Origin of the sequence: Flavobacterium sp. CAN_S2, from assembly GCF_015752255.1 — a bacterium.
Classification (GTDB): Bacteria; Bacteroidota; Bacteroidia; order Flavobacteriales; family Flavobacteriaceae; genus Flavobacterium.
Genome location: NZ_JADOVA010000007.1, coordinates 1 through 50,660, shown reverse-complemented (window position 1 = coordinate 50,660; position 50,660 = coordinate 1). Strand labels below are relative to the sequence as shown.

The 50,660-nt window shown below is 34.6% G+C and carries 40 protein-coding genes, 1 tRNA gene and 1 other RNA gene; 12 read left to right on the top strand and 30 right to left on the bottom strand.

Going from position 1 to position 50,660, the window contains the following annotated elements; translation table 11 throughout:
- Both IWX80_RS16620 and IWX80_RS16615 read right to left on the bottom strand, forming a co-directional pair.
- Positions 1 to 3,129: hypothetical protein (locus IWX80_RS16620; protein ID WP_196854432.1), on the bottom strand; the 3,129-nt coding region annotated here is incomplete at its 3' end.
- Between the two features lie 33 nt (positions 3,130 to 3,162).
- Complete coding sequence (locus tag IWX80_RS16615) at positions 3,163 to 3,753, bottom strand: hypothetical protein (protein WP_196854431.1); 591 nt, start codon at positions 3,751 to 3,753, stop codon at positions 3,163 to 3,165.
- A 395-nt stretch (positions 3,754 to 4,148) separates the two neighbouring features.
- Between IWX80_RS16615 and IWX80_RS16610 the strand changes: the two genes are divergently transcribed.
- From IWX80_RS16610 to IWX80_RS16600, 3 genes are all read left to right on the top strand, one after another.
- The gene (locus tag IWX80_RS16610) at positions 4,149 to 4,634 is read left to right on the top strand and encodes a SixA phosphatase family protein (RefSeq protein WP_196854430.1); all 486 of its coding nucleotides are present in this window, start codon (positions 4,149 to 4,151) and stop codon (positions 4,632 to 4,634) included.
- Positions 4,631 to 6,718 (top strand): polyphosphate kinase 1, encoded by a 2,088-nt coding sequence (gene ppk1, locus IWX80_RS16605; RefSeq protein WP_196854429.1) that lies wholly within the window; start codon positions 4,631 to 4,633, stop codon positions 6,716 to 6,718. The genes IWX80_RS16610 and ppk1 overlap by 4 nt, the downstream gene beginning before the upstream one ends.
- A gap of 78 nt (positions 6,719 to 6,796) precedes the next feature.
- The gene (locus IWX80_RS16600; RefSeq protein ID WP_113637458.1) at positions 6,797 to 7,687 is read left to right on the top strand and encodes a Ppx/GppA phosphatase family protein; all 891 of its coding nucleotides are present in this window, start codon (positions 6,797 to 6,799) and stop codon (positions 7,685 to 7,687) included.
- A gap of 12 nt (positions 7,688 to 7,699) precedes the next feature.
- Here the strand turns inward: IWX80_RS16600 and IWX80_RS16595 are convergent, their stop codons facing one another.
- Positions 7,700 to 8,092, bottom strand: coding sequence for a DNA polymerase III (locus IWX80_RS16595; protein ID WP_334682381.1), 393 nt, complete (start codon positions 8,090 to 8,092; stop codon positions 7,700 to 7,702).
- Between the two features lie 31 nt (positions 8,093 to 8,123).
- Between IWX80_RS16595 and IWX80_RS16590 the strand changes: the two genes are divergently transcribed.
- Entirely contained in the window at positions 8,124 to 8,306 is a 183-nt protein-coding gene (locus tag IWX80_RS16590; RefSeq protein ID WP_196854428.1) for a hypothetical protein, read from the top strand.
- Between the two features lie 43 nt (positions 8,307 to 8,349).
- Here the strand turns inward: IWX80_RS16590 and dnaX are convergent, their stop codons facing one another.
- Both dnaX and IWX80_RS16580 read right to left on the bottom strand, forming a co-directional pair.
- Entirely contained in the window at positions 8,350 to 9,435 is a 1,086-nt protein-coding gene (dnaX, locus tag IWX80_RS16585) for a DNA polymerase III subunit gamma/tau (RefSeq protein ID WP_196854427.1), read from the bottom strand.
- A gap of 287 nt (positions 9,436 to 9,722) precedes the next feature.
- Positions 9,723 to 10,022 carry a hypothetical protein gene (locus tag IWX80_RS16580; protein WP_113665707.1) on the bottom strand — a complete coding sequence of 100 codons (300 nt, stop codon included), beginning with the start codon at positions 10,020 to 10,022 and terminating at the stop codon, positions 9,723 to 9,725.
- A gap of 118 nt (positions 10,023 to 10,140) precedes the next feature.
- Here IWX80_RS16580 and rnpB point away from each other — a divergent pair.
- An RNA gene (gene rnpB, locus IWX80_RS16575) (RNase P RNA component class A) lies at positions 10,141 to 10,464 on the top strand.
- Between the two features lie 98 nt (positions 10,465 to 10,562).
- Here rnpB and IWX80_RS16570 read toward each other — a convergent pair.
- The 5 genes from IWX80_RS16570 to IWX80_RS16550 form a co-directional block, all read right to left on the bottom strand.
- Positions 10,563 to 12,347 (bottom strand): chloride channel protein, encoded by a 1,785-nt coding sequence (locus IWX80_RS16570; RefSeq protein WP_196854426.1) that lies wholly within the window; start codon positions 12,345 to 12,347, stop codon positions 10,563 to 10,565.
- A gap of 42 nt (positions 12,348 to 12,389) precedes the next feature.
- Entirely contained in the window at positions 12,390 to 13,058 is a 669-nt protein-coding gene (locus IWX80_RS16565; RefSeq protein WP_196854425.1) for a DNA alkylation repair protein, read from the bottom strand.
- A gap of 151 nt (positions 13,059 to 13,209) precedes the next feature.
- Positions 13,210 to 14,895: a gamma-glutamyltransferase gene (gene ggt / locus IWX80_RS16560; RefSeq protein WP_196854424.1), complete on the bottom strand. Its 1,686-nt coding sequence runs from the start codon at positions 14,893 to 14,895 to the stop codon at positions 13,210 to 13,212.
- 16 nt (positions 14,896 to 14,911) lie between these two features.
- Positions 14,912 to 16,597, bottom strand: coding sequence for a gamma-glutamyltransferase (ggt, locus tag IWX80_RS16555; protein WP_196854423.1), 1,686 nt, complete (start codon positions 16,595 to 16,597; stop codon positions 14,912 to 14,914).
- Complete coding sequence (locus tag IWX80_RS16550) at positions 16,594 to 17,178, bottom strand: acyl carrier protein phosphodiesterase (protein ID WP_196854422.1); 585 nt, start codon at positions 17,176 to 17,178, stop codon at positions 16,594 to 16,596. The genes ggt (IWX80_RS16555) and IWX80_RS16550 overlap by 4 nt, the downstream gene beginning before the upstream one ends.
- 119 nt (positions 17,179 to 17,297) lie before the next feature.
- Between IWX80_RS16550 and glmM the strand changes: the two genes are divergently transcribed.
- Both glmM and IWX80_RS16540 read left to right on the top strand, forming a co-directional pair.
- Positions 17,298 to 18,686 carry a phosphoglucosamine mutase gene (gene glmM, locus IWX80_RS16545; RefSeq protein WP_196854421.1) on the top strand — a complete coding sequence of 463 codons (1,389 nt, stop codon included), beginning with the start codon at positions 17,298 to 17,300 and terminating at the stop codon, positions 18,684 to 18,686.
- A gap of 202 nt (positions 18,687 to 18,888) precedes the next feature.
- On the top strand, positions 18,889 to 19,665 hold the full coding sequence (locus IWX80_RS16540; RefSeq protein ID WP_196854420.1) for a membrane metalloprotease: 777 nt from the start codon (positions 18,889 to 18,891) through the stop codon (positions 19,663 to 19,665).
- A gap of 273 nt (positions 19,666 to 19,938) precedes the next feature.
- Here IWX80_RS16540 and IWX80_RS16535 read toward each other — a convergent pair whose 3' ends face one another.
- From IWX80_RS16535 to IWX80_RS16515, 5 genes are read right to left on the bottom strand one after another with little or no spacing between them, the layout of a single operon-like run.
- Positions 19,939 to 20,685, bottom strand: coding sequence for a succinate dehydrogenase/fumarate reductase iron-sulfur subunit (locus IWX80_RS16535; RefSeq protein ID WP_196854419.1), 747 nt, complete (start codon positions 20,683 to 20,685; stop codon positions 19,939 to 19,941).
- Between the two features lie 21 nt (positions 20,686 to 20,706).
- Complete coding sequence (locus IWX80_RS16530; protein ID WP_196854418.1) at positions 20,707 to 22,623, bottom strand: fumarate reductase/succinate dehydrogenase flavoprotein subunit; 1,917 nt, start codon at positions 22,621 to 22,623, stop codon at positions 20,707 to 20,709.
- Between the two features lies 1 nt (position 22,624).
- Positions 22,625 to 23,278 carry a succinate dehydrogenase cytochrome b subunit gene (locus IWX80_RS16525; protein WP_196854417.1) on the bottom strand — a complete coding sequence of 218 codons (654 nt, stop codon included), beginning with the start codon at positions 23,276 to 23,278 and terminating at the stop codon, positions 22,625 to 22,627.
- Positions 23,279 to 23,322: 44 nt separating this feature from the next.
- Complete coding sequence (locus tag IWX80_RS16520; RefSeq protein WP_196854416.1) at positions 23,323 to 24,753, bottom strand: anion permease; 1,431 nt, start codon at positions 24,751 to 24,753, stop codon at positions 23,323 to 23,325.
- Positions 24,754 to 24,763: 10 nt separating this feature from the next.
- Positions 24,764 to 25,873, bottom strand: a complete 1,110-nt coding sequence (locus tag IWX80_RS16515) for a porin (RefSeq protein ID WP_196854415.1) — start codon at positions 25,871 to 25,873, stop codon at positions 24,764 to 24,766.
- A gap of 412 nt (positions 25,874 to 26,285) precedes the next feature.
- Between IWX80_RS16515 and IWX80_RS16510 the strand changes: the two genes are divergently transcribed.
- Complete coding sequence (locus tag IWX80_RS16510) at positions 26,286 to 26,768, top strand: hypothetical protein (protein WP_196854414.1); 483 nt, start codon at positions 26,286 to 26,288, stop codon at positions 26,766 to 26,768.
- A 463-nt stretch (positions 26,769 to 27,231) separates the two neighbouring features.
- Here IWX80_RS16510 and IWX80_RS16505 read toward each other — a convergent pair.
- From IWX80_RS16505 to IWX80_RS16445, 13 genes are all read right to left on the bottom strand, one after another.
- Positions 27,232 to 27,316, bottom strand: a tRNA-Ser gene (locus tag IWX80_RS16505).
- Positions 27,317 to 27,482: 166 nt separating this feature from the next.
- Complete coding sequence (ribB, locus tag IWX80_RS16500; RefSeq protein ID WP_196854413.1) at positions 27,483 to 28,616, bottom strand: 3,4-dihydroxy-2-butanone-4-phosphate synthase; 1,134 nt, start codon at positions 28,614 to 28,616, stop codon at positions 27,483 to 27,485.
- A gap of 7 nt (positions 28,617 to 28,623) precedes the next feature.
- Positions 28,624 to 30,063, bottom strand: a complete 1,440-nt coding sequence (locus IWX80_RS16495; RefSeq protein ID WP_196854412.1) for an LptF/LptG family permease — start codon at positions 30,061 to 30,063, stop codon at positions 28,624 to 28,626.
- An 8-nt stretch (positions 30,064 to 30,071) separates the two neighbouring features.
- Complete coding sequence (locus tag IWX80_RS16490; RefSeq protein ID WP_442899853.1) at positions 30,072 to 30,782, bottom strand: LolA family protein; 711 nt, start codon at positions 30,780 to 30,782, stop codon at positions 30,072 to 30,074.
- A complete protein-coding gene (locus IWX80_RS16485; RefSeq protein WP_196854411.1) occupies positions 30,766 to 33,213 on the bottom strand; it encodes a DNA translocase FtsK in 2,448 nt (815 codons plus the stop codon). The genes IWX80_RS16490 and IWX80_RS16485 overlap by 17 nt, the downstream gene beginning before the upstream one ends.
- A 19-nt stretch (positions 33,214 to 33,232) precedes the next feature.
- Positions 33,233 to 33,607 (bottom strand): diacylglycerol kinase family protein, encoded by a 375-nt coding sequence (locus tag IWX80_RS16480; protein ID WP_196854410.1) that lies wholly within the window; start codon positions 33,605 to 33,607, stop codon positions 33,233 to 33,235.
- A gap of 10 nt (positions 33,608 to 33,617) precedes the next feature.
- A complete protein-coding gene (gene tpx / locus IWX80_RS16475; protein WP_196854409.1) occupies positions 33,618 to 34,115 on the bottom strand; it encodes a thiol peroxidase in 498 nt (165 codons plus the stop codon).
- 187 nt (positions 34,116 to 34,302) lie between these two features.
- Positions 34,303 to 34,560: a DUF6952 family protein gene (locus tag IWX80_RS16470; protein ID WP_113637306.1), complete on the bottom strand. Its 258-nt coding sequence runs from the start codon at positions 34,558 to 34,560 to the stop codon at positions 34,303 to 34,305.
- A gap of 104 nt (positions 34,561 to 34,664) precedes the next feature.
- Entirely contained in the window at positions 34,665 to 34,973 is a 309-nt protein-coding gene (locus IWX80_RS16465; protein ID WP_091172170.1) for a thioredoxin family protein, read from the bottom strand.
- 126 nt (positions 34,974 to 35,099) lie between these two features.
- Complete coding sequence (locus IWX80_RS16460; protein WP_196854408.1) at positions 35,100 to 35,738, bottom strand: peroxiredoxin; 639 nt, start codon at positions 35,736 to 35,738, stop codon at positions 35,100 to 35,102.
- 141 nt (positions 35,739 to 35,879) lie between these two features.
- On the bottom strand, positions 35,880 to 37,490 hold the full coding sequence (locus IWX80_RS16455) for a glycoside hydrolase family 3 protein (RefSeq protein ID WP_196854407.1): 1,611 nt from the start codon (positions 37,488 to 37,490) through the stop codon (positions 35,880 to 35,882).
- A gap of 152 nt (positions 37,491 to 37,642) precedes the next feature.
- Positions 37,643 to 38,917 (bottom strand): AmpG family muropeptide MFS transporter, encoded by a 1,275-nt coding sequence (locus tag IWX80_RS16450; protein ID WP_196854406.1) that lies wholly within the window; start codon positions 38,915 to 38,917, stop codon positions 37,643 to 37,645.
- Positions 38,918 to 38,944: 27 nt separating this feature from the next.
- Positions 38,945 to 40,477, bottom strand: a complete 1,533-nt coding sequence (locus IWX80_RS16445) for a glycoside hydrolase family 10 protein (protein WP_196854405.1) — start codon at positions 40,475 to 40,477, stop codon at positions 38,945 to 38,947.
- Positions 40,478 to 40,714: 237 nt separating this feature from the next.
- Between IWX80_RS16445 and IWX80_RS16440 the strand changes: the two genes are divergently transcribed.
- On the top strand, positions 40,715 to 43,630 hold the full coding sequence (locus IWX80_RS16440; RefSeq protein WP_196854404.1) for an FAD-binding and (Fe-S)-binding domain-containing protein: 2,916 nt from the start codon (positions 40,715 to 40,717) through the stop codon (positions 43,628 to 43,630).
- A gap of 187 nt (positions 43,631 to 43,817) precedes the next feature.
- Positions 43,818 to 45,494: an amino acid permease gene (locus tag IWX80_RS16435; RefSeq protein WP_196854403.1), complete on the top strand. Its 1,677-nt coding sequence runs from the start codon at positions 43,818 to 43,820 to the stop codon at positions 45,492 to 45,494.
- Positions 45,495 to 46,148: 654 nt separating this feature from the next.
- Here the strand turns inward: IWX80_RS16435 and IWX80_RS16430 are convergent.
- A complete protein-coding gene (locus IWX80_RS16430) occupies positions 46,149 to 46,853 on the bottom strand; it encodes a LytR/AlgR family response regulator transcription factor (RefSeq protein ID WP_196854402.1) in 705 nt (234 codons plus the stop codon).
- Complete coding sequence (locus tag IWX80_RS16425) at positions 46,838 to 47,974, bottom strand: sensor histidine kinase (RefSeq protein ID WP_196854401.1); 1,137 nt, start codon at positions 47,972 to 47,974, stop codon at positions 46,838 to 46,840. Before IWX80_RS16425 ends, IWX80_RS16430 begins: the two co-directional genes overlap by 16 nt.
- A 214-nt stretch (positions 47,975 to 48,188) precedes the next feature.
- Here IWX80_RS16425 and IWX80_RS16420 point away from each other — a divergent pair, with 214 nt between their 5' ends.
- Both IWX80_RS16420 and IWX80_RS16415 read left to right on the top strand, forming a co-directional pair.
- A complete protein-coding gene (locus IWX80_RS16420) occupies positions 48,189 to 49,442 on the top strand; it encodes a S41 family peptidase (protein WP_196854400.1) in 1,254 nt (417 codons plus the stop codon).
- Between the two features lie 39 nt (positions 49,443 to 49,481).
- The gene (locus IWX80_RS16415) at positions 49,482 to 50,375 is read left to right on the top strand and encodes a hypothetical protein (RefSeq protein WP_196854399.1); all 894 of its coding nucleotides are present in this window, start codon (positions 49,482 to 49,484) and stop codon (positions 50,373 to 50,375) included.
- Positions 50,376 to 50,660 lie beyond the last annotated feature (285 nt).

Sequence of the window (50,660 nt, the reverse complement as noted above, 5' to 3'; positions counted from 1 at the left end):
AGTAGTATAGGTTAAAGGATCTGTAGTTGTTCCAACAATAGCATTTCCAGAACACACATCGGTAGTTGTTGGAGCGGTTGCAGTAGCAGAACATTCTCCGGTTACATCAGCCAAAACAGGTTTAACAGGCGCAACGGTATCTTTTACAATTACTTTTTGCGTAGCAGTAGTTGTATTTCCGTTTCCGTCATTAAAAGTCCAAGTGATCGTATACGTACCTTGAGTAGTATAACTTAAAGGATCTGTAGTTGTTCCAACAATAGCATTTCCAGAACACACATCGGTAGTTGTTGGAGCGGTTGCAGTAGCAGAACATTGTCCGGTCACATCAGCCAAAACAGGTTTAACAGGCGCAACGGTATCATCAATAGTAATCTTTTGAATTACTATTGTTTGATTATTACATTTGTCAGATATTGTATAAGTTCTAGTGATAACAGTAGGTAAATTTCCATTAGTAACATCTGAACTGGAAATACTCATGTTTGAATCAGTTGTACAATTATCACTAATTGATAAACCTAATGATTCTAAAGCTGCTACTGTTTTTACAGCAGAGGGAAGATCGCTTAAAGAACAACCTTCTATATTTAAATCGGATAAAGTACCTGTAATTACTGGTGCTGTAGTATCTTGAATTTTAATAATTTGATTTACAATAGTAGAACCACAAATTGTTGTGATTTTGTATACTCTTTCTACTGTTATTGGACAATTTCCACTTTTTGAGTCTTTATATGAAATGGAGTATGTTCCAACAGTATTGTTATTTGTAAAAGTTCCTCCTGCTGTTGTAAACTGTGATAGTGAAATGTTTACTTCGGTTTCGCTGTATGTTAAACCTGTTATCGCATTAGTTTCGCATCCTTCAAATGTTTTAGTTACAGGTGCAGTAACTGTTGGTTTTGGATAAACAATCACTTTAATTGGTTTTTTAGGACCGATACAAGAATTAGTTTGACCCTCGGCAACATAGAATGTAGTTTCGCCAACAGTTGTTGATGAAGGAGTGATAGACATTTGAGCTGATGAAGTCTCGCTAGTATAATAATATAAATTATACGAAGAATTACTTGCGGTAGCGCTTAGCGGTACTGTATTCTCACCAATACAATATTTCACATCAGTTACTGTAGGCAGTGAAGTAATGCTTGATACAGTAATTGTAAATTGAAAATAACAACCACTACTTACCCCTGGAGGCACTGCGTAATAGGTAGAAGTTCCAACAGTTGCAGGAAATGGGTTATTTATTGTGTACTGAATTGTTGTTCCACTAACAACTGGATACGAGTTGTAAAATGTTGCTCCTGTAGGAAATGCTCCAGCTACAGCAGTAATTGGAATAGTACTTCCGGCGTTACAAAATGTAAACGCTGTGATTGGTGGAGTGGCCTGACAATTTGCATTGACATAAGCAGCAGCATCAATTGTTGTTATATAAGGAGTTGGAATAGCAGTTCCTTGACAATTACCTCCTGAAGTATAGCCTTGAATTAAAGATTTATCTATAACTTTTACTGTAGAAACTGATCCTGAACCGCTTAAAAATCCTATTACTGAAATTACATTATTACAGTTAGCATTTTTTAATAATGTACAATCTTCAGTTACTTTAAATTTAAAACTAAGTTCTGCTAATACACTATTGATATCGCCATTAGCAGGAAGCGGTAGAGTACCAAAATCCCATACGATTGATCCATTTGCTCCAACCGTAGGTTCATAAGTTAAGGTATTGGGAGAAGGGTTTGGTGTGAAATTAATGATTTTGGCAGCACTATTTGCAACATAAGTGGCATTATAAGGAATTGGAATAACAACTTTTGTATTGTTGATGGCTTCTGTACCTCTATTTTTTATTTGAATTTTATATTCTAACTCTTGACCAGGTAAAGCGGTTGTAGGGCTAGTGCCAGAAACAGGAAGGTTATTGATTTTTGTGGCAGTAATAACACCTTCAATATCTGGAACATAGGCATCAACGGCCATTGCTATTGCAAAAATCACATAGGTATCCTGTGTAGAACCGTATTTGAATTTTGTTGATGTCTGGTTATTACCTATTATCGAATTATCTGTATTAGGAATATTAAACATGCTAATGTCTAACCCCGTATTATTTGTAAGTGATGGATTTCTTTGATTCCCTCCAGTTTGTATCGAAGAATTAAAAAAATTGCCAGTTGAATTTGAGGTATGGTTAAGGCTTACATAACTGGTGGAGGTCTTTTTTTGAATTTGAAAATAATCACCGGATATTCCTCTATCGCCTTCTCCTGCAATCATTCCAAGCTTAACTCCTACATTTCCTGATGGCACTGCATTAAAACCTGTAACATCAATTTCGTGATTGATTGTTGTAGAACCTTGAACATAGGCATGACCATCAAAAATAGTAATATCACGATTTTTCATGCTTGAATTTTCGTAAATTACAATTAATCCCCAACCGCCATAAAATCCAGTACCACCACCATTTCCTTGTTTAAGAGCAATATCAGCAGCAAAATATTCTCCAACTCCATGATCTTTTACATATTGAGTAACTTCTGCATAGGCTGAATACATGTATCCATCTGATGTAGTTGGGTAATAAATTTCATTGACGTTCCCTATTGAACTTGCTGTTATAGTGGTATAATTGGACTCTCCAGGCCCTTTTAATGAAATATTTCTTTTGTCGAAATCTTTACTAGAATTTCCTTTAGTTGCACTTACAATATAATCACTTGTATTGCTGTCAGATGCTCTACCTGTCCAATATAATCCTGCATAAACAATGTTTGAACATGAAGAAGCTACTCCATTGTCTGTAGGTAAGGATAATGTTGAGGAGGATGAATTCCATGTCTTTGAATCATTATCAATGTCAACATAAACCATTGGGTTATTATTGGTTTCATTATCACCGTAATTTTGTAATGTTAAATTGGTATTACCAATCATGGTAAAATCACCTTTTACATTATATGTTTTCTTAATTGGTGAAAATGTAGAAGTTCTCTCTTTAAAAGGAACTTTTACCTGCGCATTCAACGAAAAGACAAGTCCTAAAAAAAAGATTGCTGTGAAAAAAAATCTATTTATTGGGTAAACTATTTTAGATTTGGAGTATAGTTTTTTCATAATGATAATTGTAGGTTGTTATCTAATCTAGATTTATTCACTTTTGTCTATTTTATAAAAAACAGTATATCGCGGATTTATGTTTTTTATAAGTTTAATAATAGAAGTGTCGGTAGTACTAATGTTTGACAGGATATAAACGTAATTTAACTTTGAAAAGTTAGAAAGTACTGATAAATCAATTGGAATATTTAAATCAGCGTTGTCATCAATCCTTATAGTTAAAATCTCAATATTTTCGACGTTAATGTTTGACGAGCCAATTGCGCTCAAAGAATTTGTATCTGTAAACAAGGAGTTTGGTTTATCCCCATAACTTTTAACTTTGCCAGAATAAAAGTAAACGGTCTGTTGCACGTCATTCAATAAATTTTCCAAGCGTTTAGATTCAGGTTTCGCTGATCTTGAATTTTGCTCAGATTTCTTCATTGCAGCAATCAAAGATTTTACCTCCATAACTTGAGGCGTTTTATCATTTGATTTTGATACTTGGGCAGTTAGTAAAGTTGTCAATAAAGTGAAACACAACAAAACTAATTTTTTGAAATTTTGATTGAAAGAATTTTCAAAGAAATCACAAAAATCGGAGAAGATATTTTTTGAGGTAAAGTATTTTTTTATCATGTAGGTTCTTATTTTTAGATTTGAGCTCTTTCTGTTAAACAGGGCAATGTTTAAGCTGCTAAATTAAATGTAAAAAATTAGAGTTAACTTTTTTTTCTTCAAACAACCTAAATAGTCGTTGAATTACCTTTTTTGTGTTAATTCAATCTTAAAAAATTATAAAAATTATATTAAAATGTCTAACGAATAGATAGACTGACGTTGATATTTTTAGTTTTTTTAACTTTAACTTTCAGGATGATTAGAATATTATTAATCAGATAAATTAGATTTTTTATGAAAAATATTAATCAGATTTTATAGAATAAAAAGTTAAAAAAAAAGATTATAAATTTTAGTTTTGTAAATTGTGTTTAATAAATTTTAGAAGTTGATAACAAAATTATTTCCTACTCATGAAAAACTTATTATTGGTTCGCCATGCAAAATCAAGTTGGGAAGTTCCTATGCATGATAAAGATCGCGGTTTGACCTGTCAAGGTGTAAAAGATGCTCATCTTGTCTCTGTGGAGGCTAAAGATTCGATTCCTAAAACATATATAATTTTGAGTAGTACAGCCAAAAGGGCTACTGATACTGCTTTAATTTTTGCTCAAAATATTTCATATCCTATTGAAAGTATCATTTACAAAGACGACCTTTATACCTTTGATGAAAAGAAACTGGAAAAAGTAATTAAATCTTGCAGTAATAATTTTGATAGTGTTATTCTTTTTGGACATAACGCGGCAATTACAGATTTTGTTAATAAATTTGGAGACGTTTCCATTGAAAATGTTCCTACTTCAGGTTTTGTGTCGTTTAAATTTGACACAGATGATTGGAAAAAAATAAAGAAAGGCAAAATAAAAAAAATAATATTTCCCAAAGATTTAAGATGAATAAAGTACTAGAATATAAATATATTGATAGAGAAAAAAGCTGGTTGGCTTTCAACGCAAGAGTGCTTCAAGAAGCTGGTGATCATTCCGTTCCGTTATTAGACAGGTTGCGCTTTTTAGGTATTTTTTCGAATAATTTAGATGAATTTTTCAGAGTGCGATTTGCCGCAATCAGACGTTTAAGCTTAACAGGCATATCCGGCGAAAAATATCTTGGAGGAATATCTGCACAACAATTAGTCAAAGATATTACCGAAATCGTTATTCAGCAACAGTCTGAAAGTCTTCGGATATTAAATATTATCGAAAGCGAACTTGAAACTAAAAATATTTTCATCATTACGGAAACCGACATTACTGTTGAACAAGAAATTTTCCTAAAAGATTTTTTTATTCAAAAAGTGAGTCCTGAATTAGTTACCATAATCTTAAATGATTTAGCAGAATTCCCGGTATTGAAAGATACTTCAGGATATTTAGCGATAAAATTAGTAATGAATAAAAATTCAGAAGTTCGTTATGCGGTAATCGAAATTCCTAAAACGATTAACCGATTCGTTGTTTTACCTTCCAATAATGAAAAACAATATGTAATACTTCTAGATGATGTTATTCGCCATAATCTTAGTAATATTTTTAATATTTTTGATTATAAAAGTGTTTCTGCTCATATGATAAAAATCACTAGAGATGCGCAACTTGACATCGACAGTGATTTGAGTAAAAGTATGATTGAAAAAATATCTTTGAGTGTAAAAGACCGAAGAATAGGGGAGCCGGTGCGTTTTATTTACGATCAATTAATTGAAGAAGATACTTTAAAGTTTTTTCTTGATAAAATGAAAATTGTCTCCACTGACAGTATCATTCCAGGCGGTAGATATCACAACAGAAGGGATTATATGAATTTCCCAAACCTTGGAAGATATGATTTATTATATCAAACGAATGATCCGCTTCCTATTCCGGGATTAAGTCTTGAAGGCAGTATGCTGGAAAAAATAAGCGAAAAAGATTATTTATTAAACGCGCCGTACCAATCATTTTCCTATCTGACCAAGTTTTTGCGTGAAGCTGCGTTAGATCCAAAAGTAGTTTCGATAAAAATCACATTGTATCGATTGGCGAAAAATTCTCAAATTATCAGCTCTCTTATTAATGCGGCTAAAAACGGGAAAAAAGTTACCGTTCAAATCGAACTGCAAGCCCGCTTTGATGAAGCATCCAATATTTCCTACGCAGAACAAATGCAATTGGAAGGTATTGAACTTATTTTTGGAATAAAAGGCCTGAAAGTGCACAGTAAAATTTGTGTTATTGAAAGAATTGAAAATGAGAAAATAAAAAGATACGGGTTTATTTCAACAGGAAATTTCAACGAATCTACGGCCAAAGTATATACGGATGTTACTCTGTTTACCAGTCATCAGCAAATTCTGAAAGATATTATGAGGATTTTTGAGTTTTTTGATATCAATTATAGAGTGCATCGCTACAAACATCTTATTGTTTCTCCGCATTATACCAGAACGAGATTCGTGAAGTTAATTGATAGAGAAATTACACACGCGTTAGCTGGAAGGAAAACACATATTAAGCTAAAAATGAATAGTTTATCTGATTTCGTAATGATTGATAAATTATATGAAGCAAGCAGAGCCGGAGTAAAAATTCAACTTGAAGTCAGAGGAATTTGTTCGTTAATTCCAGGAATTCCCGGAATGAGTGATAATATCGAGGCAATAAGCATTGTGGATAATTATCTGGAGCATTCTAGAATTTATATTTTTGGCAATGCCGGGCAAACGGAAGTTTACATTTCATCAGCTGATTTTATGACCAGAAATCTTGACGGTAGAGTCGAAGTAACCTGCCCAATTTACGATCAGGGAATAAAAAATGAGCTAATTGATAATTTTGATATTGGTTGGAAAGGAAATGTAAAGGCCCGTTTTCACTCTTATAAATTAGATAATAAGTATCGCCCTAGAAATCATAATCCTATTTTTAGAGCACAATTAGAGACTTATAAATACTACCAAAAAAAGCTGGATGCAGTATTAAATGAAAAGGGAAAAGTATAATTGTTTGTTCATGGTTAAAGGGGAACTTTATCAAAAGAATCAAACGGTTAATAAGAAATTAAACGAATCAAAACGAAGATGATTAAAATAAAAAAATATGCAGCAATTGATATTGGTTCCAATGCCATGCGTTTGTTGATTGCTAATATTGTGGAACAAGAGGGCAAAGAGCCTCAGTTTAATAAAAGTTCCTTGGTTCGTGTACCTATTCGTCTTGGGCAGGACGCTTTCACCGTTGGAGAAATTTCAGAGGAGAATATTGAAAGAATGTGTGATGCAATGAAGGCTTTCAACTTGTTGATGAAGGTTCATAAAGTAGAGCGCTATATGGCTTTTGCAACCTCAGCAATGCGCGAGGCTTATAACGGTAAGGAAGTTGTAGCATTAATTAAGAAAAAAGCAGACATAAAAATAGAGATTATTGATGGAAAAAAAGAGGCAGCCATAATTGCATCAACTGATTTACATCATTTATTAAAAACAGATCAAACCTATCTTTTTGTTGATGTTGGTGGTGGAAGTACTGAGTTTACACTTTTTTCTAATGGTAAAATGATTAATTCAAGATCGTTCAAAGCTGGAACCGTTCGTTTATTAAATGACATGGTTTGCGATGTCGTTTGGGATGAAATTGAAAAATGGATAAAAGTAAATACTAAAGAATACGACGAAGTTACATTGATTGGGTCTGGGGGAAATATCAATAAAATTTTCAAAATGTCTGGAAAATTACAAGAAAAACCACTTTCCTATATTTATATGAATTCGCAATATGCTTTTTTGAATTCTCTTACTTATGAACAAAGAATTTCTGAATTAGGTCTGAATCCGGATCGTGCCGATGTAATTATCCCAGCGACAAGAATTTATCTGAATGCGATGAAGTGGAGTGGAGCACGAAATATTTATGTTCCTAAAATAGGTCTTTCTGATGGAATTGTAAAAGCAATGTACTACGGTAAAATATAATTTTAATACAGATTATGCGTCTAAATCTAATCCAAATGTTGTGCGTAAAAGCTCAATATTTGGATTTATTTCTAATAATCTGTTGTAGCGGTCTTGGTCATTAAAGCTTCTTTTGTTTTCTATACTTTCATTTACAATAACTTCAATTGTAATGTCATGATTTTGTAAATGACCTTTTAAATGGCCTAAAAGTCCATGTATTTCTTTTTCGAAATCTAATTTTGATCCTTCATTAGGCAATTCAATTGTGATGGCGGTTCCGTTTAATTTTGGATCATTAATAAGTAATAACGATTCCATAATTCTATAGCCTTTGTCACCTAAACGTTGCGCATATTTATTCCATTGTAATAACATTTCAGTCTCTGAGAAAGATTCGGTTGGCAAATGAAGCACTTCTTTCACAATACCTTTACTGCTTTCTTCTAATGCTTTTTTGGCTCGAATGCTAGCTAATGAAAATGCAGAAACCTTTGGTCCATCGGATTGTGGAATGTTTATTTTTGCTGCTGGAGTAGGTAATGGAATTGATGGAACAGCAGTTTTAGTTTCCAGTTCTTTTGATGGAACTGATTCTCCAACTGGTATCGCAGGTTTTAATTCTTCAATTTTCGGTTGAACCGTTATCGAATAATCATTCTTTCTATAATAAGTAGGTGGAATTATATATTGCTCAACTTTTTTTTTTCTCCATCATAAGTGATAGAGGCTAATTGCATTAGGCAAAGTTCAACAAGAAGTCGTTGGTTTTGACTCAGTTTGTATTTCAAATCACAATCATTTGCAATCTCGATTCCTTTCAAAAGAAAGTCTTGACTGCATTTTTGTGCTTGCACACCATACATTTGTTGCGCTTGTTCCCCAACTTCTAATAAAGTTAAAGTAGCAGGTGTTTTAGAAACTAATAAATCTCTAAAATGGGAAGCCAATCCAGATACAAAATGATGCGCATCAAAACCTTTTGCAAGAATTTCGTTGAACGCCATCAATAAATCCGGGATTTTGTTTTCCAAAATCAAATCGGTGATGTTGATGTACGTTTCGTAATCCAACACATTCAAGTTTTCCGTTACGGCCTGACGTGTTAAATCTTTTCCACAAAAAGAAACTACTCGGTCAAAAATAGACAAAGCATCACGCATGGCGCCATCCGCTTTTTGAGCAATAATATGCAAAGCATCATCTTCAAAAACTACGCCTTGACTGGTGGCTACTTCGGCAAGATGTTCTTTGGCATCTTTTACGGTAATTCTTTTGAAATCAAATATCTGACAACGAGAAAGTATCGTTGGAATAATTTTATGTTTTTCGGTCGTAGCCAAAATAAAAATGGCATGCTTAGGCGGTTCTTCCAGTGTTTTCAAGAAAGCATTGAAAGCTGCCGAAGATAACATGTGAACCTCATCAATAATATAGACTTTGTATTGTCCCGTTTGTGGTGGGATCCGAACTTGGTCAATAAGATTCCTAATATCATCAACAGAATTGTTAGAAGCAGCATCTAATTCGAAAACATTAAAGGCAAAATCTTCATTAGGATCATCATATCCTGGCTGGTTAATTTTACGAGCCAAAATACGGGCGCAAGTTGTTTTTCCAACGCCACGAGGTCCTGTAAATAACAATGCTGAAGCTAAGTGATTGCTTTCTATGGCATTCAATAAAGTATTAGTAATGGCTTTTTGTCCTACAACATCTTTAAACGTTTGAGGACGATATTTACGGGCCGATACAACAAATTGTTCCATAGAAATTTTATTCGAAAGCAAATATAGGTTTTAATTTAAAGATGCAAAAATTTAAGGATTGAAAGATTTTATAATTTTCAGAATGGTTTTTGTTTCTCAAATTCCCTAGCCCAGATTACTTCACAGTACTATAATTTTATTGGAGTTCAGTGAACTGCGTTTGTAGTGAAAATCCTTATGCGCCGGGGTTCGGCGTATAAGATTGTAACGGATAGCTGGAATAAGCTCCTGAAAAAATAATTGATTTAAGTTCCTAAATTTACTTCAATTGGTTTTAGAAAACGAGCTTACTTGTCTCTTCCTTTGATGCTAAGATCGATTAAAACTCTTGCGGCACCATTATCTGAATTTGCAGCATATCCCGCTACAAACACACCTTTTTTGCCAGATGTTGATTTGATGCCATAAACCGTTGCTTCGTCATCTGGATTTGTATCTCCTTCGTAACGGTAAATATGTTGAATTTCATAGTGGCTCGGATTTTTTACAATATCTTCCTCATGAAGATTAAAATCGAATGTAAATCCCATCTCATTCAAATCATCTAAGGCTTTAGAAACGGTGGCATAATGATACATATTTGACATAATAGAGATTTTTTAGTTATTTACTAAAGGTAACTATTTTATTATGAATTGATTGTAAAAGGCTTGTTAAAGTAAATAGCTGTAAAGGAAAAAAAAGAATTAAATAGTGTAAATTTGCACCGCAGACCGCCTTATCGCCGTTTTGAGCAATCAAGAGGGAGGAAAGTCCGGACACCACAGGGAAGCATAGCGGGTAACACCCGTCGGTTTCGTCTTTAGGGACGAGATTAGGACAAGTGCAACAGAAAGTATGTACAGGTAATGCTGTAGTGAAACCAGGTAAACTCTATGCGGTGAAATATCAAGTATATCAGCATTTAAGGGCTTCTCGTCCGTTGTTGAAGGGTAGATAGCTTGAGTCTCGCAGTAATGCGGGATCTAGATAAATGATAAGGCTCTAATTTATTGGAGACAGAATCCGGCTTATAGGTCTGCTTTTTTTTAAAATTTTACTACAGATTTTTTTTTCTAAAAACTCTTATTTATTGTAATTGCAGAATGTTGATAGCGAAATATCTCTTTTTTCACGCTATAAATATGCTACTCAATCGTCATTGATTTTAATTTGGTTCTGTAAGCCTCAAGCGCAACAGATTTAGAAATAAAACCGTGATATTTTCCGTCTTTAAGAACGGGTAAGAATGCTTTTTTCGATTTTTCAAATTTATTCATGACCATTTCCATGCTATCGTCCGGTGAAATTGTTTCAACAGGTTTCAGCATTATTTCCTTCACCAATGTATATTTAACGCGGTAATTATTGAATATTATTTCGCGAATATCATTAAAATGAACAATTCCCAATAAGTTTTGTTCGGTATCAACTACTGCAAATATCACTTGGTTGGAATGAGAAATGAGATCAACGAGTCTTTCTAAATTTTCATTAGGAGTTACTGTAAGAAAATCTGTTTGAATAATGGAGCTTGTCTCTAATGTAGAAAGTACATTAGTGTCTTTGTTACTGGTAAAAGCATGCCCTTTTTGCACGAGATTTTTCACATCCATAGAGTGTTTCTCAAAACGCTTGGAAATCGCAAAACTGATTGATGCCACAATCATAAGCGGAATCATCAAGTTATATCCTCCGGTAATTTCAGCAATTAAGAATATCGCAGTCAACGGAGCATGAAATAAACCGCTCAAAATACCTGCCATTCCCACCAAAGTAAAATTACTAACGGGTAATTTAGTAAGTCCTGTGAGATTTAAAAATTTGGAAAAAAAGAAACCAACATACGAACCCAGAAACAGCGAAGGAGCAAAATTTCCACCATTACCGCCACTTCCTAAGGTAATTCCTGTCGCAAAAACTTTTATCATCATCGTGCACCCTACAAAAAGTAAAAGTGCCCAGCTATTATCGCGAAAACTACTGAATAATGTGTTTTCTAATAATTTTCCGGGATCGTTCTCTGATAATGTTTTGATACTTTCATATCCTTCTCCAAAAAGTGTCGGAAAAATAAAAATAAGAATGGCTAAAATTGAAGAACCAAACAACGCTTTTTTATAGGGTGATAATTTAAGTCTTGCGAAAAAATGTTCTACTCTTTGGAAATTTCTAGAGTAGTATACAGAGATGAAACCGGTAAATAAACCTAAAAGGACATAATAAACAATGTTATGATAATCAAAGCTTTGTTGCTGTTTGAACGAAAGCAAAATTTCCTCATTTAATGCAATTACTGAAACTAAAGCTCCTGTAGCTGCCGCTATCATAATGGGTGTAAATGCAGCAATACTAACATCCACCAATAATACCTCAATAGCAAATAAAACTCCGGCAATTGGTGCGTTAAAGGCAGCTGCAATTCCGGCTGCAACTCCACAACCAATTAGTAAAGTTCGGTCTTTATAACTTAATTTATATTTTTGTGCATAGTTTGAACCAAAAGCGGCTCCTGTAATTACAATCGGACTTTCTAAACCTGCAGAACCACCTAAACCAACCGTTAATGAGCTCGTTACAATTTGAGCGTACATTTGTTTTTTTGGAATAATGCTCGCTTTTTTTGCAACAGCATATAAAATTTGTGAAGTTCCTTTTTGAATGGTTCCTCCTAAAACTCTTTTGATGACAAAAACGGTGAGCACAATACCAATTATAGGTAGAATACTATTAATGAAACCCAATTTTAAAATTCCGCTGACATAAGTTGCAAAAGAAAATACCCAATGCGCAAAAGTTTTCAGAACTATTACGGCAAATGCAGAGGAGATTCCAACCAAAACGGCAGATAAGAATATAAACTGTTTTGGAGTCAATATAGACTGTGCTACGGCAATTATTACTTCTAGTTTGGCTATTACTTTTTTGAACATGATACTTTTTAAGAGGGCTACAAAACTACTATTATTTTAATCCTAACACATATTTTTCAATGCTTCTTTTGCACTTAATTTTTTTAAATTACTGGATTTTACAAACTCTATAACCGCTTCAGGATTTGATTTTGCATATTCCCGTAACGCCCAACCTATTGCTTTTTGAATAAAAAATTCGTTAGAATGCGAATGTTTTAGACATTCGGAGAATAAAAAATCAATATTCGTTTTTTGTTTGTAACCCAACTGAAATAAAATAGCACTTCGGCTCAACCACATATTCTCAGACCTTGAAAATCGTTCTATTACCTTTTTTGTTTCCAATGGAAATTCCAAGAGATATTCGCCTAAAATGTACTTTGCAATGGTATCCACGCTGTCCCACCAAGAATTGTTCAGAATTAGTTTTTCAATCAGTTGAATGTCTTCTTTTTTATAATTTCCCTTAAGTTCTTTTATTAAAATTTCAATGGCACAATAATGAAATTCCCGTTCTGGTTTTGAATATAAATCCAATGCAATTTTCCTTGCGTTTGCCGAAACCTCTTCTTTGTTTTCTTTCCAAATTTCCTTAAAAATTCGTCTTCGTTCATCCGTTTTTATTCCAAAAAAAGTAAAGTTGTTCTTCATGTATTTTGCCATGGCAAAAGCATTTTCAGGATTTTTATTTGCTGCAAAAGCATTTTCTAAGGCAAGTATAAAGTTCATAAATAGTAAATTTCAATAGCAAAATTCAATTGCAATGACAAAAATCAATAACAATGGCAAAATTCAAAATCAAATTTGAAAATGTAAACATAAAATTGGTTGCCTAAATTTCTATTCTCTTTGTTCTATTCTCTAAAGTCTTATAAATCCTCTAAAATCCAACTGCTTTATCGTCTCCTCTAAAATCAGCACCACCTTCGAGTTTTTTATTTGGTAAAACCAAAATAGCATCTACTTTTCCTATTACTGGAGTCGTTTTTTCATTGATAAGATATCCTTTTGATTTTAAGTTTTCAAAGGTTTTAGTATCGAAAGTATTAGGCTCAAAAGTGATTAAATCCGGCAACCATTGGTGGTGAAAACGAGGTGCGTTTACGGCTTCCTGCATACTAAAACGATACTCATAAACATTTAATATCGTTTGCAAAACCGATGTTATAATCGTAGAACCGCCCGGAGAACCCACAACCATAAATAATTTTCCGTTTTTCTCCACAATTGTTGGAGTCATGGAACTCAACATTCGTTTTTGTGGCGCGATACTGTTGGCTTCATTTCCCACTAATCCAAACATATTTGGTTCACCTGGTTTGGCACTGAAATCATCCATTTCATTATTTAAGAAAAAGCCTAATTCATCACAATAATATTTAGAACCATACCCGTCGTTTAATGTTGTAGTTGATGAAACCGCATTACCAAATTGATCTACAATTGAATAATGGGTGGTCTCCGTACTTTCATTATACGTTACTTTTCCTTCTTTAATATCCGATGATAAGGTGGCTTTTTCAAAACTAAAATTCGACATCCTTTGTTTCAAATATTTATCTGCCATTAAAGCTTTTAAAGGAATTTTCACAAAATCCGGATCACCCAGATAATAACTTCTATCGGCATACGCTCTTCTTTCTGCTTCTACAATAACTTGAATGGCTTCGGTAGAATTATGACCCATTTTAGCCAAGTCATAAGGCGCAATCATTTTGAATATTTCAGCCAGACATATTCCGCCGCTGCTGGGTGGAGGCATTGAGATTATCTTTAAATCCTTGTAATCAAAAGTAAGCGGCATTCTCCATTTGGCTTCATATTTGGACAAATCTTCCAAAGTAATTATTGCTCCTTTTTCCTGAAGGTATTTGACTAATATTTTAGCTGTTTCTCCTTTGTAAAATTCATCTCTGCCATTTTTTGAAATTCTTTTTAAGGTAGTTGCCAGCGCAGGATATTGAATGACATCATTTTCTTTGAAAGCATTTGCAAATAATGTTTTATCGCCATTTACTTTTATGATTTTGTCTCGATACGCAGCTAATCTATCTTCTTGTTTTTTGGTAACAATAACTCCTTTTTCGGCTAATGCAATTACGGGTTTTAGAATTTCTTCAATCGGTAAGGAACCCAATTTTTCATGAACTGCAAAAACACCGGCAATCGTTCCGGGAACTCCAATAGCAAGAGGAGATTCGGTACTTTTTCCTTTAATGACATTTCCTTTTTCGTCCAGAAACATGTCTTTAGTGGCTGCTAACGGAGCTTTTTCACGGTAATCCAAAGAACCAATTTCACCGTTTGCTTTTCGGTACATCATAAAACCGCCACCTCCAAGATTTCCTGCAAACGGATAGGCTACAGCCAAAGCCAATTCGGTTGCGACCATCGCATCAAAAGCATTCCCGCCTTTTTTCATTATTTCAACTCCAATTTTGGAAGCTTCTTCACGTGCCGAAACCACCATTGCTTCATTAGTAACAAGTCCTGTGGGCTTAACCATTATATTTTGGGTTTTACAACCAATTGACAAAACACTCAATAGAATAATAATTTTTTTCATTCGAAATAGTATAAATTTAAAAACCAACGGCTTTATTATCACCTCTTTTATCTGCGCCACCCTCCAGTTTTCCATTTGGTAATATCAAAATCGCGTCTACTTCACCAATAATTTCTTTATTTTTTTCATTGATGAAATATCCTTTTTTCTTTAAACCATTCAATAATTCTTTATCGAAAGAATTGGGTTCAAAAGTAATTTCGTCTGGCATCCATTGATGGTGAAAACGAGGTGTATTTACCGCTTCTTGCATACTCATATCAAATTCATAGACATTCAATATCGTTTGCAACACCGATGTGATAATGGTGGAACCTCCCGGGGTACCTACAACCATGAAAAGTTTGTTGTCTTTTTCTACAATCGTTGGCGTCATGGAACTCAACATTCTTTTTCCAGGCGCAATGCTGTTAGCTTCACTTCCAGTAAGTCCGTATAAGTTGGGAACTCCAGGTTTGGCGCTGAAATCATCCATTTGATTGTTCAGAAAGAAACCCAATTCGTCGCAATATATTTTGGAACCATAATTATCATTCAAAGTAGTCGTTGCCGAAACTGAATTTCCTTTTGAATCCACAATAGAATAATGCGTGGTTTGGTTGCTTTCGTATCCTTTAATTTCTCCATGTCCAATATCCGAAGATTTAGAAGCTTGATCGAATGAAAAATCATTCATTCTTTTTTCTAAATAAGATGGACGTAGCAATTCTTTCATTGGAAGTTTTACAAAATCAGGATCACCTAAAAAGTAATTCCTGTCAGCATACGCTCTTCGTTCTGCTTCGGTAATTACTTGAATTGTTTTTACGCTGTTGTGACCCATTTGCGAAAGGTTGAACGGCTCAATCATTTTCATGATTTGATTGAGACAAATTCCGCCACTGCTGGGAGGAGACATCGAAGTGATTTTTAAATTTTTATATTGAAAAGTAATTGGAGTTCGCCACTTGGCACTGTAACTGTTTAAATCTTCCAATGTTACATTTCCACCTTTTTTAGCCAGAAAAGCAACTAACTTTTGAGCCGTTTCTCCTTTGTAAAATTCATCCCGACCATTTTTCGCAATTCGTTTTAATGTTGCTGCTAATGCGGTATATTTTATCGTGTCATTTTCTTTATATGCTTTCGAAAATAAACTATTCTTACCATTACTTTTTATAAAAGAAGACCTGTAGTAAGCCAAACTTTCGGCTTGAAATTTTGTGACAACAACACCTCTTTCGGCCAAGGCAATTACAGGTTCCAGAATTTCACTTATGGGTAAAGAACCATATTTTTTGTGGACTTCAAATATTCCTGCAATTGTACCCGGAATTCCAGAAGCTAAAGCTTTTGCGGTACTTTTGCCTTCTATAACATTTCCTTTTTCGTCCAGAAACATATCTTTAGAAGCTGCCAAAGGTGCTTTTTCTCTGTAATCGATAGCTCCAGTTTCTCCATTTGCTTTTCTGAAAACCATGAAACCGCCACCACCAATATTTCCTGCCTGTGGATGGGAAACTGCCAATGCGAGTTCTGTGGCAACCATTGCGTCAAAAGCGTTTCCGCCTTTTTTCATGATTTCCACCCCAATTTGCGAAGCTTCTTCACGAGCAGAAACTACCATAGCTTTTGAAGTTACTAAGCCAGTAGGTTCTACCGTTTTTTCATTCGATTTACAACCTAAAATGGCAAAGGCAAGTAGGAAAATTATTTTTTTCATAAAATGGATATTTTAGTATTTGAATGTGCGATTAATTCCTCGAAAAACTCGCTGAAATGAGCTTCGAATTCCGAGTAATATTCTGTTAGTTCCTGACTGGCAAAACGCATTTTAGATTCGTTTTTGGTGCGTTGGTCCATTTGAGTTAAAATCCGATTAATTCCTTCAATCGTTTGATAACTCACCAGCCAATTGTGTTCAATCATATAAGGCATCATTCCTTTAGTTCTTTCCGAAAGAATACTGTGATTGTCGTGCAAAGATTGGTAAAAGCGTTCTACAAATTCTTCTAATTTTTCATCTGAATACGTATTCCAGTTTTTAGCTAAAAAATGATCATAAAAAACATCCACAATTACGCCTGCATAATGATGGTATTTCTCATGTAATTTTTTAGTGCTTTGCCTGAAAATAGGATGTGCATCGGTAAAAGTGTCAATGGCACGATGCAGAATGATTCCTTTTTGAACATCAATTGGATAAGTTTCAAAATGTTTTCCACGAATTCCATCGGCCATGAAATTGCCAATTTTGATTAAATCATTATCTCCGGAAAGATAGATGTGTGCTAGAAAATTCATTCGCCTAATTTAGGAATTTAAATGATGAATTTTGAATTCTTATTGACTTTTATAAACCGTCAATTATTATATTTGTGAGCAATTTAAAATTTATAATTCAAAATTTAAAATAATAATCAATGACTTTAATAAAATCAATATCGGGAATTCGTGGAACAATAGGAGGTAAAGTAGGTGATAATCTGACGCCTGTTGATGCCGTTAAATTTGCTTCGGCGTATGGAACTTGGTTGAAAAAATATATTGGTAAAGAAAAAATCACTGTTGTTGTAGGTCGTGATGCTCGTATTTCGGGACCAATGATTCACAATTTGGTGGTAAATACTTTAATTGGTTTAGGAATTGACGTGATTGATTTAGGTCTTTCGACAACGCCAACGGTTGAAGTTGCTGTTCCGTTAGAAAAAGCCGAAGGTGGAATTATTCTTACTGCTTCCCACAATCCAAAACAATGGAATGCCTTGAAATTATTGAACGAAAAAGGAGAATTCCTGAATGGAGAAGAAGGCTTGAAAATTCTAGAAATTGCTGAAGCGGAAGCTTTCGATTTTTCTGATGTGGATGATTTAGGAGCCATTATGATTAATGATGCGTACATGGATATTCATATTGATGAAGTATTGAATTTGTCTTTGGTAGATGTTGCTGCCGTAAAAGCTGCTAAATTTAAAGTGGTAGTAGATGGTGTAAACTCTTCAGGTGGAATTATTATTCCAAGATTATTGGAATTAATGGGCGTTGAAGTGGTAGAATTGTACTGCGAACCAAACGGACATTTTCCTCATAATCCAGAACCTTTGAAAGAACATTTGACTGATATATCTGAATTGGTTGTCAAAGAAAAAGCCGATTTAGGAATCGTTGTTGATCCTGATGTTGATCGTTTGGCTTTCATTTGCGAAGATGGTGAAATGTTTGGTGAAGAATACACTTTGGTGGCTTGCGCCGATTATGTATTGAGTAAAACACCAGGGAATACAGTATCGAATATGTCGTCTTCCCGTGCCTTGCGTGATGTGACTAATTTGCATAACGGAAGCTACGAAGCAAGTGCCGTAGGTGAGGTGAATGTAGTGGAATTGATGAAAAAGAATAATGCTGTGATAGGTGGCGAAGGAAACGGCGGAATCATTTATCCGGAGCTGCATTACGGACGTGATAGTTTGGTAGGAGTGGCGTTATTTTTAACGCATTTGGCCAACAAAAAAATGACAGTTTCTGCTTTGCGTGCTTCATATCCGGAGTATTACATGAGTAAAAACAAAATTGAATTGACCCCACAAATTGATGTCGATGCTATTCTTATTGCGATGACGGAAAGATACAAAAATGAAGATATTACTACTATTGACGGAGTGAAAATTGACTTTGCTGAAAATTGGGTTCATTTAAGAAAATCGAATACAGAACCTATTATTCGTATTTATACGGAAGCGGCTTCTCAAGAAAAAGCAGATGCCTTAGCATTGAGAATCATTGACGAAATAAAAGCAGTGGCTGGATTATAATTTCGCATTTTTATATAAAAAGAACCCTTTCAAATTAGCTTTTGAAAGGGTTTTTTCGTTTGAGATATGATGTTCTGAGTTTTCGTTTAAATTAATGAAGACAATAATTTTAATCCAAAAGACGTTAGTTTTCGTAAATGATTAAGAACATAGGATTTATGTTATATTAAGATACTATCAAAACTACTAATTTAGAAAAACTTTGAAAAAAATATTTACATTACTCGCGCTAGGTTTGTTTCTATCAGTAACCTCCTGTTCAAACGAAGATGATCCCTTAGATAATCCAGTTGCAATAAATCCAGTAACTAATAAACAGCCAACAGGAAGTTCTGCCAACGATTTATTATCTGATAAAAAGTTTAAGAGCATGGTTATTGAAGTGGTGTATGTATCCGGTTTTGAACCAAGTAATACAGCTATTAATAATTTTGTAAACTTTCTTACAGCAAGAACATACAAGCCAAACGGTATTCGTGTTGTCAAACGTTCTATACCTTCGCCTGGAAATTCGCCTTACACCAATGAAGAAATTGTAAGTATTGAAGATGCGAACAGAACAAAGTACAATAATGCTGATGAAATAGCGGTTTGGGCATTTTTTGCAGATGGGAAATCTTCAAAAGACACTGATACGTCAGTTATTCTAGGAACGGCTTATAGAAATACTTCTTTTGTTATTTTCCAGCAAACCATTCAAGGTCTTAGTGACAGCCCATTTGAACCCAACAGAAGTTTATTAGAAACAACAGTAATCACTCATGAGTTCGGGCACATATTAGGATTGACTAATCTTGGCACAGCTTTGCAAAGCAATCACGAAGATGCAGAACATCCAAAACATTGTATTGAAAAAACGTGTTTGATGTATTGGTCATCTGAAATTGGAGGCGGTATTGGAAACATGGTCTCAGGCGGTTCAGCTCCACAGTTAGATGCGCAATGTATTGCTGACCTTCGGGCTAATGGCGGGAAGTAATTATTTTGAAGAAGAACTTTGGCGCAAAGCTAAGTTTTGCAAGTAGAAAAAATATAAATTTAAATACCTCGAAACTCAAATCATTTTGGAGGTATTTTTGTGATTTATTTTGTTTTACCAAAAAAGAAATTTGAACGAGCTGTTTTAATTCAAATTAGTAGTTAAAAATCAGTAGTTTACTTAGTTCATTTTAAACCCAAAAACAGCATTTTTACAACTTAATTTACGATTATTAAGTATCGCCCGAATCAAGAATTATTAATGTAGAACAGACTATTTTTTTAAGAGTACCGCTTTATTGTATTCATAATTCATCTTGGCAATTGATAGCACCGATATGTCCTGCGGGCATTCCACTTCGCAAGCTTCCGTATTTGAGCAACTTCCAAAACCTTCCGCATCCATCTGGCGAACCATCGCAATGACTCTTTTCGAGGCTTCTAATTGTCCTTGTGGTAATAAAGAAAGATGTGTCACTTTTGAACTGGTAAACAATGCCGCACTTGAATTTTTGCAAGTGGCCACACACGCGCCACAGCCTATGCATGCGGCAACATCAAAAGCAGCTTCGCTCTGTTCATAGGTAATGGGAATGCTATTGGCTTCCGGTGCTTGTCCTGTTCCTGCGTTGATGTACCCTCCTGAAGTGATAATTGCATCAAAAGAGTTACGGTTAATTTTCAGATCTCTCAATATAGGAAATGCAGCTGCCCTAAAAGGTTCTATATAAATGGTATCACCATCTTTGAAACTTCGCATATGCAGCTGGCAGGTGGTGGTATGTTTTAGCGGACCGTGCGCTCTTCCGTTTATCATGATGCCGCATTGCCCACAAATACCTTCCCTGCAGTCATGGTCAAATTCAATTACCCGTTCCCCAAGCTGAATGAGCGATTCATTTAAACGATCCAGCATTTCTAAGAAAGACATCTGTTCAGATATGCCGTCAATCTCATAATTTACCATTTCTCCTTTTGAGGAAGCATTTAGTTGGCGCCATATTTTTAAAAACAGTTTCATATGTACTTTTTTAATTTGAAATTATTTATAGCTTCGTACTGCAAGTTCCACAGATTCAAACGTAAGCGGCTCTTTATGAAGTTCAGGAGGCTGTTGTGCCCCTTTCCACTCATAGGCAGAAACATAACAGAAATCACTATCATTCCGTACCGCTTCACCTTCTGTGGTTTGGTATTCTTCTCGGAAGTGAGCTCCGCAGGATTCCTCTCTTTGCAGGGCATCGTGACACATCAGTTCAGCCAATTCGATGTAATCTGCCACGCGACCTGCTTTTTCTAATTCGCTGTTTAGAGTATCATCGCCAGTTATCAGAAGATCTTTTTCGAATGATTCTTTTAGTAATTTTAAAGAAATAATTGCCTCTTCCAGATTATCTTTACTTCTTGACAATCCACATTTCTCATAAAGTAGCTTCCCTGTCTTTTTATGAAAATAATCCGCTGAGAATTTCCCTTTGGTATTCAAGAAACGGTCCAGTTGTCTTCGGGCGGCTGTTTCTGCTTCCGCAAAAGCGGGGTGATCCGTTGTGATTTTGTCTGTTTTTAATTCCCCAGAAAGATAGTTCGGAATCGTGTAAGGTGCTATAAAGTAACCATCAACGCAGGCCTGTAGCAAGGAATTAGCCCCAAGTCTATTTGCGCCATGATCCGAAAAATTAGCTTCTCCAAGTGCGAATAGTCCGGGAATGGTGGTCATCAACTCATAATCGACCCAAAGTCCACCCATAGTAAAATGCGCTGCGGGAGATATAAGCATTGGTTCTTTATAAGCATCGATTCCGTTGATTTTTTCATACATCGAAAACAGATTACTATATTTAGCTTTAATTTTTTCAACGCCTTGAGCAATAATAGCTTTTGAAAAATCGAGATATACTGCATTTTTCATTGGACCCGCACCAAAACCGGCATCGATCCTTTCTTTTGCTGCACGTGAAGAAATATCCCTCGGTGCAAGATTTCCAAAAGCAGGATACCGACGCTCTAGATAATAGTCACGCTCTTCTTCCGGAATGGAATTGGGTAATCTGTCATCACCCACTTTTTTCGATACCCAGATGCGTCCGTCATTTCGAAGAGATTCTGACATCAAGGTTAGTTTAGACTGATTTTCACCGTGCTGAGGAAGACAAGTAGGATGGAACTGAATCCAACTTACGCCGGCCATGTAAGCGCCTTTTTTGTGCGCACGCCAGATAGCTGATCCATTGCAACCCATGGCTAGTGTAGAAAGATAATAAACCTTGCCATAGCCTCCTGTAGCCAATACTACCGCATCTGCTTCATGGCGTTCCAGAGTTCCTGTCTCTAAATTTCGAGCGATAATTCCCTTTGCTTTTCCATCAATAACGACTAATTCCACCATTTCATGACGAGTGTGCATCGTTACTTTTCCTGTGTTAACCTGACGCAAAAGAGATTGGTAGGCACCCAATAAAAGTTGTTGGCCCGTTTGCCCGCGAGCATAAAAAGTACGCGATACCTGAACGCCTCCAAAAGACCTATTGTTCAGATAGCCGCCGTATTCTCTGGCAAAGGGAACACCTTGCGCTACCGCATGGTCAATAAGAGAAGCGGAACATTCAGCAAGACGGTAAACATTAGCTTCTCGAGATCGGAAATCGCCTCCTTTTATCGTGTCATAAAACATTCTAAAAGTGCTGTCGCCGTCATTTTTGTAATTTTTGGAAGCGTTTACGCCACCTTGTGCTGCCACAGAATGGGCGCGTCTAGGAGAATCTTGGAAACAAAACGACTTAATATTGTAGCCTTGTTCCGCAAGCGAAGCAGCGCAGGAAGATCCGGCGAGTCCCGTTCCCACTACGATAACGCTGAGCTTATTTCTATTGGCTGGATTTACCAATTTTGCCTTTGCTTTGTAATTATTCCATTTATCAGCAAGCGGTCCTTTCGGTATTTTCGAATCTATCTTTTTCATATTATTTAAAATAAATATAAAGTGGTATTGCCATGAAACCTCCGGTGATGGCGAGGGTGTAGAACCATCCTATTATTTTTACTGCTTTTGCATACTTTGGATGATACAACCCTAGTGTTCGGGATGCACTAAAAAAACCATGCAATAGATGAAAGCCTAATGCCAAGAAGGATATTTCATAAATTATAACATACCATGCTTGAGAAAAGGAACTTACAACAACCTCGTACAAATCTTTGTTACCATTAGCATCCACTGGCAATGCAGTAAACTTGTAGGTGTACCAATAATCCTTGAAATGAACGATGAGGAACAAGAGCAGGATGGTACCCAGAATTCCCATATTTCTGCTGTTCCATGCGCTGGCAAAATTTCTCTTATCATATTGGTAGCTTTTTCCGTTGGCGGTATTATTTTTTACAGAAATAATTAAAGCATATACGACATGACCAATAAGCGAAGCATATAATATCCAAGAAATTATCTTGATTAAGAAATTACCTGAAAGCATGTGCGAATACCAGTTGAACTGTTCTCTTGCAACGTCTTCGGGCAACAATAACTGCAAGTTTCCAAGCAGGTGAATCACCAGAAAAAAGCAGAGGAAAAGTCCCGTTGAAGCCATGATCAGCTTGTTATTTAATGTGTTTTTCATAGGATGAATAAATTTTTAAAATTCATGTTAAAGGACTTTATTATTTACCAAAGCCCAATCGCTTTCCACCAAATTCCGCCAGCTACAAACCATACAAGAAGAAATAAAATGCTCATAAAAAAACCTTGTTTCCACCAGTCTTTTAGATCTACATAGGTGCTACCAAAGAAAATAGGAGCAGGTCCATGACCATAATGGGTAAGCGATCCCATCAACGAAGCACAGGCTCCGAGAAATATGGCTAGCATAGTGCCAGGAATACCCACTGCGATACCCACTGCTAGAAACACAGAATACATTGCGGCAACTTGTGCCGTTGCACTGGCAAACATATAATGACAATAAGAATATACGATTATAATTAAAGGAAAAGCGACTTTCCAGCTAAGTTGTGACAGTTCATCGCCAACCAATTTCCCGAACCAACCTATCAAACCTAACGAATTTAAGTACGATCCCATCATGACCAATGAAGAAAACCAAACGATAGTATCCCAAGCTCCTTTTTCTGATTTGACATCTTCCCAAGTCAGTACGCCGCTCAACAACAGAATACATAGTCCGATAAGCGCTGCGGTTGTTGCATCGATTGCAAATAAGTTCCCGAATATCCAAAGTATTAATAATATGATGAAAGTGGCTACCATCAACCATTCTTTTAAAGAAACCGGTCCCATTTCCTTGAGCTGTTTTGCCGCTATTGCCGGAGCTTCTTTGGTCTCTTTTAATTCAGGTGGATAGGATTTGTACAGAAATAAAGGAATCAGCAAGAAGCAGATTAGCCCGGGAACCGATGCCGCAAGTGCCCAGCTTCCCCAAGTGATTTCTACTCCTAAATCGGCAGCAAATTTTTGCGCCATCGGATTGCTGGCGGTAGCTGTCAAGAATAACACAGAAGTAATCATGTTGGCATTGTAGCTGCTTAGAGTAAGAAACGCGCCAATTTTCTTATGTGTTTCTGGTTTTTCAGCGTACGATCCCATGTTTGTAGCAATTGATTTCATGATGGGGTAAATGACACCTCCAGCTCTGGCTGTGTTACTCGGAATGGCTGGTGCGAGTATAAGGTCAGCCGTATTCAATCCATAGGCAAGTCCCAGCGGGCTTTTGCCAAATATTTTGATAAAGTTGTACGCTATTCTGGTTCCAAGGCCGGTTATAATAAATCCCCTTGCGATAAAAAACGCAAGACCAATCAACCAGATGGTAGAATTTCCAAAACCGCTCAAGGCATTAACGATAGATTTTGTAGGATCTCCAGGAGCCAAAACCTGTGTAACTGCGCACAGTGTGATTCCAATAATGGCCATGGTTCCCATAGAAGCCGCTTTTGAAATGATTCCAACAATGGTGGCGACAAAGATCGCGAGGAGATGCCAGGCATTTGGCTGGACGCCTTCTGGAGTTGGAATGAACCAAATAGCTAGTCCTATAACGCAGGTAATTAGACCTGACTTGAAATTGATTTCTTTCATAATATTTGTTTTAGAATCTTACCTGTAATTGTACGTAGGAAAGACTGTGTGTATTTGTTGTTGTTAAGGGAATATCTTTGTCATAAATGTCTAGCGAAACACCCATTTGAAGTGCGGCATAAAAATCATCTGCAAAAATTAGCGATAGGTTTGGAATAATAGTCTGTCTGATATTACTGTCTAATTTGTAATTTTCATCAAAATATTCATATCGGGAAGAGAACTCAATTGCTCTTAGCCGGCGGTTCTGGCAATTATATCGTAAAGTGGGCAGCAGATAAAAACCATGCATTTTAAATTGGTCAAGAGCAGGCTTTACTATTTGGTTTTCATCGGCTTTGCTATCACTGTAAGCTAAAAAGTTCGTTCCTATTTTGCCTTCCGCCATGATTAAAAGTTGCCATTTATCTGAAAAATCAAATTTACCCGTTAAGTCGGCACCATATGCGTTGCCAATACCGCTTTCGCCAAAGCTACCTCTGGAAACATTGGCTCCTAAAGTCAGACTCTTATGAAAATCAGTCTCCAGTCTCAAATAGGTGTTTTTAGAATTATTGTCATCTGTTTTTTGGTTTTTGTTATTTCCATTATAAGCTCCCGCGTAATAACGTAAGCTCCCGTCAGGAACTATTTTCCCAAAAATCGAAAGTCCCACTTGGAAACTCTGCCATCCATTTTTCCCATATGCATAATACTGGTTCGAAAAATCAAGTGTGCGTATAATATCTACAGGAACAGCATCTTCAATACCGAAAAAAGGGCGAAATTGTCCTGCCTGAAGGCTGAAGTATTTGCTAACGGTATATTTTATATAGGCATTTTCAAGTACCTTGTGAGAAGGATTATCACTAAATTCAGCAAAATTTGCTAGAACATTTGCCGAAAAATGATCATTGATATCGGCTTTTAGCATTACCCTTGCTCGTTTCAGCATAAAAGTATTGGTAATGCCTTTTGTTGCCTCGGGATCGAAATTTTTTCCATTCACATCAGAATCCTTATTTAATGAAAAGACATATCGAGTTTGAAGTACGCCAGCAAAGCTCAATTTTCTCTTGTAAGCCGAATAGTTTTTGATCGTATCCGTTGAGGAAGTGCGGTCTTTTTGTTGCGCTTTCATTGGAAGAATTATAAAAAGGCTCAAAAAAGTCAGCAAGATAATTGTATTCCTTTGTGCAGATATGGGGCAGCTTAAAATTTTATTAAACATATTTATTATTGCGTTAGTGTAATTATACCGCAAATGACTGACATAACTTTAGATGCGAGTATGACAATTATCATATCGTTTTGGATAATACCATTATGAGTTTTATAAGGCAAGTTTTATAATAGATTTTTTACAGAATTGATTATATTAAAGACTGATAAGATTATATTTTTGTTATAAAATGTGGCAAATAGAAAATCAATATTTATGATATATCGCTGTGCTTTATAAATTAAATATCAAAAATCTGTTCTAAATCATGCTTTTTATACGTAAATTAGCGATAGTTGTTATTTCAATTATTAACTAAATATCTATTATTATGAAAACTCCAGTTCTTTTTTGTTTGATGTTTGCTTGTTTAGGATTTCAAAGTTGTAAAAAAAATCAAGATGAAAAAGTCGTTGAAGGCAGTAAAGTTGAGGCTGAAAAACCACTGAATGTTCAATGTTACCAAGCATTTTATGAGCAAGATACCATTGACTTAAAAATGAATACGTTAAAAAACGGAGAAATAACCGGTGATATGGTGATGAAATTTTTTAAAATGCCTAAAAAAATTGGGAAAATTGCTGGCGAATTCCGTGGAGATACATTATTTGCCAGCTACACCTTTATTGAGGGTACTAATGAGAAAATTACTTTTAAAAATCCAATGGCTTTTTTGAAACGTAGTGATGAACTAATTTTAGGTAATGGGAAAATACAAACTACTATGGGTGCTTCTTATTTTGTAAAAGGCTCACCAATTGATTTTGAAAGTGTAAAATTTAAACTTAAACCTGTTGATTGTACTAATAAATAATAAATAAAAAACGAGGTACTTAAATCTTTTAGCCTTGTATTCGACATGATTTTTAAGTTGGAATGTTTTAGTTTAGATAATGAACATGTTCTATTTTCAACTTTTGAATATTACTTGAGGTACAGCGCTAATAAAAATCCATTGTTACGAGATTAAAAACTTCGCCGCAATGGATTTTTTCGTTCATTAACTTTAGGAAAGGGGAGGTCTATATCATCATTTAATTAATCTTTAGCATTGAGAAAAGTAAACTATTGCCTGATACTCTCTTTGTGCTTAAATAGCTCAGTAAGCTGTTCTTTGATGTAGATAAAATCAATTACAATTTGTTTAAGCGATACCGGATTTTTCAAAAATTATATTTTTATATAAAAATAATGAAAAAAATATAATCGTTGTGGGGATATATTACAAACAAAAAACCCTAACTTACTAATTAACAGTTGTTAGGGTTTTAATTCCGCGGAGAAAGAGGGATTCGAACCCCCGGACCTGTTACAGTCAACAGTTTTCAAGACTGCCGCATTCGACCGCTCTGCCATTTCTCCAGTATGTCGCTTTCATTACCTGATTGCGAGTGCAAATATAAGAACCTTTTTTGGTTATGCAAATCTATTTTTAGAAAAAAAACATCTATTTTTTATACTAATTTTTAAAAGTTTCATTTTGTATACTTTAGACAAAAAATATTTTAAAAAAAATTAGAAAAAAAAATTAATACTTAACATATTCGGTGATTTCTAGGCCGTATCCTATCATTCCAACTCGTTTTGTTTGCTCAGTATTGGATAATAAACGAATTTTTGAAATGTCTATATCATGTAAAATTTGAGCTCCAATACCAAAATCTTTATTATCCATCTTGATTTGTGGCGCTTTAAATTCTCCTTTGGCTTGCAATCCTTTCAATTCTACAATTCGATTCAGTAATTCAACTGACTGTGCTTCCTGATTGATAAATAAAACGGCGCCTTTTCCTTGTTGATTAATTATTTCAAACATATCATCTAATTTTTTGTTGATATCGTTTGTCAATGTCCCCAAAATATCATTATTGACTAATGTCGAATTAATTCTGGTTAAAACAGATTCGCCAATATTCCACGTGCCTTTGGTTAAGGCAATATGTATTTGTTTGTTTGTAGTTTGTTGGTACGCTCTCAATCTGAAAGTGCCGTAACGCGTTTCAATATCAAAATCTTCTTTTTTAACAATCAAACTGTCATGCTGCATTCTGTAAGCGACTAAAGCCTCAATGGAAACTAGTTTTAAATCGAATTTTTTCGCCACTTCTACTAATTGAGGAAGACGTGCCATTGTTCCGTCTTCATTCATGATTTCCACAATTACTCCTGCTGATTTAAACCCAGCTAAACGAGCGAAATCAATTGCTGCTTCAGTATGACCAGTTCTTCTTAAAACACCTCCTTGTTTAGCAATCAAGGGAAAAATATGCCCAGGTCTTGCTAAATCATGTGGTTTTGTTTCCGGATTAACGAGCGCTAAAACTGTTTTTGCTCTATCCGCAGCAGATATTCCTGTGGTTACACCATTTCCTCTTAAATCTACTGAAACTGTAAAAGCAGTTTCCATAGGATCCGTATTATTGGTCACCATTACATGTAATCCTAATTCTTTACAACGGCTTTCTGTTAGTGGAGCACAAATTAATCCACGACCATGTGTAGCCATGAAGTTTATCATTTCTGGTGTCACTTTTTCGGCTGCAGCCAAAAAATCGCCTTCATTTTCGCGATCTTCATCATCAACAACTATAATAATTTTTCCTTGACGGATGTCTTCTATTGCTTCTTCAATTGTGTTAAGTTGTATTTTATTTAAGTCCATTTAGGGTTTAGTTTTGTGTTGGGAATATTTTTTTTATTACTTTTTGGAAGGGTGCTAAAATAACATCCATATTTATTAATCCAATATCGTTTGTAGCTCTGTAAGTCAGTAAAACAGCTAGTGGGGTTAAGATAAATGACGATAACCAAGCTCCCATAAATGGAGTCATTCCGTTTTCCTGAGCAATCCTTTTTCCAAAAGTATTTATAAAGTGAAAAGTAATAAATATCAATACGGCAAAAACTATCGGAAGTCCTAATCCGCCTTTTCTGATAATTGCTCCCAATGGCGCTCCTATAAAAAACATAAGAAAGCAGGCGAATACAATTACAAATTTATCGTAAAAAGCTAATAAATGCCTGTTTATGTTTTTTTGTTTATTAAACAATTCAGTTCTGGAAGTATCAATAGCATAGGAAGTACTGGTTACATTACTGCTCGCGATTTTTAAAATATCTGATTTTTCTTGGTTCGTATACAAAGACAAAATATCATTTGGAAGTGGTTTTCTTTTCTCTGCTTTAGCTGCAACCATTTTCTTTTTTGCGGGAAATCCAATTCGGGCATTACTGTTTTCTGTAAACGAAATGATATCCGTTTTCATGTTTTTCTTTAAAGAATCTAAAGTGTAATTCAGTTCATTAACTGTAAGCATCGTATTGGTATTGGCAACGGATTCGTCATTCACGTCAACTTTATTTAGTTCTGACAAATCAATATTAATGATTTGCTTTTTAAAGGAACTTTTTGCAAAAGGCATTTTACTGCGGTCTTCGTATTTTTTTGGTACAATATCTTCGTAATAATACCCATTGTTAAGTACTAATTGTAGAATACTGGATTCTTCACTACTGATTAATTCTCCGTCTTTTGCTTTGATAACAGTTTTGCTTCCGTCACCAATCTTTGATTTTTTGTGAATGGTTATTCCAGTAAGCGTATTGCCTTCTGCACCGCTTTTTTTGTTGACTTTAATATTATAGAAACCAACATCATTAAACTGTCCTTCGGCTATTGCCAATGCCGGTTTAACTTGTGCAATGTTTTTTCTGAAATTGATAAACTTGTATTCGGCATACGGAATGACATTGTTCGAAAAGAAAAAAGCAACAATACTCAATAAGATTATAAATACCGTTAAACTTCGCATGGCTCGTTGAAGCGAAATTCCAGAGGATTTCATCGCTGCAAATTCATAATTTTCAGCTAAGTTTCCAAAAGTCATTATCGAAGATAATAGTATTGAAAGTGGTAGAACTAATGGTACAATTCTAGGCATAGAAAAGGCCAGGAATTTAATGATCATTAATAGATCTAAATCTTTCCCGGCCAATTCGGATATGAATAACCAAACAGTTTGAAGTATAAATATAAAAAATAGGATTACAAATACCGTAGTAAATGTAGTCAAAAAGGTTTTTAATAAGTATTTGTCAAGAATTTTCACCTAGTGCATTAATCTAATTTGTTGATGTAGTAATTTGGATATTTACTTCCCGCAAATGTAAATTGATTTTTTGACAAAGGTTGGTTGGTTTTGAAAGAATTAACCGTTAATGTTGTTTTTGTTCCTTTTTTGCCCACTTCTATCAAATTATAGATGTGTTTTGTTTGTACATCAATTCCCAATAATACTTCTTTTCTATGGTCTTTAGCATTCAAAGGAACTAATTTTATATATTGGATTTTTCTGCCTTTTACATTTTGCAAAATATCCATATTGTATTTATAACCGGTATTGAAAAAAGTCAACATTTTAGAAGGTGTAATGGCATTATCGTCTTTTTCGTTAACTGTAGAAATGGTAATTTCTTCATCTTCCGGAACGATTGTGTACGTTTTTTTTCCATCAAAAATTTTAGTGACTCCCATGAAATTCAACACATATTGATTGCCTTTCATCGTTACATTTCCTTTACTGTCCTGATTAATGTTTTCTTTAGCATTATTCAAGGAATATTTAAAATCAATGGCAATATTGTTATAACTTTTTACCTTGGCGGTAACTTGATCTAAAAGGTCTTTTGCTTTTTTGTCTTGTGCCTGAATCGAAAAAGTAAACAAAAACATTGCAGTTAATAAAAGTACTTTTTTAACAATGCTTTCTGTATTGTTTTTTTTAGAATCTTGAATTTTTGATTTCATCGTATTATTTGTTTTGTTCATTGTTGAAAAATTGATCAAGAGAACTCATATCTAGAATGTTTACGCTTCGTGCTTTACTTCCTTCAAAAGGACCTACAATTCCGGCAGCTTCGAGTTGATCGATTAATCGACCTGCTCTGTTGTAGCCTAATTTAAGTTTTCTTTGTAACAAGGAAGCTGAGCCTTGTTGTGCATTCACAATTATCTCGGCGGCTTCTCTAAACAAAGTATCTCTGTCGGAAATATCCATATCAAGATTAATGCCACTTTCCTCCCCAACGAACTCAGGAAGTAAATAAGCAGTAGCATACGCTTTTTGTGAACCAATAAAATCAGTGATTTTTTCCACTTCCGGAGTATCAATAAAAGCACATTGTACTCGCACGACATCATTTCCATTAGTATAAAGCATATCACCACGACCAATCAGTTGATCAGCGCCTTGTGTATCCAAAATAGTTCTGGAATCAATTTTTGAGGTCACTCTAAAAGCTATTCTCGCAGGGAAATTGGCTTTTATTAAACCGGTAATTACATTCACAGATGGTCTTTGTGTCGCTATAATTAAGTGGATTCCAATTGCTCGCGCCAGTTGCGCCAATCTTGCAATAGGAATTTCAACTTCTTTTCCAGCGGTCATAATCAAATCGGCAAACTCATCGACCACCAAAACGATGTAAGGTAGAAATCGGTGTCCGTTTTCAGGATTTAGTTTTCGAGCCTTAAATTTATCATTGTATTCTTTGATGTTACGAACCATTGCGTCTTTCAATAACGAATAACGGTTGTCCATTTCCACACAAAGTGAATTCAAAGTATTCACCACTTTTGCGTTATCCGTAATAATAGCGTCATCCATATCTGGAAGTTTCGCTAAATAATGTCTTTCTATTTTATTAAAAAGTGTAAGCTCCACTTTCTTTGGGTCAACCAAAACAAACTTAACTTCCGCTGGATGTTTTTTGTACAAAAGCGAAGTCAAAACAGCATTCAAACCAACAGACTTTCCTTGTCCGGTAGCACCCGCCATCAATAAGTGAGGCATTTTGGCTAAATCCACGACAAATGTTTCGTTCGAAATTGTTTTTCCAAGTGCAATTGGTAACTCCATTTCAGCTTCTTGAAATTTGGCAGAGCCAATAACACTTTTCATAGAAACCATTGTTGGATTCTTATTCGGAACCTCGATTCCTATCGTTCCTTTTCCAGGAATAGGGGCAATAATACGAATTCCTAATGCTGATAGTGATAACGCAATATCGTCTTCTAAACTCTTGATTTTTGAAATACGAATTCCTGCTTCCGGGACAATTTCGTATAATGTTACCGATGGTCCAACGGTCGCTTTTATTTGTGCAATTTCTATTTTGTAATTGCGAAGCGTATCAACAATTCGGTTTTTATTTTCTTCTAATTCTTCTTGATTGATGGTAATTCCGCCAGTTGAATATTCTTTTAATAAGTCAATTGTAGGAAATTTATAATTGGATAAATCCAAAGTTGGATCAAATAATCCAAAATCAGCCACCAATCGTGAAGCTAAATTTTCTTCGATAATATCTTCTTCCGGAGCAGTTTCTATGACAAAAGATTCGTCAGCATTCGCAATTATAGCAGGAGTTGCAATTGGCGTAACTTCCATTGCAAGCGGTTTTGCAATTGGATCTCTGTTAATATCTGACGAATTGCTGATGGTAGGCTTCAATGCTTCTTTATTAATTTCGAATTGTGAACCATTCGTTTTTAAATGGATGTCATCAATTTCTTCCTCTACAACTGCAAATTCTTCTAGGTTATAACCGTTTTTGCCATTGTTAAGCGGATTAGTGATTGAAACCGCTTTTATTTCTTTTTTGGTAGTGTCAAAAAAGGACTGAATACTTTCAGGAGAAAGTTTGATTTTAAAAATGACGTAGATTATCAATCCGAACAATAAAATCAATAAAGTTCCGGGTTTTCCAATGTAATCTTGCAGGAATAAATTTAATTCATATCCAATTGTTCCGCCTAATTCTGGCGCTGAAGTAGCAAAGAACCCAAACAAAACAGATAAAATAATGATTACGAATAAATCCCAAAACCATATATTTTTTAATTTCCTCGCCGGAATTCCAAGTACTAAATAAATCCCTGAGAGGAAAAATAATCGTACAAATATAAACGCGGCAATTCCAAAACCTTTATAGACTAGTAAATCAGCTAAGAAAGCGCCAAATTTCCCAAGCCAGTTCTGAACGGTTTCTGAACGATTTGTCAATTCCTGAACAGCACTTTGGTCTTGTTGTCCATAAATGAAAAAGGACACAAAGGCAAACAATAACGCAACAGAAAATAAAACCAACAGCGAACCAAAAACAATTTTATGCTGTTTGGTTAGCTGTAATGGAGTTTTATCTACTGATTTAGTATCGTTTTTTTTATTTAAAGGGGCTGTTTTTGTTGTTTTTGCCATTCTTAATTTGAAAAAATACCTAAAGAAATAAAGGTACATATATGATTAGACCAATTGCTATTGCTGTCAAAGCAGCAAAAAATACCGCTCCTGCAGCAATATCTTTGATGAATCCAATTCTTTCATGGTAATTTGGATGAATAAAATCGGCTATTTTCTCAACAGCAGTATTTAGACCTTCGATGCTCATGACTAAACCGATAGCTAAAGTCTGAAAAAGCCATTCTGTTTTAGAGATACCAAAATAAAATCCAGCAATGCTCATCAAAATCCCAATGGAAAATTGAACCATAACACTGTGTTCCGTCGAGATTAATTTCAAAGCGCCCTTAAATGCATAAGAGACGCTTTTTAATCTTCCGGTAAAGAAAGTATTGTCTTTTTGAAACTCCATCAAGTTGGGATTATAGTACTGCTAATGCAGCTTCATAGTTTGGTTCATCTGCAATTTCAGCAACTTGTTCCGTGTGAGTGATTATTCCGTTTTCGTCAACAACAATAATAACTCTTGAATGCAATCCGGCCAATGGTCCGTCAGTAATTTCTAAACCATTTGCTTTACCAAAACTTCCTTCTGGAAAATCAGATAAATTAACAACATTCTCAAGTCCTTCCGCTCCACAAAAACGTTTTTGTGCAAAAGGTAAATCTCTTGAAACGCATAAAACTGTTGTATTTTCTAAAGTACTTGCACTTTCGTTAAATTTACGAACAGACGCTGCACATGTTCCGGTGTCAACACTTGGAAAAATATTTAAAACTAATTTTTTTCCAGCAAAATCACTTAGTGAAGCTACAGAAAGGTCAGTTTTAACTAATTTGAAATCAGCTATTTTCGTACCTACTTTTGGTAATTCTCCTGAAGTGTGAATCGGATTTCCTCCTAATGTTATTAAAGCCATAATGTTTGTTTTTTTGTGAGGTTCAAAAGTATGAAAATTATTTAAGAATAAGTCCTCATATGTCGCGATAAGTTTAGCGTTTTGGTTCAATTTTTAAACTGCATGGCTACAATATCTTTTGAATTTTAAATAAAAAAAACACACTCGTTGCGGAGTGCGTTTTTGAAATAAAGAATTAAAAATTCTTTTATTTGTCAATAGAACCCAAAACACGTTTCATAAAACTGTTTAAAGCTTCTTTTTTGTCAGTTCCGGTTTTTACTAATTTGTTGACTTCTAAAGCGCCATACATATTAGAAATTAATTCCCCAATCACATCTAATTCTTCATCTTTCAATGATGAAATTTCAGTCATTGCTTCCAGAACTTCGATTGTTTCTATGATGTAATCTTCATCATTTTCTTCTATAAACTGCGTTAAATGCTTAATTACGGGTAATTTCATTTTATTTTTTAAGTTTAAAGTTTAAGGTTTTAAAAGTTTAAGGTTTGAACTGCTGTTACATTAAACTTATTGATAAAGTCAGGTAACTTTAAACTAAGAAATCATTAAACTATTTCGTTAACTAATTCAATTAAAACTTCTTGTTTATTGGTTTGTGTTTCGTTTACCAGTTTTCCATTTACAAAAGTGGCAAAAGTTGGTAAATTGCTAACATTTGCTAATTTTCTCGATTCTGGAAAATTCTCAGCATCAACAAGAGCAAAAGTGATTGTTTCGTTTTCTGAAGCTAATTTTTTGAATTTTGGCTTCATAATTCGGCAATTTCCGCACCATGATGCCGAAAATTGAACAACTACTTTTTCGTCTTTTGCAATTAAATCCTGTAACGTATCTTCAGTTAATTCGATTAACATAAGTTTGTTTTTTAAGGTTGAAAGAGGCAAAGGTTCAAGGGGACCAAGTTTTTAGAACTTCGTGAATTTACACAACAAAAAACCTTTGTTGCTCAGGACCTCTGAACCTTTGTATCTTTATTTTAATTAGTTTAAAGTCAAGTATTCAGCAGTACTGATTCTGTCAGCGCTCATCGCTTCTTTTCCAGCTTCCCAGTTTGCAGGACAAACTTCTCCTTTTTCCTGAATGTGCGTGTAAGCATCAACCATACGTAAATACTCGTTTACGTTACGACCAAGTGGCATATCATTTACACTTTCATGGAAAATTTTTCCAGTTTCATCAATTAAGTAAGTCGCTCTAAAAGTTACATTAGAACCTTCAACAATTACAGAATCAGTTTCTTCAGAATATTCCGTTGAATCGATATCAAGGATTCCTAATATATTAGATAAGTTTCTGTTAGTATCAGCAAGAATTGGGTAAGTAACACCTTCAATTCCACCGTTATTTTTTGGTGTATTTAACCAAGCAAAGTGTACTTCGTTAGTATCACAAGAAGCACCAATAACAATTGTATTTCTTTTTTCGAATTCCGGTAAAGCAGTTTGAAAAGCGTGTAATTCAGTTGGGCAAACGAATGTGAAATCTTTTGGGTACCAAAACAAAAGAACTTTTTTGTTGTTATTTACAGCTTCATCGAAAATATTGATTTTTAAATTATCACCCATTTCAGAGATAGCGTCTACTGCAATACTTGGAAATTTTTTACCTACTAATGACATTTTATTTACTTTTTTAGTTATTTTTTTGATGGTGCAAAAGTAGTTAGTCTAAAAGTTAAATAAAATACCAAATGATTATAAAAATTTATTTCAAAATAGGGAATTACTATACTCTACTTTTTGAAAGATTTAATTTACTAATTATAACATGTTAACCTGCACAGGAAGAGTTCCTTTGCAGTTTGTGTTTTCCAGGAGTTGCTCTGCAGCGGCTTCTTGGAATTCAATAAAATCTTGGTAGACCATTATAATCCCTGAAGCTTTTTTCAGATTTGGTATTACTTGAAGTGCATAGGGATTCCCAAAAACATATAAAATACACTTTTTAGTAGTCAATAAGTTGCCTAAAAATTGAAGTACAGAATCTTCAATATCAAAATTGTTTAAAGGTTTTGCCTTTGGAACAAATAAAGAAATAACTAACGTGTCAAATCTATTTAAATTTTCCTCTAATTCATTCAGAACAGATGCGCCTCCAGTTTCGTAACTAAATTCTGGAGAAGGCAAAGCATGTGTCAAGCTTTTAAAAAATACATTATCAATATTTTTGTAAAGGCTAATTTTGGCGAAATCTTCTCTGTTTTTTGCATCAAAAACAGTCACAGTATTATGATTGTCTTTTATTTTTGTGATGCAGTTTTGAGCAATTTTTAGGTTTAATTTTGAAGTGGTTTCAAAATCAAAATCACTTTTGGAGAGGTTTGGTAAACTTAGTTTTCCATCCAAAATTCCTGCTTTTTGTTTGCATTTCCAGATGCGTTGAAAACTAGCTTCAATTCGCTCCGGAGTTGCATTTTTTAAGATTTCCTGGATTCCTTCAGGAACATTTTCGGCAAAGCATAACACATCATTTCCAGCATTAAAAGCTTCCCATTCCAATTGCCCTTTTTGATCGTATAATTTAGAAACGCTGTGCATGTTCAGCGCATCCGAAATTACTAAACCATCGTATCCTAATTGCTTTCGCAAAAGCGATTCAATTACGGATTTTGATAAAGTCGCCGAGGTATCTTTTCCGTCATTTAAAGCAGGAACCGCCAAATGTCCAATCATAATTGAATCGACATTATTCTCGATTCCTTTTATAAATGGAACTAATTCATTGGCTAATAATTCTTCCAATGTTTCTTTTAAAACCGGTAATCCTAAATGCGAATCGACATTCGTATTTCCATGTCCGGGAAAATGTTTGAGACAACCTAAAATCCCTACATCATTCATTCCTCTGAGATATTCCAGAGCAAAATCACTTACTTTTTCTTTGTTTTGACCAAAAGAACGGTAGCCAATCACAGGATTATTCGGATTGTTATTGATGTCCGCCAATGGCGCTAAATTATAATGAATCCAAACGGATTTTAAGTCTAAACCTATTTGTTTCCCCACTTCGTAAACCAAATGTTTTTCACTTTCAGGCAAAGCGCCAAGTGTTACTGCATAAGGATATTGTGGTGTTTTTTCGACACGCATGGCTAATCCCCATTCGGCATCGATACTCATTAATAAAGGAGTTGTAGCACAATTTTGATAACGCACAATCAGTTCTTTTAAACGCTGAAAACTATCTTCATTCAGAACTATTTTTTTCTTCGTTTCATAATTGGTTGCCGCACTGGCTCGACTGTGAAAAAAAGTCAATCCACCGATATTGTGTTCTTTGATTAATCGTTCGGTAGCCTGAATATTTTCTTCAGTATCATTGATAAAAACGGCTGGAAAGAAAAATTGTCCTATTTTTTGTTCTAATGTCATTTTGAAATGGATATTGTAATAATTTTTAACACGTAAGTCAAATTATACAGAATAAATAATAAAGAAGAATAGTTGCAAAAACAGTTGTTTTACCAGAGGCTTACCTAAATAAACTTACATGACTTATATGTTTGAAAAAAAAGCTAGTTTGTTTATTCTTGTTCTGATTTCTTCCCGAAATCCGCTGGAAAAATCAAAAAGCGCGACAAAATTAGTCCCGGAATCGTTGCTAGAAATACCCAAATAAAGAAATTCCCATAGCCAAGATATTCTTGGATATAACCACTTATCATTCCCGGAAGCATCATTCCTAAAGCCATAAATCCTGTTGCAATCGAGTAATGAGACGTTTTTGATTCGCCATCAGCGACATAAATCAAGTACATCATGAAAGCGGCAAAACCAAATCCGTAGCCAAATTGCTCTGCGATAACGGTTGCATAAACATACAAAACGGAACCAGGATGAAAATGTGAAAGTAATATGAACCCAATTATAGGTAAGTGCATGGCCAAAATCATTGGCAACATCCATTTTCCTAATCCGTCTCGTGAAATTACGATTCCGCCCAAAATTCCACCAACAGTAAGTGCAATCACGCCAAAAGTCCCATAAATAACACCAACATCTTGAGTGGTTAAACCCATTCCGCCTGCTGTTACAGGATCGATTAAAAAAGGAGTCAACATTTTTAACAATTGCGATTCTCCTAATCTGAATAATAGAATGAAAGCCAGAACTAAACCAATTTGTTTCTTTTGAAAAAAAGTAGCGAAAACAGCAGCAAAATTTTTATTTGCAACCGATTCCGTTGTTGTTTCTACGATTTTGGCTTCTATTTTTGGTGTGGAAAAATAATTGTAAATCGTAATGACAGTCATAATTAATCCTACAACTACCATGGTATAGGACCATGCTTTTTGTTTATCGCCATATTCTTGTTCTAAATAACCGGCAATAAATACCATTAATCCATTTCCGGTAAGCATCGAAAGTCGGTAAAAAGTACTGCGGATTCCCAAGAAAAAGGATTGTTGGTCTTTTTCTAAAGCCAACATGTAAAATCCATCACTGGCCACATCATTTGAAGCTGATGCAAAAGCAGCAACCCAAAAAACAGCTAAACTGATAACGAAAAAATTACTCAAAGGAATTGTTAAACCCACAATCAAAAAAGCGAGGGAAATTAGCAATTGCATGCTCAAAAACCATTTTCTTTTAGTGGAATAGAGATCAATAAACGGGCTCCACAACGGCTTAATTACCCAGGGTAAATAGAGTAAACTGGTGTAAATTCCAATGTCTTCATTATTAATTCCGAGGTTTTTGTACATAATCACCGAAACCGAAATAATGATGGCGTAAGGCAAGCCGGAAGCAAAGTTTAAAACGGGAATCCAATACCAGGGTCTATTGTCTGTTTTCATGAAAGGCAAATTATATTCGATTAAATTTTATAGCGTAAAGTTTACTAAAGTTGGGTCACTTTCATTACCATAAAAATCAATGAATGTAATCGCGCAGGTGGTATTTTTGTTTAATTTATAGGATGGAATCACGACTTCAACCGTATCACTATCGTCTTTGAATGCAATTTTATCAATAATTTGACTTGGATCATTTACATTAATTTCCGAGTTGAATTTGGCGCCATAAACCATAACATATCGTACTTTACTATACATTGGATAAATCACATTAAATCGTGATGCAATTGGATCTATCAAAATGTTATTTGCAGTTGGTACGATAGCCATTTTCTTTACGGAACCGGGCACTACAGTGGGAAGAGCAGGATATTTGTATTGGTTTTCTGTCAGTAATTTAGTCACACTTTGATTTTTGTTCAAAAATGATTTGGCACTAAAAAACGCATTTCCCTGAACATTCTTGTACGATCTGGTGATGTCAATTTGATTCGGAATTTCTTGTGGATTATTCCATCTTTTATCAGAATCCGCATTAATTTTATAGGTTCCATTTCCAATATAGATTGCGGTATTAGTCGAGTTTTCTGACCACCAACGCAATAGTTTTGAATAAGAAGCCTTTGGGTGATCCATACTCCAATACAATTGAGGAACTAAATAATCAATCCATTTGTTTTCCATCCACGCTAACGGATCAGCGAATAAATCATCGTAATTTGTTTGTCCCGCTTCTGTTTCAGAACCTCTTGGATCCACTGATTTATTTCTCCATACTCCAAATGGGCTGATGCCAAATTGTACCCATGGTTTAATACTCTTTATTGAAAGGGAAACACATCTTACAAAATTATTCACATTCGAACGTCTCCAATCTTCAATACTTAGTCCATCTCCGTATTTTTTGTACGAAGCAGTATCATTAAATAACTCTCCTTTTATTCTGTATGGATAAAAATAATCGTCAAAATGTATCGCATCGATATCATATTTTTCCACAACTTCCTCTACAATAGCCAATAAATGGTTCTGAACTTCGGGCAATGCCGGATTGTAATAATATTTCCCACCATATTTAATCATCCAATCTGGATGCTTGAAAAAATCATGATTTGGACTCAAAAGCGACGTATTATAATCCATTGTAGCTCTGTACGGATTCATCCAAGCATGAAACTCAAAACCTCTGGCGTGAGTTTCTGCAATCATCCAAGCTAATGTATCAAAGTAAGGTTTTGGAGCCTGACCTTCTTTTCCGGTCAAAAAACGGGACCATGGTGCTAATTCTGTTGGATAAAAAGCATCCCCAACGCTTCTGATTTGAACAATGACAGCGTTATAATTTAGTTTTTTATAAGCGTCTAAAATTTCTATATAATCCGCTTTTTGTTTGGCAACATTATCAGTACTCATTTTCGGCCAGTCAATATTTACCACGGTAGCAATCCAAACGGCTCTAAATTCATTTTTTGGATTTGTAGCCAATACTTGTGCATTACCATTCCAAAAAGAAAGTAAAAAGAACGCAATAAGCAAAAGGGTGTGCTTGAAATTTTTCATCAGAGTATTGTTTATAAAGTATTCAAAAATAGTTTTTTTAGTGAAATTTACCAGTTAAAATGGTTTTAAAATTTGACTTATTTTATCAGCTCAATTTCTTTGCCAATTTTTTCAAAATGAAATTAAAGAATATTTTGTCTTGAATAATAAAAGGATTTGAATATTTCTTATTAGTTATAAAGGTATAAACCGCTATATATTTATATTTGTGAAAATAATAGCAATTTACGCCACCAAATGTCAATTACGCCTCAATTACAAGAATTATCTCAGTCATTAGAAGGAACACTTTTACATGACGATCTCCATAAAACACTGTATGCTACAGATGCTTCTGCGTATCGAATTATGCCAGTTGCTGTAGCGATTCCAAAATCAGAGGACGATATTGTAAAAATTATTCGCTTTGCAGCAAAAAATAAGATTTCAATTACTCCTAGAACTGCCGGAACTTCATTGGCTGGTCAAACAGTTGGTAACGGAATAATTGTAGATGTTTCGAAACATTTTACCAAGATTGTCTCTTTTGATAAGGATAAAAAAACAATTACCGTTCAGCCGGGAGTAATTCGGGACGAACTGAATTTATATCTAAAAGAACACGGATTGTTTTTTGGACCCAATACTTCAACCTCAAATCGCTGTATGATTGGTGGAATGGTAGGTAATAATTCATCGGGAACCACATCAATTCGGTATGGTGTTACCCGAGATAAAATAGTGGAAATCAAAGCGGTTTTGAGTGATGGAACTTGGGCAGTATTCAAAGAAATAACTTCGGCGGAATTCATTGAAAAAACAAAAGGAAACACGCTCGAAAATTCTATTTACAAAACGATTTATGAGGAGCTTTCGAATACAGAAAATCAAAAAGAGATTGTAAAAGAATTTCCAAAACCTGAAATCCACAGACGAAATACGGGTTACGCGATTGATTTATTATTAAGATCGGAACTTTTTGGAGGAACAGAAAAAACGATAAATCTAGGGAAATTCCTCTGCGGAAGCGAAGGAACGCTTGCTTTTACCACCGAAATCACGTTGAAAGTCGATGAGCTTCCACCAACGAATAATGTTATGGTAGTGGCGCATTTTCATACCATTCAGGAAAGTTTAGAAGCTGTGGTTACGGCGATGAAACATCATTTGTATACGTGTGAAATGATGGATGACACGATATTGGATTGTACCAAAACCAACCGGGAACAAGCCAAAAACAGATTTTTCATTCAAGGCGAACCAAAAGCGGTTATCATGCTCGAAGTGGCGTCGCATATTAGTATGGAAGATGCCGAAGTGCAAGCTAATGATTTAATAGCCGATTTGGAAAGAAATAATTTTGGGTATGCTTTGCCAAAAATTTATGGAGCTGATATTGATAAAATAAATGAGTTGCGAAAAGCGGGTCTCGGACTTTTAGGAAGTATTGTAGGCGATAATAAAGCGGCAGATTCTATTGAAGATACCGCTGTTGAATTGAGTGATTTACCCAATTATATTGCCGAATTCTCCGCCATGATGAAGCGTCATGGACAGAGCGCAATTTATTATGCACATGCCGGCGCAGGAGAATTGCATTTGCGACCAGTTTTAAACTTAAAAACAACAGAGGGATTACATCAATTTAGAAACATTGCTACCGAAGTCGCTATTTTGGTCAAAAAATACAGAGGTTCGTTGAGTGGAGAACATGGAGATGGAATCGTTCGTGGCGAGTTTTTGCCTTTTATGATAGGAGAAAAGAATTATGAATTATTAAAAAGAATTAAACATGCTTTTGATCCAAACACTATCTTAAACGTAGGTAAAATTGTAAATGCTTTCAAAATGGATGAAAATCTTAGAGTGGAAGCAGGAAGATTAGAACCGGAAATACAAACGATTCAGGACTTCTCGGATAGTATGGGGATTTTGCGTGCCGCAGAGAAATGCAATGGTTCCGGTGATTGCCGAAAATTACCTTCGGCAGGTGGGACTTTATGTCCAAGTTACCGAGCTACCCGGAATGAAAAAGACACCACGCGTGCCAGAGCCAATGCGCTACGAGAATACCTGACACATTCAGAGAAAGACAATAAGTTCGACCACCAAGAATTATATAAGGTATTTGAATTGTGTGTGAGTTGTAAAGCTTGCGCCAGCGAATGTCCCAGTAATGTGGATGTAGCGGCTTTGAAATCGGAGTTTTTGTACCAATATCAAAAAGCAAATGGATTCTCATGGCGCAATAAAATATTTGCTTTTAATGCGAAACTAAATGGTTTGGGAAGTATTACTCCAAAGTTTACGAATTTCATGGTGAATTTGCCTTTGGTAAAAAAAAGTATGGGAATTGCTCCAAAAAGAGAAGTGCCGCTTTTGGCTCCAAAGACGTTCAGGAAATGGTATGAGAAAAATTGGAATCAGGCGCCAAGTGATTCTTTTGTAAACGGAAAAGTATGTTTGTTTTGTGATGAGTTTACTAATTTTTATGATGTTTCAGTCGGAATCGATGCGTATGAATTATTGACAGCGTTAGGTTACGAAGTGATTCTGGTGGATCATGAAGAAAGCGGAAGAGCTTTTATTTCAAAAGGGTTTCTCGAAGAAGCAAAAGCAATTGCGAATACAAATGTTGCTGTTTTTTCGGATTACGTTACTGCAGATTTTCCTTTAATTGGAATCGAACCTTCAGCGATATTGACTTTTAGGGACGAATATATTCGATTGGCAGATGATAAAGAAGGTGCTGAAAAATTAGCCAAAAATGTATTTACGATTGAAGAGTTTTTCAAAAATGAGATTTCAAAAGGTAAAATTCATGCAGAACAATTTTCTGAAGAGGAAAAAACAATAAAAATTCACGGACATTGCCACCAAAAGTCATTGAGTACGATGGAAGCGACTTTTGCGATGTTGAATGTGCCTAAAAACAGTTCGGTTACTATTTATAATTCGGGTTGTTGCGGCATGGCAGGTTCTTTTGGATATGAAAAAGAAAATTATGAAATCAGCATGCAAATGGGCGAAAATACATTGTTTCCAAAAATTAGAGCCACTCAACCCACAACGGCTATTGCAGCAGCCGGCACGAGTTGTCGCCACCAGATTTTTGACGGAACGAGCAGAAAAGCGTTGCATCCAGTGACAATTTTAAGGAATTGTTTGAAATAGAATCTATTTCTTTACAAATAGAAAAATTGGTATTTATTTTAGTTTGCCAAAAACAATCGAACACTTTTTTAAAAATAAAAATAATAAAATTCTTTTATATTATTATATCCGAACAAAATTTATATTATTGCAAATTGCAAGTAAAAAGACGTACAAATAGATTAATTTTTAATGATAAAATTTAGATATGGCATTTTCAAGTTTATTTAGAAGAAAATCAACAACAACAATACTACAGCAAGGTGGTGATGGAGATCACACGGAACTTCACAAGGTTTTGACAGTTAGGGATCTTACTTTTTTTGGGATCGCCGCAATCATTGGTGGCGGAACTTTTAGTGCGATAGGAAATGCGTGTTTTTCTGGAGGTCCAGGAGTAGTAATACTTTATATCATTTGTGCTATTGCCTGCGGATTTACCGCTATGTGCTATGCTGAATTTGCTTCACGTGTCCCAATTTCCGGAAGTGCATATACCTATGCGTATGTTTCTTTTGGGGAATTATTTGCATGGATTATCGGATGGGCTTTGATAATGGAATATTCTATCGGGAACATTTATATTGCTTTTTCTTGGAGTGGCTATTTTACGAATTTGTTGGAAACTTTTCAAATTCATTTGCCTGAATGGCTCACGATAAATTATCAATCGGCGCATTCCGCCTTTTTAGAAAATAAAGCAGGAGAAGGTTTTAATGCTTGGCAAACTGCTCCGATGGTGGGGAACTTGAAAATAATTTTTGATATGCCAGCGGTCGTAATCAATTTACTAATTACTTATTTAGTTTACAGAGGTACGAAAGAGTCCAGAAATATAAGCAACTTCATGGTAATGATTAAATTGGTGATCATAGTTTTAGTCATTGTAGTTGGTGCGTTTTATGTAGATATTGATAATTGGACTCCGTTTATGCCTAATGGTTTTAAAGGAGTTATGGGTGGTGTTTCGGCAGTTTTCTTTGCTTATATTGGGTTTGATGCCGTTTCAACATTGGCAGAAGAAAGTAAAAATCCGCAACGTGATTTACCTCGCGGTATGATTTATTCTCTACTGGTTTGTACCGTTGTCTATATTATTTTAGCATTGGTAATTACAGGGATGGTTTCATATACATTACTTGGCGTTAGCGATCCACTAGCTGAAATATTTGCTTTAAAAGGCGTAAAATGGATGTTATTTATTGTTTCCATTGCGGCTGTGGTGGCTATGACTAGTGTAATGTTGGTTTTTCAAATGGGACAACCTCGTATCTGGATGACAATGAGTCGTGATGGGCTGATGCCAAAGAAATTTTCTGAGATTCATCCAAAATATAAAACACCTGGATTTGCAACTATCGTAACTGGTTTAGTGGTTGGAATACCAATATTCTTCACCGATGAAAACTTCGTTTTAGACTTTACCAGTATTGGGACTTTATTTGCTTTCGTATTGGTTTGTGGAGGGGTTTTAATGTTATCTCCTCAAAGCGAAGCTGAAATTGCGGAGCGTAAGATTAATGGAAAATTCAAAATCCCGTATATAAATTCTAAGTTTATTTTTCCTTTATTGGTTGTGGTTTCAGCATTGTTAATTCAGTATTTATTTCCGACTTTCTTTGCTGATACTTTCGATTTCTCAGGAGATAACATGGCAACAAATAGCACGATGATCATTTTCTTTATATTGTGTATTGTGATGGCGGTTCTATCATTCCTAAAAAACCTTTCTTTGATTCCGTTATTGGGATTAATCTCTTGTTGTTATTTGCTGACCGGAATGGCGGTTTCTAACTGGAAATGGTTCGGTGTTTGGTTGCTAATTGGATTAGTGTTCTACTTTATTTACGGATACAAAAACAGTAAATTGAATACCAATAAATAAGTAATAATAAAGGATATAAAATGAGCCGTTTCTATTTCAGAAACGGTTTTTTTGTGGTAAATAATGAAGTGCTTAGAAAATATTAAACATAGAATTAAGTAAACTCAACAAATAGATTGTTTTTCTACTTTAATAATTTTTTAACGGAGAGAACCGGCTTTATTGAATGTAATTTTGGTTCATTAATAAACTTATAAATCTTATTTTTCAGTGTTGTGAAAGTATAATTAAGAGAATTGAGATTAATCATCTGATTAAGTGTTCTATATATTTAAACCTTTTTTAGTAGATTAGCTAAAAAAATCTCGAATTTAGTACACTTTTCGATAAAAAGCATAAAAAAACCCTAACTTTTGTTGGGGTTTTGTGACCCCTACAGGACAAATTTCAAATCATTTTATGGAAGATTTGAAGATATTGGCTTATTATGTGTAGGGTCTGTCTTTGATTGGCTCCCAAAATTTGGTTTTGATGTCCTGTTGGGGATTCATAGTAAAATGTACGTAAGAGTTGTCAAGTTATACAATACTAAAATTAATTAGTTAATCTATAAGATGAATTTAAATGTGTTATTAAATTCAAAATTAAGATCTAAAAGTCAAATAGGATATATTTAAATTAATAATTAACTGAAGATGATTTTTAAGAGTGAAATTAAAAAAGCATTATGATATTTTCTTTATAGGTTTGTCCTATTGGTACTTTATATCCACCTATTAGTATCCTGTTGCCTTCAATCTGTTTGATTTTATTTTTAGCAACTATAAAAGATTTATGGGTTCTTATAAAATCAAATTTTGGAAGCAACTGTTCCAAATCAGAAATTTTTTGAGGACTAACAATCATTTCATTCTTTACATATACTTTGGTATAATGTCCATAAGCTTCTATAAACAATAAATCTTCAAAATGAATTTGATGGTGTTTTTTATCACCTCTTAAAAAAAAGCTATTTATATTTGGTTCTGTTTCGTTTGGTGGCAATGCAACACTACTTTTTTTATTTTGAGCACTATCAAATGTCTTGTTAATGGCTTTTAGAAATCGGTCAAAGCTAAAGGGTTTCAATAAATAATCCGAAACATTAAGTTCATAACCTTCAAGAGCAAATTCTTTGTAGGCTGTGGTTACAATTATTTTGGGTGAATTGGGTAGGGTTTTTAAAAAATCAAAACCAGATAGTTTAGGCATGTTAATATCCAAAAACAGCAAATCGACAGTGTCCTCATTCAAAAATTGTAAGGCTTCAAAGGCGTTATAGCAATTTCCTTTCTTTTCTAAATAGGGTAAATTTTCGCAATAGTTTTCGATAATGCGATGGGCAATAGGTTCATCATCAATAATTAAATAGCGAAACATATCATTTCTATTTTAAGTTCTAATTTGTAAATAGAATCTTTAACATCTATTTTGATTTTATGTTTATCAGGATATAATAGTTTCAATCGCTGTTTTAGATTCTGTATTCCAATCCCGACAGTTTGGAAAGTTTCTTTTGCTTCGAAGTTATTTTCAATATCAAAATAAAGTATGCCAGCATCAATTTTTATATTGATATGAATATAAGCATCTTCAGTTATGCTTTCTACGCCATGTTTAAATGCGTTTTCCAACGGAATAATAAATAGTAATGGTGCAATTTGACAATCAATTTCGCGACTGTGATTAAATACAATATCGACTCTTTTCTGATATCGTATTTTATGCAATTCAATATAGTTTGTTAAGTATTCTATTTCATTTTTTAAAGGTACAACATCTTCTTTTCCCATATAAATAGTATAACGCATTATGTCGGATAATTTTAAAATAACATTTGGTGCATCATCAGATTTTTCAATTACTAAACCATATAAATTATTTAAAGTATTGAAAAAAAAATGGGGATTGATCTGGCTTTTCAACAACGATAATTCTGCTTTTGTTTTTCTTGATTCTATTGTTTTCATCCATTTCCATTGCTGATAAAACCACGTTAAAAGCAGCACAAAAAAAGGAGCTGTCAAGATGATTTTTATTTCTTTTTCCTGCTGAAAGTATCTATTTATATCATTAATATATACTCTTAGATAGTAGAAATAACCCAATACCAAGCCATAATAACTCATTACAATCAAGGCGTACTTTTTGAAATAAGAAGGAGTTATGATGGCGAAAAAGGACAATCCAACACAAACTAATCCAATAAAGGTTATGGGATTGTCAATTATTTTGGAATTCAGATCATTTATAATGATTACAAAAAAAACAAAAAGCAGAACGAGCAACTTTAGAGAAATGGTTTTATGCTTTTTTAAAAACGAAAAATAATGAAAAGGTAAAGAAATTAGAAACCAGCTAAAAATAAAACTTAGGATATTCGCTATTGTTCCAGAATTGTCAATGTAAATCATATTAAAATACAGTAGCACAACTACTGCAATCCTTTGGATTAGTAATCCATACAAAAAGGCTTTGTACTTTTCAAAAAATTCAATCATGAGTCAAAATTAACAAAAAATGACTTTTTCCCAGTACAATCTGCACCAATTCACTTAAAAGAAGCACAAACGCTGCTTTTTTAGGCTTAAACCGGATTTGAACACAAATTATATTGTATGTGAATATATTTTACTAGTTGATGATAAATATTTTAGCCCGTTTTAGTTTACTGATATGTTTGCTGAAAATTATAAATAGTAAAACGAAAACATTATGAAAACCTATCTTAAAACAATGCTGCTGATTTTATTTGTAACCGTGCAAAATACGACAGCACAAGACACTAATCGATTACTGAATACAAAGGAGAAAAATGAAGTTGTATTGGCAATTAAAACTCATCTTGAAGTAGCTTATATCGATTTGGATTTATCCAAAAAAATGATAATGCAATTGGATAAAAATTTAAAATCTGATACATATAATAAAATTACAAGTCCTGTTGAATTCGCTAAAACTGTAACAGAGGATTTGCAAAGTATTAGTAAAGATTTGCACCTAAAAGTTCGATCTGAACCAGAGCGTATTGCTCGGGAAAAACTTGCTGTTTCGGAAGAAAAGCGATTAGAAATGGAGAAAAGAACAGCTATGCAAATGACCGAAATAAATTACGGATTTACAGAGGTGAAAATAATGGAAGGAAACATTGGTTATTTAAATTTAAGTCAGTTTGCAGATATAAAATATGCTGAAGAAACAGCAACAGCTACAATGAATTTTTTAAGTAGTACCAATGCAATCATTATTGATCTACGCTCAAATGGAGGTGGTGTTCCCAGTATGATGCAGTTATTATCGAGTTATTTTTTTGATGAAAAACCTGTTTTATTAAGTGATTTTTATGAGCGAGCAACAAATACAAAAACACAACTGTACACATTTGGAAATGTAAAGGGAAAACGAAGTACAAACAAGCCTCTTTATATTTTAACCAGTAAGCATACTTTTTCGGCGGCAGAAGCATTTACTTATACTTTAAAGCATTTAGATAAAGCTGTTGTAGTTGGTGAAATTACAGGCGGAGGTGCGAACCGAACCAAACGAATTAATTTGAACGATGAGTTTACAATTTCGATGCCGTACATCCAAGCCATTCATCCAGTAACAAAAACCAATTGGGAAGGAAAAGGTGTGCATCCAGACATTAAAACGAATGAAAAAACAGCTTTGGTAAATGCTTATGTAGATGCCATTAACAAAACTGCTAAGGGCAATAAGAATATTCTTTTAAATAAAATTGGCTACGCTCTTTTAAAAGAAAAATCAGTTGATAATGCTATTGTTGTATTCGAAGAAAATGCAAGATTGTTTCCAGATGATGCAAATACTTGGGATAGTTTAGGTGAAGCCTATTTTATAAACAATGATAAAGAAAACGCACTAAAATCATTCAAAAAAGCTTTAGCATTAAATCCTAATTCAGAATCAGCAAAAGCAATGATCCAGAAACTAGTAAACATTAAATAAAAAAGAAGCTAGTTGGCGGTAATTAAAACTAATTGAACAATGAAAAAAAACATAATTAAACTTTTAGCACTGGCATTTGTAATATTCTCAAATGCTTGCAATACCAAGAAACCAGAAACAAAAAAGAATAATTCTTCGATAGAGGAAAATCTATACTTTGGGTATAAGCCACCAGGACTAAATCCTGAAGTTTTTGTTCCTAAAAAGAGTACTTCTGAAGATTGGAAACTAGGGAACGAGGACTCTTTGAATATGGAAGAGTTTTACTTCACTTACTCAGGTAATGACCCTTTTCAGCCTGCCGTTGTTGTTTATCGGCAAGAAGAAAATTATTATAGAGCCAGTAAATATACTTTTCACCCCAGTGGTGCTGAAAATAGCAACATCTTATACTCAAGGCATAACTATATTGAACGTACAGATTCTGGTTGGTCAAAGCTAAAAAGCCTAGGTCCAATGTTTGACAGCAAAGATTTGGGCATTATGGTGTTGTCAATATCCGCCAATGGCACTATTGTTTTTGATGATTATAAAACTGATGACGGAATCCGTATATCAAGGATTAAAGACGGTAAACGGGAAGAACCAAAACTACTCGGCAAGGAGATTAACTCAGGGAAATTGGTCGCCCACCCCTTTATTGCGCCTGATGAATCCTACTTAATATGGGATAGCGAGCGAGAAGAAGGACATGGTAAGTCTGATAATTATATCAGTTTTCGACAGCAAGATGGTTCATGGGGTTCAGCTATTAATATGGGAGATAAGATAAATTCAGAATTAGTAGAAAATGGTGCGAGGTTAACACCTGACGGAAAATATTTTCTTTTTAGAAGGTCAGAAGAAAAAGTAAAAGAGGATGGAAGTACATATTGGGAGACTAAAGATTATTGGGTTGACGCTAACATCATTGAACAGTTAAGACCTCAATAATGATTTCATATAAAATATAACCATCGCCAACAGCACCTACCCAAAAGTGGCGGTTCAGTGGTTAAATCTAGCTTTATGCATAAGTGTTACTGATATGTTTTTAGAGTTAAAAAGAGAAATTAGTGATTTAAAATTAGGTATGACTAAATATATCATCCAATAACCAAATTTATTCTTCAAGTAACAAAACACACTTTATGAACTGGACAGCTAAATTGATGAAGCATAGAAACGAAAGTAGAATCGCAGTTTACTTTGATAGAAATGCTGATTTAATCGAACGTA

Excerpts from the sequence above, each read along its gene's own strand:
- IWX80_RS16520 (WP_196854416.1), bottom strand. The coding sequence starts at position 24,753 with ATGAAAGAAATCAATTTCAAGTCAGGTCTAATTACCTGCGTTATAGGA.
- IWX80_RS16430 (WP_196854402.1), bottom strand. The coding sequence starts at position 46,853 with ATGTTTCGCTATTTAATTATTGATGATGAACCTATTGCCCATCGCATT.
- IWX80_RS16490 (WP_442899853.1), bottom strand. The coding sequence starts at position 30,782 with ATGAACAAAACAAATAATACGATGAAATCAAAAATTCAAGATTCTAAA.
- IWX80_RS16445 (WP_196854405.1), bottom strand. The coding sequence starts at position 40,477 with ATGAAAAATTTCAAGCACACCCTTTTGCTTATTGCGTTCTTTTTACTT.
- IWX80_RS16570 (WP_196854426.1), bottom strand. The coding sequence starts at position 12,347 with ATGTTCAAAAAAGTAATAGCCAAACTAGAAGTAATAATTGCCGTAGCA.
- IWX80_RS16510 (WP_196854414.1), top strand. The coding sequence starts at position 26,286 with ATGAAAACTCCAGTTCTTTTTTGTTTGATGTTTGCTTGTTTAGGATTT.
- IWX80_RS16485 (WP_196854411.1), bottom strand. The coding sequence starts at position 33,213 with ATGGCAAAAACAACAAAAACAGCCCCTTTAAATAAAAAAAACGATACT.
- IWX80_RS16550 (WP_196854422.1), bottom strand. The coding sequence starts at position 17,178 with ATGAATTTTCTAGCACACATCTATCTTTCCGGAGATAATGATTTAATC.
- IWX80_RS16425 (WP_196854401.1), bottom strand. The coding sequence starts at position 47,974 with ATGATTGAATTTTTTGAAAAGTACAAAGCCTTTTTGTATGGATTACTA.
- IWX80_RS16440 (WP_196854404.1), top strand. The coding sequence starts at position 40,715 with ATGTCAATTACGCCTCAATTACAAGAATTATCTCAGTCATTAGAAGGA.
- IWX80_RS16580 (WP_113665707.1), bottom strand. The coding sequence starts at position 10,022 with ATGTCAAATATGTATCATTATGCCACCGTTTCTAAAGCCTTAGATGAT.
- IWX80_RS16515 (WP_196854415.1), bottom strand. The coding sequence starts at position 25,873 with ATGAAAGCGCAACAAAAAGACCGCACTTCCTCAACGGATACGATCAAA.
- IWX80_RS16530 (WP_196854418.1), bottom strand. The coding sequence starts at position 22,623 with ATGAAAAAGATAGATTCGAAAATACCGAAAGGACCGCTTGCTGATAAA.
- IWX80_RS16600 (WP_113637458.1), top strand. The coding sequence starts at position 6,797 with ATGATTAAAATAAAAAAATATGCAGCAATTGATATTGGTTCCAATGCC.
- tpx (WP_196854409.1), bottom strand. The coding sequence starts at position 34,115 with ATGGCTTTAATAACATTAGGAGGAAATCCGATTCACACTTCAGGAGAA.
- IWX80_RS16615 (WP_196854431.1), bottom strand. The coding sequence starts at position 3,753 with ATGATAAAAAAATACTTTACCTCAAAAAATATCTTCTCCGATTTTTGT.
- IWX80_RS16415 (WP_196854399.1), top strand. The coding sequence starts at position 49,482 with ATGAAAAAAAACATAATTAAACTTTTAGCACTGGCATTTGTAATATTC.
- IWX80_RS16610 (WP_196854430.1), top strand. The coding sequence starts at position 4,149 with ATGAAAAACTTATTATTGGTTCGCCATGCAAAATCAAGTTGGGAAGTT.
- ggt (WP_196854424.1), bottom strand. The coding sequence starts at position 14,895 with ATGAAAAAAATTATTATTCTATTGAGTGTTTTGTCAATTGGTTGTAAA.
- glmM (WP_196854421.1), top strand. The coding sequence starts at position 17,298 with ATGACTTTAATAAAATCAATATCGGGAATTCGTGGAACAATAGGAGGT.
- IWX80_RS16480 (WP_196854410.1), bottom strand. The coding sequence starts at position 33,607 with ATGGAGTTTCAAAAAGACAATACTTTCTTTACCGGAAGATTAAAAAGC.
- IWX80_RS16435 (WP_196854403.1), top strand. The coding sequence starts at position 43,818 with ATGGCATTTTCAAGTTTATTTAGAAGAAAATCAACAACAACAATACTA.
- dnaX (WP_196854427.1), bottom strand. The coding sequence starts at position 9,435 with ATGGAACAATTTGTTGTATCGGCCCGTAAATATCGTCCTCAAACGTTT.
- IWX80_RS16455 (WP_196854407.1), bottom strand. The coding sequence starts at position 37,490 with ATGACATTAGAACAAAAAATAGGACAATTTTTCTTTCCAGCCGTTTTT.
- IWX80_RS16525 (WP_196854417.1), bottom strand. The coding sequence starts at position 23,278 with ATGAAAAACACATTAAATAACAAGCTGATCATGGCTTCAACGGGACTT.
- IWX80_RS16565 (WP_196854425.1), bottom strand. The coding sequence starts at position 13,058 with ATGAACTTTATACTTGCCTTAGAAAATGCTTTTGCAGCAAATAAAAAT.
- IWX80_RS16450 (WP_196854406.1), bottom strand. The coding sequence starts at position 38,917 with ATGAAAACAGACAATAGACCCTGGTATTGGATTCCCGTTTTAAACTTT.
- IWX80_RS16470 (WP_113637306.1), bottom strand. The coding sequence starts at position 34,560 with ATGAAATTACCCGTAATTAAGCATTTAACGCAGTTTATAGAAGAAAAT.
- ribB (WP_196854413.1), bottom strand. The coding sequence starts at position 28,616 with ATGGACTTAAATAAAATACAACTTAACACAATTGAAGAAGCAATAGAA.
- IWX80_RS16460 (WP_196854408.1), bottom strand. The coding sequence starts at position 35,738 with ATGTCATTAGTAGGTAAAAAATTTCCAAGTATTGCAGTAGACGCTATC.
- IWX80_RS16465 (WP_091172170.1), bottom strand. The coding sequence starts at position 34,973 with ATGTTAATCGAATTAACTGAAGATACGTTACAGGATTTAATTGCAAAA.
- ppk1 (WP_196854429.1), top strand. The coding sequence starts at position 4,631 with ATGAATAAAGTACTAGAATATAAATATATTGATAGAGAAAAAAGCTGG.
- IWX80_RS16535 (WP_196854419.1), bottom strand. The coding sequence starts at position 20,685 with ATGAAACTGTTTTTAAAAATATGGCGCCAACTAAATGCTTCCTCAAAA.
- IWX80_RS16420 (WP_196854400.1), top strand. The coding sequence starts at position 48,189 with ATGAAAACCTATCTTAAAACAATGCTGCTGATTTTATTTGTAACCGTG.
- ggt (WP_196854423.1), bottom strand. The coding sequence starts at position 16,597 with ATGAAAAAAATAATTTTCCTACTTGCCTTTGCCATTTTAGGTTGTAAA.